This is a genomic window from Nocardia sp. NPDC051929, from assembly GCF_044548645.1.
Taxonomy (GTDB): domain Bacteria; phylum Actinomycetota; class Actinomycetes; order Mycobacteriales; family Mycobacteriaceae; genus Nocardia; species Nocardia sichangensis.
The window spans coordinates 86,516-144,186 of record NZ_JBIUCG010000009.1; the positions used below are offsets into that span (position 1 = coordinate 86,516).

The following is a 57,671-nucleotide window of genomic DNA, read 5'->3' on the forward strand; positions in this document are numbered from 1 at the left end:
GGCGGTGGGCGGGACTCGAGTGTCCTGGGGGACGGGCCCGGACCCGGGAGGTGAGGTGTCTGTTTGGGGTTGGGTGTGTGTGCCGATGGGGTCGAGTGCGCTGGGGTCCGCCGCAGTTGGACGGTTCGCGACCCGCGGGTTCGATCCGGAGTGCGGGCCGTCTGCCGAGGGGGAGGCGGTGGGCGGGACTCGAGTGTCCTGGGGGACGGGCCCGGACCCGGGAGGTGAGGTGTCTGTTTGGGGTTGGGTGTGTGTGCCGATGGGGTCGAGCGCGCGATATGGGTGCGCGGTCCACGGATTCGCGACGATCGGGCTGGCTTCGGTGCTCGTGCCGTCCGCCGCGGGGCGAGCGGGTAGCGGAGCGTTCGGTGCGGGTGGCGTATTGCCGAGCAGCAGGCCGGTGCGGGAGCGTGCCGGGTCCTCGGGCGGGTGTGTATGTGCGACCGGAGGTCCGAAGGTTCCGTACGAGTCCGCCGCCGTTCTCTCGTGCGCGATCCTCGGATGGTGAGCGAGGTTCCGGGCGGGTACTTCGGACTCCGGCTGCGGCCCAGCCGACTGGGTGGTCGAGCTCGACGCCGACTGCGCGCTGTCCGGGGCTCGGGAGCCGGGAGCGGAAGGTGGAGTTTCCGCAGTGGATCGTGTGGCGCGGGACGACTGCAGATTCACGAAGAGACTGCCTGCGCGGCGGGGCTGGGTCGCTTCCGTCGTTTTCTCGGCACCGCCACCGACGGCTGCCGAGGAAACCCCGGTGAGCCGTTCGGCCGCCGTCGCGGATGCGCTCGCGGCCGTAGCGGCGTCGATACGCGGAACGGGCATGGTAGGCGCGGTGGGCGGGCCCGCCGACGAGATCGCCTGCGGAATGGGCGGATTCATGCCGATCGGAGCCGTCGCGGGCGCGGCGGGAGCCGGAGGCTCCGGGGCGACCGGTGTGGGAGCGGTGGACAGTTCCACGACCAGGTTCGCGAAGTTCGGTGGTCCCTCGCCGATGCTGCACCACAGCACGACGCGACCGTTGGGCCGGTGCTCGACGACGATGCCGTAGTTGCCCGTCCACGACTTCTGCGTGCCGAATTCGTCCACCCAGACGGGGGTCAGTGTCACCAGGGTCACCGGCGCGGTGGGCGTGACGGCGAAGCTGACCCCCGCGGCCAACGCGTCGCTCCACGCGTCGACTCCGGCGAGTGAACGTCCGTGCAGGTCCAGATAGCCGTCGACGACCGACAGACCCATGCCGAGCCCACGCAGCCCTGCGGGCGGTGCGGCGGAGATCATGGTCAAGGCGATGGTGGTGGGCGCGGGGCCGACTTGCTCGGTGTACATCGGGTAGACCATGCTGCCGTGCCAGCGGATCGGATCCGCGCTCTGGTAACGCGCGGCCAGCGGCAGCTCTTCGGGCGTATTCCGGGCAGCCCACGACGAATACCGCTCGTTCACTGTCGCGCGCCTGCCTTTCCACCCGATCCCGACCGCCGCCCCCGCGCCGGGCAGCGGGATATACCGTACTCGCCGCGAACCGGAACTGCGCCGCGATCCCTGGCGGTAGGTAATGCCCCGAGCCCCAACGCTACCGGGTAGTTCACGCCATTTCCCAATGGTGCGTAGTGGCGAGCCGGGCGCGGAATCGGGCGGCGCACGCGTGTGCGGACCCTGTTGTCGATATCCGAAGCGAGGAGAAGGATCGCATCGGCGACGCCGCTGTCCCGCGCTGCCATGGGCGAACGGTCCGCTGCGACCGGCGCTTCCGGAACCGGCGGACGGAGTGCCTGTGGCGCTTAAGGGTGATCGGAGCGCTTTTCCGGAACGCCGAACAGCCGACCAAGCGCTTGCTACGCTCGATCGATGATCTCCACGGTGGTCTGGGGAACCGGCAACGTCGGCCGGGCGGCCATCCGGGCCGTCGACGCGCACCCCGCGCTGCGTTTGACCGGGGTGCTGGTGCACGATCCGGCGAAGGTCGGCCGCGATGCGGGCGAACTCGGCGGGCTGGATCGGGACTTGGGCGTCGCCGCGAGCGATGATGTCGGCGCCGTTCTCGGCGCACGCCCGGACGCGGTGGTCTACGCGGCCTCCGGCGACATCCGGCCGGACGACGCGCTCGCCGATATCGTGCGCGCGCTGCGCGCGGGCGCGGTGGTCGTCACCCCGGCTCTCTACGCCCTCTACGATCCGCGCAACGCACCGCCGGAGGTACGCGACCTGGTACTGGCGGCGATCGCGGAGAGCGGCGGATCGCTGTTCGTCTCCGGTATCGACCCCGGGTGGGGCAACGACGTACTGCCGCTGCTGATCAGCGGGCTCGGGAGCACGGTGGAGACGATCCGCTGCCAGGAGATCTTCGACTACTCCACCTACGACCAGCCGGACTCGGTGCGCTACCTGGTCGGCATGGGGCAGCCGATGGACTATCAGCCGCCGATGCTCGCGCCGTCGGTGCCGACCATGGTGTGGGGCGGGCAGATCCGGCTGATGGCACGGGCGCTCGGTGTCGAACTCGACGAGATCCGCGAGACGCTGGATCGGCGCTCCCTCGACGCCACCGTCACCACGACGTCCATGGGTGAATTCGAGGCAGGCACCCAGGGCGCCGTGCGTTTCGAAGTGCAGGGCATCGTCGCGGGGCAACCGCGACTGGTCGTCGAACACGTCACCCGCATCCATCCGACGTGTGCGCCCGATTGGCCCGTACCGGCCGATGGCGGCGCGGGCGCGCACCGGGTGATCATCGAGGGGCACCCGCGCATCGAAGTGACCGTCGAGGCGACCGACGAAGACGGCAACCGCTCCGCGGGCGGGAACGCCACGGCCGTCGGCCGGCTGGTCGGCGCAATCGACTGGCTGGTGGCGGCGAAACCCGGACTCTACGACGCACTGGATGTCCCGTTGCGTCCCGCCGTCGGCAAACTCGGAAGGAAGCACCCATGATCATCGACGTTCCCGAGGGCAAGGATCCGATCGGCTACGTCTGGGGTGAGATGGTCCCCGGCATCGGCGTCGCCGCCTCGAATTTCTCGCTGTCGGTGTACTCGCACAGCACGCTCGGCCTGCGTGAGTTCGAGGCGGCCCGGCTGCGCATCGCCCAGATCAACGGCTGTCTGTTCTGCATGGACTGGCGCACCGAACGCGACGGGGTGAAGGTCGAGCCCGAATTCGCCGACGCCGTCACGAACTGGCGCACCACCGACGCTTTCGACGAACGCACCCGGCTCGCCGCCGAATACGCCGAGCGTTACGCCACCGACCATCACAACCTGGACGAAGAGTTCTGGCATCGGATGCTCGCCCGCTACAGTCAGGCCGAAGTCGTCGAACTGAGCATGAGCATCGGCTCATGGCTGGCGTTCGGCCGGTTGAACCACGTGCTCGGCTTGGATTCGGTGTGCGTGCTGCCCGGCCATACCGGCAACCGGTGAACCGGCGCCGAAAAAGCTAGACCGGCATTCTCGACACCCACGCGGGCTGCCCGTCGACCAGGCCCAGTTCGAACTCCTCGGGCGCGTCGAGCACGGCGCCGAGTTGGCGGAGCGCTCGATCGGCGGAGATTTCCGCCGGGAAACGGATGTATTCGAGGGTGGCGCCGGATATCCGGGCCCGGAATCGGTACCGGAATTCGACCTGACCCGCGTAGGTCAGCGCGATTCGACCCTGCCAGTCGATGTCGTGCCTGCCGTCGGATCGCCGGGTGAACGACACTTCCTGGTCGGCGACCGAGTCGTGCCCGAGCAGGTAGATGTTGAACGCAAGGTATCCGACGTCGTCGGCGTGCGCGAGGGGCAGCGGGTCGACCGTGAGGCGCTGCGGTTGTTCGGATTTCAGTCGAAAGGGCCGGCCCGGCGCCGCGGCGCGCAGGCCGGTGGCGTCGTCCTCGCCCCAGTACGTGGACGACAGCGTGCAGCTGTGATAGTTCTGCCACACGATCGGCGACAGCCAGTCCTCGCCGTCCTCCTCGCCGTGAGCGGGGTCGCGTTCGGCGTTGTACGCCGCGGAGCGCAGGTGCAGATCGAACCACAGGCTGCCGGCCTGGTCCATGCGGCCGGTCCACGCGAACTCCTCGATCGCGTGCCCTTCCGGCCACGGATTGCCCGGGAACACAATTCTCCCGGCGGGCGAAAAACGCACCAGGTCGGTCCTTTCCATGCCGACACACCCTAGCGACCGAGGCCGACAAACTCGATACGCCAGATCAGGGAAGCCGCGACCGGACCGGTCGTGCCTCAGGCGTTGGCCGGCGCCTCCTGCTCAGGCTGGTCGGCGGGCGGCTCGTCCACCGTCCGTTTCGGCCCGGTGAACCAGGTCCGAGCCGACGCCAGCCACCAGATGCCGATCGCGCCCACCACGCCGACCAGGGTGATCGGTGCGTAGTTCACTGTGTTCCAGGTGAATTCGCTGTGCCACGGATAGCCGCGGGCGTCGGTGGGCAGGATGAACAGGAAGCTGATCAGCACGATCCAGATCAACGCGACCACTCCGACCGGGCGATACCACGCGCCCAATCGCCATGGGCCGGTGCGGAATCGGCTCCCGTGCCGCTGCCGCAACAGGATCGGAATGCCGTAGGCGATGTAGAGACCGATGGTCGCGACCGAGGTCGCCGCCGCGTAGGCGGTCGGTGCGTTCGCCGCGGGCACCAGCATGGACGGAATCAGCAGCACGAACGCGAAGAACGAGATGAACAGCACCGCGTGCACCGGTACCTTGCGCGTGGAAAGCCGCGACCAGAACCTCGACCCCGGCACCGCGCCGTCCCGCGCGAACGCGAACAGCATGCGGGAAGCCGAAGTCACCGAGGCATATCCGCAGAACAATTGCGCGACCGCCGCGATGATCAGCAGCGAACCCGACCAGAAGCCGTTCAGCGAGTTCTCCAGGATGTAGATCACGGGATAGCCGCTGTTCTTCGCGGGATCCAGCGCGTCGTCCAGATTCGGGATGGCGAACGTCACCGCCATGATGAGCAGATATCCGGCGATCGCCGACACGACGATCGTGTTGATGATCCCTTTGGCCGCCATCCGCGACGCGTCGTGTGTTTCCTCCGACATATGCGCGGAAGCGTCGTAGCCGGTGAAAGTGTATTGCGCGTGCAGCAGGCCGAGCAGGAAGCTGAACGCGACCCCGCCGAATCCGATCGCGCTGTTGTCCACCGTCTCGGTGAAGACGAATCGGGCACTTTGGTGGTGTTCCGCTCCGAAGCCGAGGACGACCACGAAGATCGCCACACCACCCACGTGCCACCACGCGGACACATTGTTGATCACCGCCGACAGATGCGGGCCGATCACGTTCAAGACGGCGTGCAGGACCAGGATGGCGGCGAACACCAAGAAAATCGCGGTGCGGTCGGTGCCGATGTCGATTCCGACGACGTTCAACACCACGGTGGTGAAGATGGCGGCGCCGTAATCGATCGCCGCGGTCACGGCGATCTGCCCGATCAGGTTGAACCATCCGGTGAACCAGCCCCACACCGGTCCGCCCAGTTCGGCGGCCCACCAGTACAAGCCGCCGGAGGTCGGGTAGGCGGAGGCCAATTCCGCCATGGCGAGTCCGACGAACAACACCATGAGCGAGACCAGCGGCCACCCCCAGGCCATGGTGATCGGGCCGCCGTTCGCCAGACCGATGCCGTAACTGGCCAATCCGCCGGTCAGGATGGACACGATCGTGAAGCTGATGGCGAAATTCGAGAAACCCGACCATGATCTGGCCAGTTCCTGCTTGTAGCCCAGTTCGGCGAGCCGACGTTCGTCGTCGGAAGGGGGTCGGATCTCGGTCATGTCGTGCTCCCGGGTCAAAACGCTGCCCTCATACCGCGTTTGCCAGAAGATCAGTGTGAAGTACGGATCGGTCACCCGCAGCGCAACCAGCAAATTCGTGGAACGGTGGCCCACGCGGCCGCCGGGTGGACGCCGAACGTAGCGTGAAGCCATGAGCGAGCGACTGGTGGTCATCGGCGGTGACGCGACCGGAATGTCGGCGGCCTCGCAGGCGCGCCGGATGAAGAACGCCGACGCGCTGGAGATCGTGGTCTTCGAACGCGGCGGGTTCACCTCCTACTCGGCCTGCGGCATTCCGTACTGGGTCGGCGGTCACGTCGTCGACCGGGATGCCCTGATCGCCCGCACGCCCGAGGAACATCGGTCCCGCGAGATCGACTTGCGGCTGCACACCGCGGTCACCGAGATCGATGCCGAGCAGGCTCGCGTGCGCTATCGCGACCGGGAAACCGGCGCGTCGGCATGGATGTCCTACGACCACCTCGTCATCGCCACCGGCGCCCGCCCCGTCCGGCCGCGGCTGCCCGGTATCGACGCGAACGGTGTGCACGGTGTGCAGACGCTCGACGACGGGCAGGCGCTGCTCGACACGCTGGAGCGGGCGCGCGGCAACCGCGCCGTCGTGGTCGGGGCCGGTTACATCGGCGTGGAGATGGCCGAGGCCCTCATCCGGCGTGGCTACGACGTCACGATGGTCAACCGCGGCTCGGAACCCATGTCCACGCTCGACCCCGACATGGGGGCTCTGGTGCGCGACGCGATGTGCGGAATGGGCGTCAAGGTGGTCGGCGACGCCGAGGTGTCCGAGTTCCGGACGGATGACGACGGCCGGATCGCCGCGGTCGTCACCGACACCGCGGAATACCCGGCCGACGTGGTGGTGCTCGGCATCGGCGTGCGCCCGGAGACCGAGCTGGCCCGCGCCGCCGGTCTGCCGGTGGGGGAGTACGGCGGGCTGCGGACCGATGTCGCCATGCGGGTACGCGGGCACGAGAACATCTGGGCGGGCGGCGATTGCGTCGAGGTGCTGGACCTCGTCTCGGGCCGGGAACGCCACATCCCGCTCGGCACCCATGCCAACAAGCACGGTCAGATCATCGGCGCGAACATCGGCGGGGGATACGCGGTCTTTCCCGGCGTCGTGGGCACCGCGGTCAGCAAGGTCTGCGAACTCGAGGTCGCCCGCACGGGTCTTCGGGAGAAGGACGCCAGGGCAGCGGGCCTGCAATACGTGACCGTCGCGGTCGAATCCACCAGCCGCGCCGGCTACTACCCGGACGCGGCGCCGATGACGGTGAAAATACTCGCCGAGCGGCTCACCGGACGCTTGCTCGGCACCCAGATCGTGGGACGGGAGGGCGCGGCCAAGCGCGTCGACATCGCCGCGGTCGCGCTGACCGCCCGGATGACCGTCGATCAGATGACGATGCTCGATCTCGGTTACGCACCGCCGTTCTCCCCGGTGTGGGATCCCGTTCTGGTAGCAGCGCGCAAGGCCGTCACCGCTGTGCGCAAGCGCGGGTAGCCCGCTCAGCCGAAGATTTCCAGCAGCTCGGTCTTGCCGAACATGACCGCGGCGTCGCGGGCCGACGGGGTGCCCGCGTCGGGGTCGGCGCCCGCCGCTGCCAGTTGTCGCACGATCTCGCTCTCGCCCTTGAAAACCGCCCCGGCCAGCGGAGTCTGGCCCTTGTCGTTGGCGCGGTCCGGATCGGCCGACCGTTGCAGCAGCGCCGCCACGGCATCGGCGTGCCCGTGGTAGGCGGCGAGCATGAGCAGGGTGTCGCCCGCGTCATTGGTGAGGTCGACCGGCACGCCGGCGTCCACATAGGCGGCCAACCTCGCGGTGTCTCCGCGCCGAGCGAAGTCGAACACCTTGGCGGCCAGTTCCAGCAGTTCCGGGTCGATCTCGTCGGTGCTCATCCACTCACTCCTGTCCTGGCCGCGTGATCAGCGCGCCGCCGCCGACTTGCCGAGGTGTTCCCGCACTATGCGCAGATCGTCGACGAACGCTTCGTAGGCGGCGGTACGGTCGGGCGCGCGCAACACCGACGACGGGTGCACGGTGGCGATCGCGCGGAAGTCGGCCGTTTCGACGACCTCGCCGCGGCGTGCGCTGACCTTGAACATCGGGCCGAGCACAGCCTGCGCCGCGATCGCGCCGAGGCACACCACCAACCGCGGACGCAGCAGATCGAGTTCGGCGTCGAGCCATGCCGAGCAGGCGACCACCTCGGTGCGGCCGGGTTGCTTGTGGATGCGCCGCTTGCCGCGCTCCACGAACTTGAAGTGTTTCACCGCGTTGGTCAGGTAGACCGCGTCGCGGTCGATGCCGACCTCCGCCAGCGCCCGGTCGAGCAGCCGCCCCGCCGGACCGACGAACGGATGGCCTGCCACGTCCTCCTGATCGCCGGGCTGCTCGCCGATCAGTACCACGTCCGCGTCCTGGGGCCCCGCGCCGAACACCGTCTGCGTGGCATGGCGGTAGAGATCGCACCCGTGACAGTCGCAGGCCGCTTGCCGCAGCCGCGTCAGATCCGCGTTCTCGGGGACGTACATCGCGGCGCCGGGCGCCTTCGTCACCATCGGCCGACCTCCTCTGCCCCTCGTGCTGGTGGCGGCTTACCCGTTTCCGCGGCCCTCACGCGACAGTCGCGAATCTGCCTCCCATGTGGTGAACGAGCGGACCCGGGTCGGTATAGTCGCCGCGGATGAGTAGTGTCACCGCCACCGCCGGAACGCCGATGTCCCAGAACCGTCGACTCGCGCGCGCGCTGCGCCCGGCGCCGGTTCTCGCACTCGCGTTCTCCGCGTTCTGTCTGCTGACACCGGTCTGGCCGTTCCACAAGATCACCGGCGGGTTCATCGACCTGCAGGTGTATCGCCTCGGCGTGGACGCCATGCGGCACGGCGCCGACATGTACGGGCAATTGCCGCAGACCACCATCGGAGCGGGTCTGCCGTTCATCTACCCGCCCTTCGCCGCGCTCGCGCTCGGCCCCTTCGCGATGCTGCCCTGGGACGTCGCCGCGTTGAGCTTCTTCGTCTCGTCGGTGGCCGCGTTGGCCCTCACGCTCTATCTGGTGGCGCGGCGGGTGTGGCCGGACGAGTCGCAGCGCCGGCTGGCGGTCTGGGCCACCGCGTGCGCCACTCCGCTGGGGCTGCTGCTGGAGCCGATTCACTCCACGCTGGACTTCGGTCAGGTCAACCTGTTGCTGATGGCCCTGGTCGCCGCCGATTGCCTCACCCACAAGTCGCGCTGGCCCCGGGGCATGCTGATCGGCGTCGCCGCCGCGATCAAGCTGACGCCCGCGGCGTTCGTGCTCTACTTCCTGGTCCGGCGGGACTACCGCGCGGCCGCGACCGCCGCGGTCACCGGCGCGGCCGCCACGGCGCTCGGCTTCGCGATTCTGCCGAAGGAGTCCGTCAAGTATTGGTTCGGCGGCCTGGGCAACGTGTCCGGGCTGAGCGGTTCGGCATTCCACACGAATCAGTCGATTCAAGCGGTGTTCTCTCGTTTCGAAACGCCCGAGCCCGCGTTCACCATCATCTGGTTGATCCTCGGCGCGTTGCTGCTCGCGCTGGTGGTCACCGCCATGCGCCGAGCCGCCGACTTGCCCGCGCTCGCGCTGTCCCTCAACGCCGTCTTCACGCTGCTGGTTTCGCCGATCTCTTGGTCCCACCACTGGGTGTGGATCGCGCCCGCGTTGTTCGCCATGGTCGGTCACGCGTCCCGCCTGCCCGGCAGGCGGGCGATCGGGTGGTGGGTGACGTTCGTGGTGACCGCGGCGATATTCGTCATCGGCCCGCACAACTGGCTGCCCGACGGCGAGCACCGGGAGACCGCGTGGACACCCTGGCAGCATTTCATCGGCAACACCTACGTCTGGTTCAGTGTGGCGCTGGTCGTGCTGTTCCTGGTCGCCCGCAGGCGGAAGGTCGTGTGCGACGGGAGCCCCGCCCGCGAGGAACCGGCCCCCGCGTCCGAGTCCCCGCCCTCAGCGCTGTCGGCGCGCTGAGGAACCGCGGCGGTCTCCGTCGCGTCAGCCCATGCCGGGAGCGGACGGCGCGACGAAGAGGAAGCTCTTCTCCTCGACGCGCTGCTTGATCCGCCACTGTCCGTCCACGCGGACGAACGCGTCGTGGTACCAGAGACCGCACAGCATCATCGTCGGCGGTCCGTCGCCGCCGGACACGAGCATCGGGTTGTGACACATCGTCCGCCCGGTGGCGGTGTCACCGTCGACCCGGATGGACGAGTTGCTGATCAGGTGTTGGAAGGCCGGGAAGTTGGGCAGGACGGCGGCCAGGAACTGCTTCGTCGCCGCCAGATCGCCCACCGATCCGCCCATGGCCGAGTAGTCGATGTGCGCGTCCGGGGTGAACACCTCGTCCAGCAGGTCCCACTGTCGAGTGTCGACCGCGTGCGAATACCGCACCATCAGGTCTTCGATCTCGAGTCGATCCGAAATCTCCTGCAACGACAGCATGCCTGCCTCCCGATTGACGTCGATACCGGGTAGATGCCACCAGGATTCGGCGTGCGAGGCAAGGTCCGCGCGGTCAAGCCTTGCGCGGCAGGATGTTCAGCACGAGTGTGAGCCCCGCCACGATGCTCACACAGGCCACGAGCGTGGTGAACGCCGATTGGGTGAGCGCGGCGATGCCGATCGAAAAGGCAAGGCACGTGGTCAAAGCTAGCGCGCCGGTTCCCGGTTCCACACCGGCGATGCGGGTTGGTCGGTGATCCGTCATTGCTATGTAATACCCACCGCAGCCCGTTACGAAACCGTGATGCCGACTGATTTTCCGCCGGGGCGTGCCAGCAGGTCAGCGCCCGATGGCGGCTCGGGCAGGATCGAGTCGTGACCGTCGCTGTGCAGACCCTCCTCGCCGAGGACGACATCCGTTCCGCCAACGCCCTTTTCCGCACGGCCATGGTGGGCTTGCCGCCGCTGACCCCTACCGCGGAGCTGTCGGAGCCCGGTCGCACGCTCGGCGCCTACATCGATGGCGAACTGATCGGTACCGCGGAGTCGTACACCAGCAGGCTGGTTGTTCCCGGCGGCGCGCGCCTGCCGCACGCGGCAGTCACCCACGTCGGAGTGCTGCCGACCCACACCCGCCGCGGGGCGCTCACCGCGTTGCTGCACCGTCAGCTCGCCGACATCGCCGAACGCGGCGAAGCGGTCGCCACGTTGCGTGCGTCGGAGGGTGCGATCTACGAACGGTTCGGCTACGGCATCGCCAGCTCGTTCGCGCGGGTGGAGTTGCAGCGCCGTAGGGCCCGGCTGCGTGACACGGTGGCGGCGTCCGGTCCGGTGCGTTTCATCGACGGCGCCGCGGCGTGGAAACTGCTGCCGCAGATCTACGCGACGGCCGACGTCGTCTGGACCGGCGCTGTCGATCGGCCCGAATACTGGTGGCGGTTGCAGGAATTGCTGAGCACGGAGCCGAACTACTGCCTGGTCCACGGCCCGGCCGGCGCCGAGGACGGGTTCGTCCGCTACCAGCCGGTCGATCCGAGGAGCTGGCTGTCCCGGCCGGAAAAGCAGGTGGTGATCAACGATTTCGTCGCGACGACGCCCGCGGCGTATCGCGGGCTGATCCGCGGGCTGATGTCGATCGACCTGGTCGATACGTTCGTGTTCCCGTTCCTTGCCCTGGACAGTCCGCTGCGCCACCTGCTCACCGACGAACGCGCGGTGCGCGTGCTGTCGACCAGGGACGAGACGTGGTTGCGCCTGGTCGATGTCGGGCACGCGCTGGCGCGGCGCACCTATCGCCGGGCCGCCGCGGTCGTGGTGGAAGTGCGGGACCCGATCCTGACGGCGAACTCCGGCCGCTACCGGATCGCTGTCGACGGCGTGCGACGAGTTCGGGAGAACCCGGATCTCACCACGAGTATCTCCGATCTCGCGGCGGTCTATCTGGGCGGAACGACATGGCGCGAACTGGCTTTCGCGGGACGTGTCGACGAACATCGTCCCGGTGCGGTCGCGGACGCGGGCGCGCTGTTCGCCACCGACTCGTTGCCGTTCTCGGGGACCTTCTTCTGAGCGCGAGGCAGGCGTACAGTACGTACGTACGGTTTGGTAGCGAGCCTCGGAGTGGCCTATGTGGGATCCTCAGCAGTACCTCGCCTTCGACGATCACCGGTCCCGCCCGTTCTTCGACCTGCTGAGCCGGGTCGCCGCGGCCGAACCGCGGGTGGTGGTGGACCTGGGCTGCGGTCCCGGGCATCTCACGGCGGTCCTCGCGCGGCGCTGGCCGGGCGCGATCGTGCGAGCGCTCGACTCGTCGCCGGAGATGGTCGCGGCCGCGCGAGATCGTGGCATCGATGCGACGCTCGGGGCGGTACAGGAATGGCGGCCGAGCGCGGAGACCGATGTCGTGGTCTGCAACGCCGTCCTCCAATGGGTGCCCGGGCATCCGGACTTGCTGGCTCGGTGGATGCGAGAGCTTCCAACGGGCGCGTTTCTGGCCGTGCAGGTGCCCGGAAATTTCGACGCGGCCTCGCACCGGGCGATCCGCCAGGTGGCCGCTCGCGACGATTGGCGCGACAGCCTCGGACGAGCGGGCATCCTCGAGCCGAGGGCGGTGCTCGATCCCGCCGGATACGCCGACCTGCTCGCCGCCGCGGGTGGGGCGGTCGATGCCTGGGAGACGACGTACCTGCAACGCTTGAGCGGAGAAGATCCGGTGCTCGAGTGGGTCGCCGGCACGGCGTTGCGGCCCGTGCGCGGGGCCCTCGATGACGCGCAGTGGCGGGAATTCACAGCGCAACTCGCCCCACTGTTGCGCAACGCCTACCCTCGACGCGCCGACGGCACCACTTGGCTGCCCTTCCGGCGAGTCTTCGCCGTCGCCCAGAAGCGATAGGCCGCAGCGGCGCTCAACGGCCGTGCTCGTGCGCGGTCGACAGCAGCCGGTCGACCCGGCTGCGCAGTTCGCTGGTCAGGGCGGGCATGCCGACCGACGGTAGCTCGGCGGCCACATTGGCGGCGAGAACGCGCAATTTGGTGTTGGTTTCCTGCGACCGCACGCGCAGGATGGCGAACGCTTCGTCGGCGTCGAGGCCATAGACCAGCATGACCGCGCCTTTGGCTTGTTCGATCACCGCCCGCGCGGCTACCGGGTCGAGGTCACCGTCCGCCGTGCCGTCACCGTCGTAGCTCACATGCACGCACTACCCGTCCACGGCGGTTCGACACGGCTTCGCGCGCGGGAACACCGGCGTTGCGGTGGCCTCGGCCGGTGAGGGGTTGACGCGAGCCTCCGGGATCGCGATACTTCGAACGTCATAGCGATTGCGTATAACTTGTCCTGCGGAAACGCGACGGAGACAGATCAATGACGATCCATACGGCAGTCGAAGCATTTCTTCTGGCTCAGGTGGACGACCCGGTCCCCGAAGCCCCCCCGAACTCGGAAAAAATTCTCCAGCTGTTCCGGTATTTCACGTGGTTCGTGATTCTCTCCGGAGTCACCGGGATCGCCTATGCGGGTGGAAGATTCGCCTGGGAAAAATGGAACGGCGGTCCGCTCGCGTCGGCGAAAATGGTCGCGGGCGGAATGCTCGGCGGCGTCATCGCCACCAGCGCGGGGACGATCATGAATGCGCTGATCGGTTGAATCGGTCGGCCGGCGCATCCGAATCCGGCCGCCGCGGTCAGTCGGTAACCTCCAATTCGACCAATTGACCCGGCGTGAAAGACTTTTCGCGCCGGTTGGTCTCGACGCCGAAGACCGCGACCACGAGGTCGCCGCCCGGCTGGACCACTCCTGCTTGGGTGAGGGTGCCGTACCCGACGATGGATTCGCCGACATGATCGGCGAGTTCCACCGCGGGAATTCGAATCGTCCTGCTCACGGGGCACCTCTATCGAGTCGAAGTGTTACTGGCTGCTGTGTCCGAGTTCGCAGGACTCGATCCTAATCCCAGAAAAGCGGCGCAGCACCCCCTGTCGCCGCCGATTCACCGCGCCGGGCCCGCACGGCGGCAAACTACGCCGTCAGGACGGAATTCCATGCGCCATAACGATTTACCTCATGGCCTTGACCGGTTCGTGACCAGCGCGAGCGCGTCGGCGACCTTGGCCTGGAAGTGCGGGCACTCACGGAAGTCCGCGGCGGCGCAGTCGAGAGCGTGCGTAATGGTCTCCAGCGCCGCGGTGGACTGCGCGATCCGGCTGACGAGCTGGTCGCGGTGGGCACGCAGCAAGTCGCGGCGAGCGGAGCGGTCGGACGCCTCGGCGAAGAGCGTGGCGAGTTCCTCCAGCGACAAACCCACCTGCTTGCCGATCAGGATCATCGCCACGGTTTCCGCATCGCCGTCGCGGTAGCGGCGACGGCCCGCCCCGTCCCGCCGCGGCGCGAGCAATCCGGCATCCTCCCAGTGTCGCAGCACATGGGTGGCCAGACCGAACCGCGCCGCGAGTTCACCGATCGGCATGTCGTCGCCCGCCATATCCGCACTCTAGGCGGCGCGGGCGGTGAGCCGCGTGTACAGCCCGATGGGCTGACGCCGCGGACGTACCGCTTCCCGCCGCACGGTCGCCGCCTCGAACGAACGGCGCAACGCGCTGAGCGCGGCCGCCGAGCGCAGGAAACGGAAGTCGTAGATCGCCACGGCGCCGCCGGGTCGCGATACCCGCGCCAGCTCGGCTATCGCGCGGTCGACCTCCGGCCACTCGTGCATGCTCAGGCTCGAAACGACCAGATCGAAGCTGTCGTCGGGGTAGGGAAGCGCGGCCACGTCACCGACCGACAGTTCCACCGCGCCGCCGGACAGCTTCGCGTCGGCGAGGTCGATCATGTGCGGCGACAGGTCGACGCCGTGCAGCCGCAGATCCGGCCGCCGAGAACCCAACTGCGCCAATAATTCCCCCGGCCCGGTCCCCACGTCGAGCACACACGCCCCCGATTGCGCGATTGCGTCGACGTCCGCGGCGATCCGGCGGTACAGGCCCCCGAGCAGCCGGGAAGCCCGCTGGTCGTAGCCGCGGCTCTGCTTTGCTCCGAACGTTGTCATGGTCACCTCTCCTCGTGCTGCGCTCAGCTTGCGAGTTGAGGTCGACCTGAAGTCAAGAGCTGCTTGCGGCGCCGAGTCGCCCAGGCTTGCCACCCGCATCGCGCCTCAGTGGACGACACGGCGATCGCGGGTGTGGCACAAAGGAGGTCCGATGACGACAGTGCCGCCGCGACGGTCGATCCACGTGCGGCGGCGACTGCGACGATCTGCCTTCCTCATGTCGGTTCGCGTGACACTGGGCGGGATGCCTCGCACACCGCCGATCATCGGAGCTGGAGAAGACTTCCAGCCGAGAAGTGCGGCCCCGCCGGAACGCGGCGGGGCCGCACAACAGGCGCTCTCAGATGCACCAGACGGCGCTGCCGAGCGGTATGCAGAAGACTACCGAGCCGAAAACCGGCGTCGCGGCGCCGGACGGCGTCGTTTCGGCGGTAGCGGCGGGAGCCGCGATGACGCCGAAGGAGACGGCCATTGCGGTCGCTGCGACGATTTTCGTGATTTTGGTCGACATTGTGCATCCTTTGACTCGAGTGAAACTTAACTCTGACTCACGAGATTCATGCTTCACCCATAGTCCGGTGAGCACCAGGCAAGGAAACGTCAAGTTCCCCGGCATCACGTAACAGGACGATCACCGATGGCGCTTTTTTCGGGGTAGTGGCAGCCAACCCGGGCGAAAAACCTACCGGCGGATTCTTTTTGCCCACAATCACCGGAATTACGTGCTTCGATATGTGTTCGATTCTCCTTTGCCCAATGGAGACCTGGCTATCTCCGATCGTGTCGTGGAGTGATAGCCGTCGGCCTGATGCGTTGCCACGGCACACGCTGCGTGGATTCGACCGGCGCGGGGAGAGCCGTTCGGTAACGGTGATCGTTACGCCCTCGTAGCGGGGTGGGGCCGCCCGTTGGGCCGCGCCGCCGCATCCGCATGGAGACTTCCCACTGTTGGTGAGTTGGGCCCGAATTCGGTCGGTGCCGCGACCCTAAACTGAGGTAATGGTGCAGCCAACGCCCTGGCAGTCGGACGAAACGCGAGACGACCGGTCCGCCCGGCAGGACCGGGCGGGAAGCGGCGCCGTCGTGCCGGCGAAGGCAATTCTGGCCGCGCTGCGCGGATATTGGGGCTATGTGTGGGCCGCGGTCGGAAGCCTGGTGACGCTCGTGCTGCTGTTCCAGCCATGGCTCACCGCCGCGGGCGCCGATGGCAAGGTCAGCACCAACGCGTTCGGCCGGATGGAGATCACCACGCGGTTCCTCAACGTCTGGTCGCGATCGGCGCCTCCCGGCGCCCGGATCACCGGCTTCTGGGCGTTGCTCGCCTGTGCCGCTATCGTCATCGCGCTTTTCGCGATCGTGGTGAACCTGCGCCTTCGTATCGAGGCGCTGAATCGGCTGGCGACGCTGGCCACGTTGGTCGCCGCACTGTTCGTGGTGTTCACCGTGCTCTACATCAACAGCAAGGGCCCCGAGCTGAAGGCGATGGTCGGACGCAAGACGGATCTGGGCGGGCAGATCGGATCGTTGATGAACTGGGCGTTCGGCAACGGCAAACTCGTCGTGCCCGGTATCGGGCAGGTCGCCTACACGTCCGCGACGCTCACGCCGTGGGCGCTGCTCGCGGGCGTGACTTCGCTGGGCTCGGCGGTCGCCGCCGTCACCCAGTGGGTCCGCAACCGATCGGGCAACCTGTTCCGCCTCCCGTTGCGGATCAATGTCGTCACGTCGAAGCCGTCCGCCGAATCCGAAGACGCGGACTGATCGTCTACCCCCGCGGGGCCGAGTAGACTCGCCCGAATCACTGTGTGAGTACGCAGTCCGAGGCGGTAACGCATGGTCGGCACAGAGGTACTCATTGCCGGTGCTGGGCCGGTCGGGTTGACCGCGGCAATCGAGTTGGCCCGGCGCGGTGTCGCCTGCCGAATCGTGGACGCGCTGCCCGAGCCGCCCCGATACGCGAAGGCCGTGGGCATCCAACCGCGAACGCTCGAGGTGTTCGAAGGGTTGGGTGTCCTGCGCCGGATGCTCGACGCATCCCTCCAGTTGCGTGGCCAGCTGGTGTACGTGAACGGCGCCGAGGTGGCCAGGACGGAACTCACGCTGCCCGCGGACGTCCCCTACGGGTTCATCGGGCTGCCGCAATACGTGACCGAGCGAATCCTGCGGGAGCGATTGGCCGAGACGGGCACCCGGATCGAACGCGCCACCTGGCTGACGACCTTCGAGCAGGACGACAGCGGCGTGCGCGCGGTGCTCGTCGACGCCGACGGCGAACACACCGTCGACGCGCAGTTCCTGATCGGCTGCGACGGAGCGCACAGCATCGTCCGCAAGCGGCTGGGTCTGTCCTTCGGGGGAGCGGCGTTCGCCGAGCAATACATGCTCGGCGATGTCGAACTCGACTGGTCGCTGCCCCGCGGCTACGTCATCCGCTCGACGCACCGCACCGAAGGCGTCACCGATGACCTGCTGGTGTGCATACCGTTGCCGGGACGCGGCCGGTACCGAGTGTCGATGCTGGTCCCCGACGAACTCACCACGGCGGAAACGCCCAACCCCGACCAACTCGTGCACGGATTCGAAGGCGGCCCCACGCCGCGGTTGCACCATATCCAAGCCGTCCTCGACCGCCTCGCTCCCGAGCCGGTCACCGCGTCGAAACTGCGGTGGTCGTCGGTCTTCCGGATCAGTCACCGCATCGTCGATGCCTACGCGCGCGGACGGGTTTTCGTGGCAGGCGACGCAGCGCATATTCATCCGCCCACCGGCGCGCAGGGGATGAACACGGGCATTCAGGACGCGCACAATCTCGCGTGGAAGCTCGCGCTGGCGGTCAGCGGCGACAGTGCACCGAAACTGCCTGCCAGCTACGACGCCGAGCGCAGGCCGGTCGGCGAAGAAGTGGTCGGACGCACCGTGCGCAGTGCACGGGAGGGTATCGGGGCCGGGGAGTCGGACCTGGATTTCGTCATCCGGCGTGAGGCGCAACTGCTGATCGACTACCGCGACAGCCCGATCGTGGCGCGCGCGGCCGACCGCTGGCCGGGTCTGCGGGCGGGACTGCGCGCTCCCGACGCCGCCGGGTTGGTCCGCGGCGCGGTCACCTTTCCGATCCGCCTGTTCGCGCTGTTCGGACGGACCGATCACACCCTCCTGCTCTACGCCGACGACAGCGCCGGGACCGAAATCGGGGCGCTGGCCGATCTTGCCGCAGCGGCGCGCCGCCGAGCGCACCGGCACCTGGACGTGTACCTGCTCGCCGCACCCGGAGCGCGGGTCGACGATACGCTGCTGCCGGTCGTCCGCGACCGTGACGCCGATTTCGCGAAGGCCTACGGTGCCACCGGCGCAGCCGCGTATGTCGTGCGTCCCGACGGATACCTCGGTTACGCGGGGTGGGCGTCCTCGATCGACGATCTGACCGAGTACCTCGGCGCGACGTTCCGCTGACGGCGCCACGCCCATTGTGCGGACGAAGGACCTTCCCCCCTTGCGTGCGACCGACTCGATCGGGTACGCCGGACAACAGGAGGTGTTCGATGCCGTCCGCACACCCGTCCCCGACGCGGACAGAAGAGGTCATCGTGCCGTCGGAGTCCACCCGACTGGCCGGGGTGCTGGCTGTGCCGCCGGAGCGCACCGCGTTGATCGCCTTCGCCCATGGCAGCGGCAGCGGCAGGCGCAGTCCGCGCAACCGGTTCGTCGCCGAGGTCCTCAACCAGGCGGGATTCGCGACGATGCTGGTGGATCTGCTGACCGTCGAGGAGGAAGGCGACCGCGCCCGCGTGTTCGACATCCAGTTGCTCGCTCACCGGCTGGTCGAGGTGACGCACTGGCTGCGGACGCGGCCGGAGCTCGGTGGCCTGCCGACCGGATATTTCGGGGCGAGCACCGGCGCGGGCGCGGCACTGTGGGCGGCGACCGAACCGGGCACCGAGATCGCGGCGGTCGTCTCCCGTGGCGGTCGTCCGGATCTGGCCGGTTCGCGGTTGGGCTCGGTCCGCGCACCGACACTGCTCATCGTGGGTGGCAACGATCGATGGGTGCTGGAGATGAATCGGGAGGCGCAGTTACGGATGCCGTGCCCGAGTGAGCTGGACATCGTTCCCGGCGCGACACACCTGTTCGAGGAACCCGGTGCGCTCGAACAAGTCGCCGACTCGGCGGTAGCGTGGTTCCTCCGCCATCTCACCGTCGTGCGCCACTGAACACCACGGGGAGGTCGTCGGTTCCGGGCGCGACGCGGGTGCCGAAACCGCGGCTGATGTCTTCGAGTTTGGCACAGAGCCAACGGGATTCCGTGCGCGGGGCCCATTCCAGGCGCATGTGCCGCACCTGCAGTGGAATCAGCCGGACCTCCACCGAACCGTGGTCCACCGCCACGAGATACAGCGGATGCAGATCGGTGTGGTACCGCTCGTGGCCGCGGATGCCTTCGTAGTCGTCGATGACGTCGCCGCACCCGTAGAGGATCGGTTTGCCACGGTAGATCTCGATCGGACGCGGATGATGCGCGGAGTGCCCGTGCACCACGTCGACTCCGGCGTCGATCAATCGGTGTGCGAACTGTGTTTCGGTTCGCGTCACGTCGTAGCCCCAGTTCGGCCCCCAATGCACGGAAACGATGCCGATGTCGTTGTCCCGCTTGTGCGCCGCCACCTCGGCGGCGACATCATCGGCCGCCGTGGCGCCGGGGGAGTAGCCCACTCGCCACAGGCCCGGCCGGTCGCGCCGTGCCGACCAGGATTCCGGAACACCGCTGGATCCGGCGGCGACCGACACGATCACCACGCGACGGCCGTCGGCGAGTTCCACCGTGGCGGGGGCACGGGCGCCCGCGAGGTCGGCCCCCGCGCCGGCGCGGTCGATATGCGCGGCGTCGAGCGCTTCGAGGGTGTCGGCGAGCCCGGGAATTCCGAAATCGAGGACGTGATTGTTGGCCAGCGCGCAGACCACCGGTGCGATCGCGGTCAACGCGGGCACGTTGTCCGGATGCATCCGGTAATGAATGCCCTTCGCGGGAGCGAACGCGCCGTCGGCGGTGATCGACGTCTCCAGGTTGAGCAACCGCACCTCGGGGTCGAGCTGGGCGAGCAGCGGCAGCACATCACCCCACAAGTGCCGGTATCCGACCGGATGAGTGAACTCGCCGTGCGCGCGCTCGGCCAGCTCCACGTAGGTTCGTGCGTCGTTGACGTACCGTTCGCGCAGCCTCGGGTCGCCGGGATGCGGCAGGATCTGGTCGACACCCCGGCCCAGCATGACGTCGCCGCCGAGCAGCACCGTCGCCATGTCACCATTGTCGATCATCGCGGCCTCGATGTGAACGCGCCGCTGGTCGCGTGCCGCACCCGAGTATCGGGCGTGACCCGTACTCGCGGACCTCCCGGAGTGGTCGGCTACCGAGTCGCCTGCCGGGCCATCGAAAGCAGCTGCTGCGGGTCGTCGGCGTAGACGGTGGCGATGACGTTCGCTCGCGCGGCGAGATCACGGGCGAGATCGCGGATCTCCTCCGACGCGGCCGGGTCGGCGTCGATCCCGGTCAGCAGATCGCGGGTATGAATCGCGGTAGCCTGCGCGCAGCGTCGCAGGCGTGCTTTCGCGACGGTGTCGAGCGCGGCGGGACTGAGATAGCGCTGAATGTGCTCGCCGCGGTCGGTGACCTGGTTGACGATCGGTTCGGTCGCCGCGTCGGTGAGCCAGCGTTCGGCGTCGGCCGTGATCTCGAAGACGAGATCGTGGTCTCGGATGTCGGTCGGATTGGCGGAGGTGGTCAGCAGGGCCATGCTCGCCCGTCCGATCGCGAGGAACCCGCTCATCGCGTGGGCGAGCAGGATATGCGGGTTTGCTGTCGGCAACTGGTGTAGACGTTCCCCCACGACGGTGACCCAGCAGGCGAGGTGTTCGGCTCCGGTGTCGATCGACGTCGCTGTCGGCATAGCGCGACCATACGCTGTTACCCAGGTGAGATATACGGAGAAACGCTGAAAGTTCGCCAGAAGTCGCGATTGGGCGTGCTCGCCGGCCGGACTCGCTCCGTTGCGCCGCCGCGGCAGCGCCGGAATCGGCGTTCCCTATCGTCGCGTTCATGCTGGCCTCGCCACGACGATCCCGGGGGATACGAGGGCGTGAAGGTCTCTGCCGGAGTGGGTCATCGGGGGCGGAGGCCGGCCGTCGCGTCCGGACTTGGGCGTTAACTGCGATTGTGCCCGTGCTCGACTTCCGAAAAATTCGGCCGCCGTGCCGAAATCGCATTCGCACGTGCATCCGACCAGGAGTCCGGTTGACCGATACGGCCCTTCGAAGTTCGGCTACCGCTCGGATGCCGGATGCCGGATGCCGGATGCCGGATGCCGGATGCCGGATGCCGGATGCCGGATGCCGGATGCCGGATGCCGGATGCCGGATGCCGGATGGCGGATGGCCGGTACCGGCGGCCACGGGTCCGGTGAGTGGGATACGGGTCGTGCTGCCGTCACGTGGAAGCCAGATACTAGCTGTCGAGCGCCCTTACGCGCGGAGGTGGCGCTGTGGGCCGAAGCGCCGTCGCTTCGATGGCCTACCAGCGCACTTCCCGCTATTTGGAACTCATCCTATGTTTATAAAGAGGATAGTAGTACTCTAAACTATCTACCTGCAGTTTCACTATGTGAGATCCGGGCTTCGCGTCGCCGATGGCTCGAATCTATCCAGCGAGGGAGTGTCGCGTGCTGGAAATCGACCACTTCAGTCACGGATGGCTTACGCCCATCGTCGCCTACGTCATGTCGTTCACCGGATCATTGCTGGGACTTCGATGCGTGGCCAGATCTCGTACCGGGTCCGCACGCGACGGCTGGCTGATCGCCGCGGCGGTCGCGATCGGCGGCACCGGCATCTGGGTCATGCACTTCATCGCGATGCTCGGCTTCGCCATCGAGGGGGCGACGATCCGGTACGACGTTCCGATCACCCTGCTCAGCGCCGTGATCGCCATGGTGGTGGTGTGGATCGGACTGCGCATCGCACACCAGCGAGCGCTGGGACCGGTGGGACTGCTGGCCGGCGGCGGGGTGACCGGTCTGGGCGTCGGCGCGATGCACTACGCGGGCATGTACGCCATGAAATCCGACGCGATGATCGGCTACGACGGACGGATCGTCGCGTTGTCCATGGTGATCGCCGTCGTCGCGGCGACCGCCGCGTTGTGGTTCACGCTGCACACCCGCAGCACGCTCGTCACCGTCGGCGCGGCGGCGGTCATGGGTGTCGCGGTGTCCGGCATGCACTACACGGGCATGCTCGCGATGCACGTGCACGAAGCCGAGCACATGCACGCACCTTCCGGGGCCGGCGCGACGCAGTTGCTCACCCCGCTGATCGTGAGCATCAGCCTGGTGACGGTGCTGCTACTGCTGCACCTGGGTGTCACGGAAGTCGACGACGAGAACACCTATGTGCCGCAGGGCCGGCACGCTGCCAGTTACTGGCCGACTCGTGAGTGAACCGACCGGGTAGCGCTTTGTCGCCGGTCGGCCGAATGACGCGGTAGCCCGTTGCCCCGGCACCGCCCGGGGCGCGGCGACGTTTTCACCGCCGCATGCCGGGTACGCGCGCCAAGAGCCGGTTCGCGCGGTGGCCGGACGCTCGCAGTCGAACCAGGAGGTGGCGATGCGCATCGGGTACAAACTGGCGGCCGAGGCATTCGGTCCGAACGAGCTTGTCCGGCAAGCCGTTCGGGCGGAAGAGGCGGGTTTCGACTTCGTCGAGATCAGTGACCACTTCCATCCTTGGCTGGACAACCAAGGGCACTCACCGTTCGCCTGGACAGTGCTCGGAACCATCGCGGCGAAGACCGAGCGGATCGAGCTCGCGACCGGAGTGACCTGCCCCATTCTGCGATACCACCCCGCGATCGTCGCGCAGGCGGCAGCCACTCTGGCGATCTTGTCCGGCAACCGCTTCACCCTCGGTGTCGGTTCTGGTGAACGTCTCAACGAGCATGTCGTCGGCCGGGAATTCCCGCCCGTACGCATCCGGCATCGCATGCTGCGCGAGGCCATCGAGATCATCCGCTTGCTCTGGAGCGGCGGCTATCACTCCTACGACGGGGAATTCCTGAGCCTTTCCGACGCACGGGTCTTCGATCTGCCCGAGACCCTCCCGCCCATCGCCGTCGCCAGCGGTGGGCTGGAGGCGGCCTGCATCGCCGCGGAACTCGGCGACGGCCTGTTCGCGACCGAGCCCGAGTCCGAAATCGTCGAGCGCTACCGCGCGTCGGGCGGCGCGGGCCCCCGATACGCGGAAGTCGGCATGGCGTGGGCGCCCGACGAGGAAACGGCGGCGAAGGCGGTGCTCGATACCACCCGCTGGGCCCTGACGGGCTGGAAGGTGATGAGCGAGTTGCCGAACCCGGTCAATTTCGCCGCGGCGACCACCACCGTCCGGCTCGAAGACGTCCTCGACAACTTCGCCTGCGGGCCGGACCCGGCCCGCTATCTCGATGCCGCCCAGCAGTACACCGATGCGGGCTTCGACCATCTCGTGATGCAGAACGCCGGTCCCGACCCCGACGGCTTCCTGGACTTCTACCGCCGTGAACTCGACAAACCTCTCCGTGCACTGACCCCGAGCGTCTGAGCGCGAAACTTCCGTCACCGACGGGCGCGCGGTCGTCGTCGGTATCTTCCGTCGCGCCGTGCACGTCGCGGGTGGGCAGCCGCTCAGGCCCGCCGGCGTGCGGCGCATGTCCGCTTGTTCCGCGCGCAACGCGTCGCCCGCGACGAGGTGTTGCATTGCGACGCAAGGCGACCGCGATCAGGTCCGTCGAGTGGTCGTTCCACGGACCGTGGTGAACAGGCGCAGGCAGCGCTGGGTCATGTCCTCGGGCGTGTGGTCGGGATGGTCGCTCCACCACGAGATGGTGGTGGACACGATGCTGAACCACAGCGCCAGCAGCAGCGAGTGATCGCCGGGATCGGAGATGCCGGCATCGGCCAGAATCTCCGATACCCCTGCCGAGCCCATGCCGTTCAAGGCATCCTGATAATGCCGGGCCACCGCGAAGGCCGCACCCGGACGTGGCAGTGTGGGGTCGTAGACGATCTTCCAGTTCTGGGTGCGTCCGTCCAGTGCGTGGAAGATCCCGGTCAGTGTCGCCAGCGCCCGGTCGTGCGCACCATGCGTGGACTGGGCCGCCGCGACCGCGTCGACCAGGCTCTTCCCGGCGCGGTGCACGCAAGCCGCGTGCAGTGCGTCGCGGGAGCCGAAGTAGGCGTACACGAGCGGCTTGGACACGCCTGCGGCCGAGGCGATTTCGGCGACCGAAGCCTTGGCGTAGCCGCGTTCGCCGAATTCGGTGGTGGCGATGTCGAGGATCTGCTCTTCCCGCCGCTCGCGCGGCACGCCCTTGGTGCCCGGCCTGCTCACCGGTCCTCCCCGGTGGCCCGGTGTACGACCGGGTCGATCAGCACACCGGGATTGAGGATGCCCGCGGGATCGAGTGCCGATTTGGCCGCGCGCAGCGCCGCGGCGAAAGGTTCGGGTCGCTGGCGGTCGTACCAGGGGCGGTGGTCGCGGCCGACGGCGTGATGGTGCGTGATGGTCGCGCCGTTGCGGTGCAGCGCCTCCGACACGGCCGTCTTGATCTCGTCCCATTGCTCGACGGTCCGTCCCCACCGGCCCGCGGCGTAGATGCCGAAGTACGGCGCGGGTCCGTCCGGATAGACATGGGTGAACCGGCAGGTCGAAACACCGGTCACACCGGCGGATCGGAACGCGTCCGTGGTCGCTTCCCGTACCGCCGCTCGCAGGGCCTCGAAACGGTCCCAGGTGCAGGCTGTTTCGAAGGTCTCGACGATCATGGATTGGGCGGCGAGCGCGTCGCGCTGGTAGGGCATGCGGAGGAACGCCGAGCGCCACGCGTCGGCCGCGCCCGTGCGCGCCGAGTCTTCGGCGGAATCGGTGGTGCAGACCCCGTCCGGAATCGTGCCGCCGTGCTCGCGGCAGATCTGCACCGCACGACGCATCGGCTCGTCGACGGGATGGTCGGCGGACTCGAAGCCGAGGACGAGCACCCCGCCCGTCGCGCTGGTGCCCGCGTTGATGAACGCCTCCACCGGATCCAGCAGCCGGCAGTTCGCCGGATACAACGCGGACTGGGCGATGGCGCGCGTCGCGGCCACGGCCGCGCTGTAGTCGCCGAACACCACCGACGCCCCGGACCGCCAGCGCGGACGATCCTGCAAGCGCATCCACGCTTCGGTGATGACGCCGAGGATGCCCTCCGAGCCGAGGAACATCCGATCGGGTGACGGACCCGCGCCGGACGCGGGCAGCCTGCGGGATTCGCTGATCCCGGCCGGTGTGACCACCCGTAGCGATTCGACCATGTCGTCGATGTGGGTGTAGACGGTCGCGTAGTGCCCGCCCGCCCGGGTGGCCAGCCAGCCGCCGAGCGTGGAGAACTCGAACGACTGCGGAAAGTGTCGCAGCGTCAGACCATCCGGCCGCAATGCCGCTTCCAGCGCCGGGCCGAGTATGCCCGCTTGGATTCGTGCGGCTCGGCTGGTGCGGTCGAGTTCGACGATCCGACTCAGGCGGCCGGTGTCCAGCGACACCGACCCGGCGTAGGCGTCGGCGCCGCGGAGTTCGACACCACCCACCACCGACGTTCCGCCGCCGAACGGCACCACGGCGACGCCCGCGCTCGCGCACCAGTCCAGGATGTCGAGGACGTCCTGCTCGGTCCGCGGCCGCAACACCTGGTCGGGTACGTGGTCGACGCGGCCGAGCAGATTGCGCACCACATCGCGGAATGCCTGCCCATGGCCGTGTGCGACCCGGTCGCCGAGGTCTTCGGAGGCCAAGGGGGTCAACGCGTCCGGCACCCGGACGCGTGGCGGAGGCACGCTCAACGACGTCAGGTCCGGCGCCTCGTGCACGGTCAACTCGGCTTTCGGCAGCAGTGCCGCCACGCGTTCGGTCAGGATCTTCCGCTCGGTCCCGGTGACCGCGTCCTCCCGGTTGCCCCAACCCCACCATGATTTCGTCGCCATCGCCGCGCTCCGTCCGCTGAATTGACTCGATGGTAAATTACCTGACGATCAATTGGCAGCGAATGCTCGATGTCGCGGGCGGTCGACGCCGCGCCGCGACTTACCGGACGAGTGCGTTGTTCCGCGTGACGATCAACGGATCGCTCGGCGTGAAGGGCAGGTCGGGAAGTGCGTCCAGGGCGTCGCGGCGAGCACTTTCCTGGAATAGGCGCTCATCGAGGCGCGGTAGCCGATGTCCGCGGGCGTGGGTTGGTCGAAGAAGATCAGCAAGTGGATCTCGGGGGAGTCGACGACTTCGATGTGGTGCGGGTAGGCGCGCGGGACGAAGTACACCTCGCCTTCGCGCACGATGTAGGTGTCCAAGGTGCCGTCCGGATCCATGATCGTCATTCGCGCCGAGCCGCGATGGACGTAGCCCATTTCGGCGGTCACCGGATGCCAGTGCGGTTCACGCATGCCGTCTTCGCGCACCCGCAGCGAGTACATCGAGATGTCACGCAATGCGGGCCAGAACTGGGCGCGGGCGGTGCGCGCGGAACCGACCGGCGAGTCCACCGGGGCGGGCATCGCCTCGATCGCGAAGTGGTGCGGATCGCCGTAGCGGGCGGTGCACGGGATGTCGGGCTCGCCCTCGCGTCGCACGACGAGTTTCGCTGTGGTGTCGCGCCGGATCTTCGCGAAGTCCTCGGCGGGCAGGTCGTAGGTGTTGCCGAGCACCGAATCGGTCATCGCGCCGAGGCTCGCGCTGAATCCGAAGTCCTCCGGTCGTTCGTGGCGGAAGGCGAGGATGAACTCGGCCTCGGTATCGCCGACGTTCTCCACGTGATGCAGCGCGCCGGAGTCGATGTGGAACATCTCGCCCGCGCTCACCAGGAACGAGGAGAATCGGCTGCCGTCGTCCAAGACCGAGACCAGGGCCCGGCCCGCGGTGCAATAGGTGAGTTCGGCGGCGTTGGCGTGCCAGTGCGGTTCGCGGATCGCGCCGGGCGCGAGCGTCAGGCGTTTGATCGAGAGCCCGCTGAGGATCGGGAAGCTGTCGGCGGTGAGCCGGGTGAGCGAGCCGAGTTCGCTGCGGTGGATCTGCTCACCCTTCCGTAGGGAGGCCACATGGATCGATGGTGTCTGCACGGTTGCTCCTCGCTCGCGGTCGAAGGATCGGTGTTGCGCGCTCGCGCCGGTATCGGCGCATGGCAGCTCGGGGAGACCGCGCCCCATGCGTCATAGCCGAAAGCCTTGCATAGTGATTTGCGGCACAATGAATAGTGTTGATGGGTGGTGCCCAAACGAATGTTTTTCACATCACACCATGTCATAGCCCAATGCGGGTGCGGGTAATCCTAGGACCTTTACCAACCTCGGCGCGCCGATCCGATCGGTGTTCGCTAAGGTCCGTTCTGCACGCTCGGGTCATGGTTCACGCATTTGAGGCACCGCTTCTGGCTCCATAGCCGGAGCGGACGATGATCGACCAGAGAGTGAACTCGCCGCCGCATGACCCCGACACGCCGTTCCGCACGTCGCACCCAGCATTCACGAGCACGCAATCTTCTGTTCCCGCAACTGCTCACGGCCGCGGTCGACACGGCGTTCGACTCGGCGGCCCTCCGGTACAATCCCACCGGCGATCCCGTGGACCAGCGTGAGCTCAGCTACCGGGAATTGGACGAGATGTCGTCGCGATGGGCCCGCTACCTGATCGGGTTCGGCGTAGGGCCGGGAGACTTCGTCGCGGTGGCCGTCACCCGCTCGATCGAGTCGGTGCTCGCGGTGTGGGCGGTCGCGAAGACCGGTGCCACCTACGTGCCCGTCGATCCCTCCTATCCGGCGGATCGAATCGCGCACATGATCGCCGACTGTGGCGCCGTCGTCGGCCTCACCACCTCGGCGCATCGCGCGGCACTCGTCGCGCCCGGCATGACGTGGATCGAACTCGATTCCGAAGCGCACCGGGAGAAGGTCGCCGCCGCGCCCGGCCATTCGATCTGCTACCTGGACCGGCTTCGTCCCCTCACCGAACAGCACCTCGCCTACCTGATCTACACCTCCGGCTCGACGGGCAAGCCGAAAGGCGTAGCGGTCACCCATGCCGGTCTCGCGGGCCTGGTCGAGCACGAGATCGCCGCCCGGGCGGTGAGCCGGGCATCACGCGTCTCGCATCTGTGCACGCCGAGCTTCGACTTCTCGGTGATCGAGATGCTGCTCGCCTTCTCGGCGGGCGCGACGCTGGTCGTGGCGCCGCCCACGGTGTTCGGCGGCGCCGAACTGGCCGATCTGCTGCGGCGCGAGCGGGTCACGCATCTGTGCATCACCCCGGGAGCCCTGGAATCCATCGAGCCGGCCGGGCTCGACGACCTCAGGGCCATCCTGTGCGGCGGGGAGCGTGTGGGCCCCGAGCTGGCCGCACGGTGGGCGACCGGCGCCCGGTCCTTCTATATCGTCTACGGCCCCACCGAGACCACCATCTTCGCCACCGGCACCGAGGCGCTGTGTGCGGGCGGCGCGACCCATATCGGCACTCCGGTCCCGGGGCTGGGCGTCCACGTGCTGGACGCGCGGCTGCGGATGGTGCCCACCGGCGTGATCGGCGAGCTGTATCTGTCCGGACCGGCGCTGGCGCAGGGGTACCTCGGACGCCCCGGGCTGACCGCGGACCGATTCGTCGCCAATCCGTTCGCGGCGGTACCTGGCTCTCGCATGTATCGCACCGGCGATCTGGTGCGGCGCGACTCGGCGGGACACCTCGAACACCACGGGCGGGTGGACTTCCAGGTCAAGATCCGAGGGCTGCGGATCGAACTCGGCGAGATCGACAACGCGCTGACCGCCCACCCCGACGTCGACTACGCCGCGACACTCGGCACGACACTGCCGTCCGGCGCCACCGCGCTGGTCTCCTACGTGCTGCCACGAGCGGCGACCGGCCCGGACGGCAGCGTCCGGGTGGCGCTCGACACCGCCGAATTGGCCGATCTGCTGGCGAAAACCCTTCCGGCATACATGATTCCGGCCGCGATCACGGTGCTCGACGAACTCCCGCTGACACCGGTCGGCAAGCTGGATCGCGCCGCGCTGCCGGAGCCGGTGCTCAACACCAGGCAGTTCCGTGCGCCCGCCACGCCGACCGAGCATGTGGTCGCCGACGTCTTCGCCGCGCTGCTCCTCCCGCCGGGCGACTCCGAAACCGCCCGGGTCGGTGCCAACGACGACTTCTTCGAACTGGGCGGCAATTCGCTGATCGCGACGCAGGCCGCGGCGCGGCTCGGTACCACGCTGGGCGTCCGCGTTCCGGTCGCGCTGTTGTTCGAGGCCTCGGTGGTGGCGAAACTGGCCGAACGCCTGAACGAACTGGCTCGAGTCACCCACCCGGCGCCGCGACCGATGGCGCGACCGGACCGGGTGCCGCTGTCGTACGCACAGCGCCGGATGTGGTTCCTCAATCGGTTCGACCCGGCCGCGGCGAGCAACAACATCCCGCTGGCGGTGCGGTTGAGCGGACAGCTGGACGTGGACGCGCTGCGGGCGGCGATCCGAGATCTGGTCGAGCGGCACGAGGTGCTGCGGACCAGCTATCCGGAGCGCGACGGGACGGGCAGCCAGCGGGTGCACGCGCTGTCGGAGCCGGGCGCGGTGCCCGAGCTGCCGGTGCTCGACGTCGCCGAAGCCGAAGTCCTCGAGCACACGGTGGCCGCGGTGGTCGAGGGCTTCGATGTCACGGCCGCGCCGCCGCTCCGGTTGCGTCTGCTGCGTTCGAGCGAGTCCGAGCACGTGCTGGTCGGCGTGGTCCACCACATCGCCGCCGACGGCTCCTCGATGGGCCCGCTGACCGCCGATCTGATGAGCGCGTACTCGGCCAGGACCGAGGGCCACGCTCCCGCTTGGCAGCCGTTGCCCTTGCAGTACGCGGACTACACGTTGTGGCAGCGCGAGATGCTCGGCGCCGAGAGCGATCCGGACTCGACGCTCGCCCGCCAGCTCGGTTTCTGGCGGCAGCGGCTGGCGGACCTGCCGGAACGGCTGGACCTACCCGCCGACCGGCCGCGCCCCGCGGTGTTCTCCGGTCGCGGCGCCACCCACGAATTCAAGATCGACGCGGCGGTGCACGCCGCACTGGACCGGCTGGCACACCGCCACGACGCGACGTTGTTCATGGTCGCGCACGCCGCGTACACGGTCTTGCTGGCCCGGCTGTCGAACACCCGCGACATCACCGTGGGCGCGCCGGTGGCCGGTCGTGGCGAGGCCACGGTGGACGGCCTGATCGGCATGTTCGTCAACACCCTCGCGCTGCGTACCGAGATCGACCCCGGCCACAGCTTCACCGAGCTGCTCGAGCAGGTGCGCAGGCGGGATATCGAGGCCTTCGGCCACGCCGACGTGCCATTCGAACGCCTGGTGGAGGAGCTCGACCCGGTGCGGTCGAGCGCGCATCACCCGCTGTTCCAGACCATGCTGACCTTCCAGAACTTCGCGCCGACGACACTGGAACTGCCCGGGCTGCGGGTTTCCGCGGTGGACTTCGCGCTGCCGCTGGCGAAATTCGACCTCGAGCTGACCATGGTGCCGCACGAGGACGAGCGGACGCCGCTGGGCATCTCGGCCGCGTTCACCTATTCCACCGACCTGTTCGACGAGGCCACGGTGGCGGGATTCGCCCGGCGGCTGTGCGTGATCCTCGCGGCCGTCGCGGATTCGGCGGATCGGGCGGTCGGGGAGATCGACTTGCTCGATTCCGCGGAGCGCGCCGCGATCCTGGCCGGGTGGAACGACACCCGGCACCCGATCGCGGCGGGGCTGGTGCTCGACGGGTACCGGCGTGCGGTAGCCCGGCACCCGGACGAGATAGCGGTCGTCCACGCGGATACGCAGTTGACCTACCGCGAGTTCGACGAGCGGGTCAACCGGCTCGCCCGGGTACTCGCCGATCGCGGCGTCGGCGCGGAAACCCTTGTGGCGCTCGCGGTCCGGCGGTCGGTGGATCTCGTGGTCGGCATGTACGCGATCCTCACCGCCGGTGGCGCGTACGTACCGCTCGACCCCGATCACCCCGCCGAGCGGATCGCGCACGTGCTCGAGGTCGCGAAACCGGTCTGCGTGCTCACCACTTCCGCCGACGCGATCCCGATACCCGATCATGTCGCCGTCCTGTCCCTGGACGCCCTCGGCGCGGACCAGCGCTCGGGAGCTGCGATTCGTTCCGACGAACTGAGGCGGGCGGTGCTGCCGCAGCACCCCGCCTATGTGATCTTCACGTCCGGTTCGACCGGGCGTCCGAAGGGTGTGGCGGTCTCGCACGCCGCGATCGACAACCAGATCGAGTGGATGCTCGCCCAGTACCCCATGGGCCCGCGGGACGTATACCTGCAGAAGACCGCGGCGACCTTCGACGTCTCCTTGTGGGGCTACCTGATGCCGTTGCGCGCGGGCGCGAAACTCGTGCTCGCCGACCACGACGGGCATCGTGACGCCGCCTACCTCGCCGCGGCCGTCGCCGCGCACCGTGTGACGGTCACCGATTTCGTGCCCTCCATGTTGACCGAGTTCGCCGCCCATGCGACGGCGGAAAGTCTCGTGACACTGCGGGATGTGTTCGTCATCGGGGAAGCTCTGCCGCCGGAGACCGTGCGCGCGGTCCGCGCGGTCTCCGGCGCACAGGTGCACAACCTGTACGGACCCACCGAGGCGGCGGTCTCGGTGACGTACCGGCCCGCCGGAACGGGCGACGATGTGACGGTGCCGATCGGGCAGCCGCAGTGGAATACCCAGGTATACGTGCTGGATTCGCGCCTGCGGCCGGTTCCGGCCGGGGTACCGGGCGAGCTGTACCTGGCCGGCGAACAGCTGGCCCGCGGATACGTGCGGCAAGCGGCGCTGACCGCGGACCGTTTCGTCGCCAACCCGTTCGGCCGCGGAACCAGGATGTACCGCACCGGCGACCTGGCGGTCTGGCGTGCGCCTCGCGCGGACGAGCCGCAACGCCTGGAATACCTCGGGCGCACCGACTTCCAGGTGAAATTCCGCGGCCAGCGCATCGAACTCGGTGAGATCGAGACGGCGCTGCTCGCGCAGCCGTCGGTGAGCCAAGCGGTCGCGGCGGTGGTGGCATCGCCGTCGGGAGATCGGCTGGCGGCCTATGTCGTCGCGCGTCCGGGGCAGGTCATCGATCATGGCGAACTCGTTGCCGGGATGTCGGCGGTCCTGCCCGCGTACATGATCCCGTCCGCGCTGGTGGAGCTGGCGGCGCTGCCGCTGAACGCGAGCGGGAAACTCGATCGCACAGCGCTGCCCGAGCCCGCCATCGAGACCACGGCGTTCCGAGCGCCGCGCAACCCCGCCGAACAGGCCGTCGCGCAGGTGTTCGCCGAACTGCTCGGCGTCGAGCGAGCGGGCATCGACGACGACTTCTTCGCGCTCGGCGGCAATTCGCTGCTCGCCACCCGGGCCGTCGCACGGGTCAACGAGGCGCTCGGATCGCGGGTCACCGTGCGGGATCTGTTCGAGGCGCCCGCGGTGTGGGCACTCGCCGCGCGGGTGGTCGCCGGTGGGACGGGCGTGGCTCGCGCGCCCTTGGCGCGAGTGCGACGACCGGATCGCATCCCGCTGTCGCCTGCGCAGCAGCGGATGTGGTTGCTCAACCGCCTCGAGCCGGACTCGCCCGCCTACAACATGCCCTTCGCCGTCCGGCTGACCGGCACTCTCGATCTGCCCGCGCTGCGCCACGCGCTCGCCGACGTGATCGAACGGCACGAGGTGCTGCGCACCCGCTACCCGGTCGACGCCGACGGGCAGCCGTATCAGGAGATCCTTCCGACCGATGCGGTCCTTTCCGACGGCATCGTGATCGAGCACGGTGTCACGGATGCCGCGGCCATGGTGGACGCGCTGATGTCCGCGGGCTTCGACGTGACCGCGGACGCGCCCGTGCGCCTGCGGCTGTTCACCTCGGGCCCAGATCATCTGCTCGTCATCGTGACCCACCACATCTCGGCGGACGGGTCGTCGCTCGCGCCGCTGGCCCGCGACCTGGTGACCGCCTACGTGGCCAGGCTCGGCGGCGGCGAGCCGGACTGGTCGCCCCTGCCGGTGCAGTACGCCGATTACGCGATCTGGCAGCACGGCACGATCGGATCCGAGGACGACGAGGATTCCGTTGCGGCGCAACAGCTGTCGTATTGGCGCGGGCAGCTGTCCGGGCTCACCGGACCGCTGGAACTGCCAGCCGATCGCCCGCGCTCCTCGACAGCCTCGACGCGCGGCGCGTCGACCGGCTGCACGATCCCGGCGCGGGTACACGAGCGGCTGACCGGCATCGCGCGCGAGCACAACGCGACGCTGTTCATGGTGGTGCACGCGGCCCTCGCCACGCTGATCGGACGCCTCTGCGGCGCCACGGACGTCGTCATCGGGACCCCGGTGGCCGGGCGGGGCGAACATGCGCTGGACGACTTGGTCGGGATGTTCGTCAACACGCTGGCGTTGCGCGTCGACGTCGACCCCGACGTGCGGTTCCACGATCTCGTCCAGCGCTCCCGTGAAGTCGCCGTCTCGGCCTTCGCCAACGCGGATGTTCCTTTCGAGCGAGTGGTCGAGGAGGCCGATCCCGCGCGCAGCGGAGCGCGCACCTCGCTGTTTCCGGTGATGCTGTCGTTCCAGAACCTCGAGCAGCCCACCCTGGAGTTGCCGGATCTGACGGTCACCGCCGTCGACAACGGCGAGATCACGGCCAAATTCGATGTGCAAGTGGTCGTCGAGCCGCGGGCGTGCGGCGACGGCCGGACGGAATCGGCGGTGACCTTCACCTACGCCACGGACCTGTTCGACGAATCGACCGTCCGCGCCTTCGCGCGCCGGTTCGAGCGCATCGTGTCCGCGGTCGCCGAAGATCCCTCGGCGCGGGTGTGGGACATCGACATCCTCGACGAGAGCGAACACTGCCCGGCGGTCGCGCACGAGGCGCGGGCCGGGACCGAACCGGTGGCGACCCTGCCCGAGCTGATCGGCGAGCAGGCACGGCGCAGGCCGGAGGCGGAGGCCGTCCGGTTCGGTGCCACCACACTGAGTTTCGGCGCGTTGTACAAGCGCGCGAATCGAATCGCCCGCGCGCTGATCGCCGCCGGAGCGGGGCCGGAAACCCTGGTCGCCGTGGCGATCCCGCGCACCGAGGACCTACCGGTCGCGTTGCTCGGAGTGCTGGCCGCCGGTGCCGCGTACCTGCCGATCGACCTCGGCTATCCGGCGCAGCGGCTGGCGTTCGTGCTCGCCGACGCGGCACCGGTGTGCGTGCTGACCACCGCCGCCGAGCGCTCCGCCATCCCGGACACCGACCTGCCCACCGTGTTGCTGGAGCAGACGGCGGAGTTCGTCGACGATCCGATCACCGACGCCGACCGGGCGTCGCCGCTGCTGCCGGACAATCTCGCCTACGTCATCTACACGTCGGGTTCGACGGGCGTGCCGAAGGGTGTCGGCGTGACGCATCGCAATGCGGTGCGACTGTTCACCGAGGCGCGGCCGCTGTTCGAATTCGGCGAGCACGACGTCTGGACGTTGTTCCACTCCTTCGCGTTCGACTTCTCGGTGTGGGAGCTGTGGTGCGCGCTCGTGACCGGCGGCACCGTCGTCGTGGTCGACTACGCGACCTCGCGCTCACCGGAATTGTTCCGCGAGCTGCTGATTCGCGAGCAGGTGACGGTGCTGAACCAGACGCCGTCGGCATTCTGTCAACTGGTCGAAGCCGATCGGGACGCCTCGGCCGCGTCCGGCGAATTCGCGCTGCGGTATGTGATCTTCGGCGGTGAGGCGCTGGATCTGCGGCACCTGCGACGCTGGCGTGAGCGTCGTCCGGGGGAATCGCCGCGACTGGTCAACATGTACGGCATCACGGAGACCACCGTGCACGTCTCCTTCCTGGACGTCGGCGCGGAGCTGATGGAAAGCCCGGCCAGCCTGATCGGACGAGCGCTGCCCGGGCTGGACACGCACGTGCTGGACATTCGTCTGCGACCGGCGCCGGTCGGTACGCCCGGTGAGATCTATGTCGCGGGCGGTCAGCTCTCCCGCGGCTACGTGGGGCGGCCCGGGCTCACCGCGACGCGGTTCGTCGCGAATCCCTTCGGGCCGCCGGGATCGCGGATGTACCGCTCGGGTGACCTCGCGCGCTGGAACCGGTTCGGCGGCGACGCCGGCCTCGCCTACTCCGGTCGCGGCGACCAGCAGGTGCAGTTGCGCGGGTTCCGGATCGAACTCGGGGAGATCGAATCGGCGCTGGTGCGGTGTTCCGGCGTGCGTCAGGCCGTCGCGCTGGTCCGGACCGATCCGACGCTCGGTGACCAGCTCGTGGGTTATGTCCTGCCCGAACCGGGGGCGCGGCCGGACCCGGCCGAGTTGCGCGAACAGGTGGCCGAACACCTGACCGGCTACATGGTGCCCGCCGCGATCGTGGTGATCGACGCCATCCCGTTGACCCCCAACGGCAAGCTCGACAAGCGGGCGTTGCCCGCGCCGGCGTTCCGCGCGCGCGAGTTCCGCGCTGCTGTCACTCCCGTGGAGGCGACCGTCGCGGCCGCCTTCGCCGCGGTGCTCGGCGCCGAGCGCTTCGGCATGGACGACAACTTCTTCGAGCACGGCGGCAACTCACTGCTCGCCGCGAAGCTGACTCTGCGGCTGTCGTCCGCGCTGGGCACCCGGATTCCGGTGATGCGGGTGTTCACCGCGCCCACACCCGCGGAACTGGTCGCCGACCTGGCCCGCCGGGCGAGCGGCGAAGTCCAGACCGAGGCGGCCTTCGACATGCTGCTGCCGCTGCGTCCCGGCGGTTCGGCCGCGCCGCTGTTCTGTGTGCATCCCGTGTCGGGCATCTCCTGGTCGTATGCGGGCCTCGCCGCCTACCTCGACCCGGAACGGCCGCTCTACGGCCTGCAAACGCCCGTGCTGGCCGGCGATGAGGTGATGCCGGATTCGATCGAGGAATGGGCCCGCCGCTACCTCGAGCTGATCCGCGCGAAACAACCGACCGGTCCTTACCATCTGCTCGGCTGGTCCTTCGGCGGCGTCATCGCGCACGAGATGGCGGTCCAGCTGCAACGCGAAGGCGAGCGAGTCGCGCTGCTCGCGGTGATGGACAGCTACATGGCGGATCCGCCCGGCACGCCGCCGGGTGACGCGGGCCAGGTCCCGGTGGCCGAGTTGATCGGCGGCCTGCTGGGTGAGCAGGCGGGCGACCTCGGCAACGTCGCGGAGGTGGACTGGGTCGCGCTGCCGCAGAAGATGACCGAACTTCCGGAGCCGTTCGCGTCGTTCGGCTCCGACCGCGTCACCCGGATCCTGGACGCGGCGGTGCACTCGGTCGCGCTGCGCGGCGCCTACGTCCCGCCGGTGTACCGGGGAGATGTCCTCTATTTCACCGCCGCGCTCGACGATCCGACCGGCTGTGTCGGCGCGTCGATCTGGAGCGAGGTCGTCGACGGCCGCGTGCACAACCATCCTGTGTCGACGACGCACTGGCGAATGACCGTCGCGTCCGGCCTGGCCGAGATCGCCGCGGTGCTGACCCGCGCGTGGCGAGCGGGCGAGCCGGGCGGTGAGGACTCGGTCAGCCGGTGAACCAGCGGTGCAGCCGGGCCTCGGCGGCGGCGGCCTTCTCCCGGGCGAGTTCCACCGAGGGCACGCTGAACGGTGCGACCGGCGCGGGACCGGAGAGGAAATCGGCCTCGACCTTGCCGACCAGCCCGCCTCCGAACTCGATATGGCAGGTGCCCCGCCCGCGATACTGTTCCTGCGGCGCCGAGCCGCCGAACCCGGCCTCGATGCCCGCGGCGACCGTGCGGGCGGCGTCCTCGGCGAACACGCCCGCCCGCGGAACCGGCGCGTCGGCGCAGTCGCCGAGGGCGTAGACGCCCGGATACGGCGTCTCGAGGGTGTGCGGGTCCACGGCGATCCAGCCGTCGGTCCCACCCTCGGTGAGCCCCGACACCTCGACGACCGCGGGAACCCGGTGCTTCGGGATTCCGATGAACAGGTCGTAGGGCACCTCGCCGGTCCTGGTGACCGCGATGTGGCGGTCCGGGTCGAGCGCGTGCACCCGGCGCCCCGGCGAATAGTCGATGCCACGCCGCGCCAGCGCTTCGACGATGGCGGCGGAGGTTTGCGCGGACACCGGAATCGGTGCGTCCATGGGGGTGAAGAACTGCATGTGGGTACGGTTCCGGATTCCGCGCCTGGTGAGCGCTTCGTGCAGGAGCATCGCGCCTTCGTAGGGCGCGGGCGGGCACTTGAACGGGACGCTCAGCACCGCGAGGACGACGGCTCCGCCGTCGAAACCCGCCAGGCGTTCGCGCAATCGACGGGCGCCGTCGATCGAGTAGTACTCGTAGCCGTCCTCGACGAAGCCGGGGGTGGCGCCGGGATCGTAGTCGGCGCCCAGCGCGACGACGAGGATGTCGGGGTCGTACACCGCCTGGTCGGTACGGACGCGGCGTGCTCTCGGGTCGATCTCGGTGACCTCCTCCTGTCGGAATTCGACGCGCGGATGGGTGAAGCGGGAATACGGCACCCGCGCTGTCTCCGGGGGCAGGTCACGGAACAGAATGTCCAGTTTGGCGAAGCCGAAGGTGAAGGAGTCGTTTCGGTCGATGATGACGACACGGAGTTCGTCGGCCGGCGAACCCGACAGACGGGTGGCCAGCTCCAGCCCTCCGAACCCCGCACCGAGAATGAGTACGGTTCGCATACGCCGATTCTTCCCCTGGTGACGCCGCCGAGTCGAGGGTTGCTTCCAAGCCTGCCGACGGCCGAGTCCCGGTCCGGCGACGGGCGCGCCGTGGCCGGAGTGCCCTGCGTTCGGTGACCTTCGGCCATCATCTGAACCGACGCTTCGCGCGATGCTGGAGAGACGAAGCGACTCGAATGAGCATCCCCATGACAGAACTACGACCCCTCGATTCCGGCTTCATGGAACTGGAGGACTCCGACCGGCATATCAGTCTCGGCATCGGCGCGGTGGCGATCATCTCCGGTGCCCCACCGAGCAGGTCCGAGCTGAGCGGCGTAGTCGCCAAGGGCGTGCAGCGGAACGCGCGCTTGCGCCAGAAGGTGCGGCGGGCGCCGCTCGACCTGGCCACGCCGGTGTGGGAGGACGACCCCAATTTCGATCTCGCACACCATATTCGGTGGACCGCACTGCCCGCGCCGGGTGACGAGGCCGCGTTGTGCGAATTGGTGGCGACGGAACTCGAGGAGCGACTCGATCGCGACCATCCGCTGTGGCAGTGCGTCGTCGTCGAACACCTCGCGGCGGACCGCTGGGCACTGCTGGTCAAAGCGCATCACAGTCTGGTGGACGGCGTATCCGGCATCTCGGTGTTTCGAAGTTTCTGCGATGCCGTGGCCGAGGAGCCGAACGATCCGGTGACCGAGCCACCGAGCCGTACCGAGGTGCGCCGGCCGGATCTGGTTCGAGAACTGTCGCGGCTACCCGTCGTCGTGCCGCGGTCGGTGGTCGCCATGACGCGCGGTCTGGCGCCGCTGCTGTCCGCCGTCGTGTCGCCGGCCACCGAGTGCTCGCTGAACGGCCCCATCGGACGCCAGCGCCGGTATGTCGTGGCCCGGGCCGCCCTGTCGGATGTCCATGAGATCGGCGCGGTGTTCGGCGTCACGGTCAACGATGTCGTCCTTGCCGCGGTCGCCGCCGCTTATCGTGAACTGTTGGTCGGCCGCGACGAACGGCCGTCTCCGGACAAACTGCGTATCCTCGTCCCGATCTCCATGCGCTCCGAACAAGCGAAATACACACTGGACAACCGAGTTTCGGCGGTGCTGCCGTTCCTGCCGATCGAGGTCGCCGACCCGGTGGAGCGGCTGAGGGCGATCCGGGAACGGATGAACCGGCACAAGTCGGGAGGCGAAGCGCAGGCGGAGAAATCGGTGCTCGCGCTGGCGGGCTTGCTGCCGTTCGCGCCCCTGGCGTGGAGTCTTCGTCTGCTGGCACGGTTTCCGCAACGAACCGTGGGGGCGCTGGTGACGAATGTGCCCGGCCCGCGTGAACAGCTGACCGTGCGCGGGCGTGTGGTGTCGGAACTTCTGCCTGCCATGCCGATCGCCATGCGGTTGCGCACGGCGGTCGCGGTCCTCAGTTACGCGGGCCACCTGACCTTCGGTATCACCGGAGACTATGACACCGCTCCCGATATCGCCGTGCTCGCCGAAGGCATCGAGCGGGAGATCCGGCGGCTGCGGGAGCGGGCCGGGATCCGGCGAGCGTCCCGGCCCGAGGAGATCCGACCGTGACGCGCCTTCACGGCGGTGCGGCCCGAGCCGCCGGGACCGGCTGCGCGAAGAGGACGGATCGGGGACTTTCTGCCCTGTCCGGCAGTAGGACTCGGTGATGATATGGGAGGCCGTGGTGTCGAGTGAAGACCGGAGAGCGAGGTTGTTGCCAGGTGGATGCACGCGCGATGTGCCCCGGCCCGAGATCATGATCGCCTCGAACGGCCGTGTCGCTGACCGCGGCGTAGCGGGCCGCACAATGGTCGAGATCGACCGCGAGGAGGCGCTGCGGCTGCTGGCCGGCGTCGCCTACGGACGCGTGGTGTTCACTCGCGACGCACTGCCCGCGATTCGCCCGGTCAACCATTTCGTCGACGGCGGTGTGGTCATCGTGCGTACCCGGGTCACCTCACGGCTCACCGACACCGTTCGTGCCGATCCGTCCGTCGTCGTGGCGTACGAGGCCGACGACATCGACGCGGTGAGCCATGTGGGCTGGTCGGTCGTCGTGACCGGTCTCGCGCGTACGGTCACCGACCCCGAACGGATCGCGCGCTATACGCGGCTGCTGCGCCCGTGGGCCGATGGGCTCATGGACACCGTCATCGCTATCGAACCCACGATCGTGACCGGTGTCAGACTGCTCGGCGAGCAGGGATAGGTCGCCGTAGCGAAGCGCAACGGGTCGGTGACCCGAAGCCGGTCACCGCGAGCAATTGCGGGTCCGCGGTGGACGTCTGTGATCAAATGAGGTGGATGTTGCGGCGTTCCCTTCCGACCTTCGGCGGTCGTCCGACGGCGGGGGCGCGTGGCCGATTCGGCCACCGGACCAGAACACCAGGCAGGTGGCCCGGCAAGTCGCCCGCCGACAGATCGCCGACGCCAGGGCGCTGCTCGGTTCCGGCACGGCGACCGCCGCCGTAGCCGAGTGGCTCGGGCCCCGGCTCTCGGCCGAGACCGGGACGGAACCGAGACATGAGCATCAAGAGTTCTTCGGTATCGCAGGCCAGGCCGAACTCCGTTCTGGTACTGGGTGTACTGGCCGCGGGCCAATTCCTGATGACGCTCGACAGCTCGGTGATGAACGTGTCGATGGCGACCGTGGCCCAGGACGTCGGTACGACGATCACCGGAATCCAAACCGCGATCACCCTCTACACGTTGGTGATGGCGACGCTGATGCTGACCGGCGGGAAGGTGGGCTCCATCCTGGGCCGTCGCCGGGCGTTCGGCCTCGGGCTGGTGATCTACGGCGCCGGTTCCTGCACCACCGGCCTGGCGCCGAATCTGCCGGTTCTGCTGTTGGGTTGGTCGCTGCTCGAGGGGATCGGAGCGGCTCTGATCATGCCCGCGATCGTGTCCCTGGTCGCGGCGAACTTCGCGCCGGAACGCCGCGCGGCGGCCTATGGATTGGTGGCGGCGGCCGGCGCGATGGCGGTCGCGGTGGGGCCGCTGCTCGGCGGCGCGGTGACGACATACGCGTCCTGGCGGTACGTGTTCTTCGGCGAGGTCGTCATCGTCGTACTGATCCTGCTGGTGCTCCGCAGGATCGAGGACGCCCCCGCGGAGCAGGTACGGCTCGATCTGGTGGGCTCGCTGCTGTCGGTGGCCGGGCTCGGCATGGTCGTCTTCGGCGTCCTGCGGTCGAGCACGTGGGGCTGGGTGCGGGTGAAGCCGGGCGGTCCCGCCGTGCTCGGGCTCTCCCCGGTCATCTGGCTGCTGATCGCCGGACTGCTGGTCTCGTACCTGTTCCTGCGGTGGCAGACCCATCTGGTCGACACGGGCCGGGAGCCGCTCGTCGATCCGGGATTGCTGCGTAATCGGCAGCTCACCGGCGGCCTGAGCATGTTCTTCGCTCAGTTCACGGTGCAGGCGGGGGTGTTCTTCGCGGTTCCGCTGTTCCTGTCGGTGGTGCTCGAACTCAGCGCCGTGGAAACGGGCGTGCGGATCCTGCCGCTGTCGGTGGCGCTGGTTCTGGCGGCGACGGCGATTCCGAAGTTCCGGCCGCGGGCGAACCCGCGGCGGGTGGTACGGCTGGGGCTGGGCTCGATGATCACCGGCATCCTGATTCTGGTCGCCGGGATGGACCCCGGAGCGAACGCCGGGGTGGTCTCGATTCCGATGCTGCTGATGGGACTCGGACTGGGCGCTCTGGCCTCGCAGTTGGGGGCTGTCACCGTCTCGTCGGTGCCCGATGCGCAGAGCGGCGCGGTCGGCGGGCTGCAGAACACCGTGACCAATCTCGGCGCATCGCTCGGCACCGCCTTGATCGGCTCGGTGCTGATCGCGACCCTGACCTCGTCGGTCGTCGCGGGCATCGAAAGCGATCCCGCGGTTCCCGCGTCGGTGCAGCAGCGGGCGACCACCGAACTCGCGGGCGGCGTGCCGTTCCTGTCCAACACCCAACTCGAGGATGCCCTCCATGCCGCCGGAGTGCAGCAGTCCACCGCGGACGCCGTCATAGCCGTCAACACCGAGGCGCGGCTGGAAGCCTTGCGGGTGGCGTTGGCCGTGACTGCCCTGCTCGCCATCGCGCCGCTGTTCGCCACCGGCAGGTTGCCACTGCGGCCGGCCGCGCGGAGCCGGGATGACCCGGCCGAGACCGACGAATCGTAGAAGCAGCCTTCGGCAGAGGTCCGACGGCCCGCCCGGTGAATGACCTTCGTCTCTGCCGCCTTCGTGGGGGACGCGAGATGCTCGATGCCGATGGCAGCGGCGGCGCGGACGACCGAGGGGATGCCTGCGGCGCCGCTCTCGACGGAGGGAATCTTCATGACCACCGAAAGCACCTCGCGCGAAACGAATCTCGCCTTTCCCATCTTGGCGGCCGTCGACGGCTCGGCCAGCTCGTACCAGGCGGTCGCTTGGGCGGCGGTCGAAGCCGCGCTGCATCACCGCTCGCTGCACATCGTCACTTCGATGGCGATCCAGACCGGTTTCGGCCCCGAGATGTCGCTCGGAGAAGCCGATCTGGAATGGTTGCGCGCCGACGGCGAGCGCATCCTCACGGAGGCGGCGCGGGTGGCGCGCACGGCGGTGCCGGGCGCCGAACCCGCCATCACCACCGAGGTGACTTTCGAACTGATCATTCCCATGCTCATCGAAAGGTCCGCGCGAGCGTGGATGCTGGTGGTGGGCAGTCGCGGGATGGGTGCTTTCCAGCGGGGACTGCTCGGCTCGGTGAGCACCGCGGCCACCCATCACGCGCGGTGCCCGGTCGCGGTGGTCCATGGCATCGCGGCGATCGACGCCGTGTCGGCCCGGCAGCCCGTGCTGGTGGGCGTCGATGGGACCGACAACAGTGTGGCCGCCGTCGAACTGGCGTTCGAGGAGGCGTCACGCCGAAAGGTCGACGTGGTCGCGCTGCACGCGTGGAGCGACACCAGCGGTCCGGACGCACCGGTCCGCGGCTGGGACGGCGCCCGCGAGTCGGCGGAGGCGGTGCTGGCCGAGAGTCTGGCCGGTTGGGCCGATCGCTACCCGGACGTCGCGGTACGTCGCGTCGTCGCGGCGGGCCGGCCAGGCCGATCGTTGCTGGACGAGTCGGCGAACGCACAGTTGGTTGTGGTCGGAAGTCACGGCAGAGGAGGGTTCGCCAGCATGCTGCTGGGCTCGACGAGCAACACCCTGCTGCACTCGGTAGAGGTGCCTTTGATCGTCGTTCGAACGCGGTGAAGCTCGTTTGCGAGCCGCGATGACCAGCCCTGACCGCGCGTCGGTCGCGGTGCTGTCTCTGTTGGGTCAATCCGGTGTGCCCATCGCTTGCCCGTGGTTGTCTGGATACCTCACTGCGACATCATGGCGATCGGGGCCTCGTGCCCGCTCACGTCCGGATCGGGCGCTGGAGAACCTGCCATGCGGTCCCAGCCGAGAAAGGACCAGCGGGACATGGCAACGACGGAATCAGCGCGGGACCGCGTACGTCAGGCCGACTCGGAGAGGCGACCGGTCTGGTACGCGCAGGACGCGGACGCGGTGCTGGCGGCTCTCGGCTCGGACCGGCAGTCCGGCCTGACCGCACTCGACGTCGAGGAACGGCGAAAGCGATACGGGCCCAACGAGCTCGCCGCGGAACCCGCGCCGTCGGTCTGGGCGATGGCGTTGCTGCAGTCGAAGGATCCGATGAACCTGATGCTGCTGGTGGTCACGGTGGTCAGCGTGATCATCGGCGAGATTCCGACGGCGATCGTGGTCGGGGTGCTGGTCGGGCTCAATGTCGTGCTGGGTACCCAGCAGGAGGTCAAGGCGCGGGCCAGCGTCGACGCGCTGGCGAAGATGCAGACGCCGCAGGCGCGGGTTGTGCGCGACGGGTCGCTGACGCGCTGTGCCGCGACCGAGCTCGTGCCGGGCGACATCGTCGAACTGGAGGCAGGCGACATCGTCCCCGCGGACGGCAGGCTGTTGAAATCCACCACCCTCGAGACCCAGGAAGCGGCGCTGACGGGGGAGAGCGCGCCCGTCGCCAAGGACGCCCACACGCTCGGCGCCGCCGACGTCGCCCTGGGCGACCGGGCCGACATGGTCTTCCAGAACACATCGGTGACGCGCGGCACCGCCGCCATGGTGGTCACCGAGACCGGCTCGGACACCGAGATGGGCCGGATCGCGTCGATGCTCTCGGCGGTCGCCCCGAGCAAGTCGCCGTTGCAACGGGAGCTGGATGCGCTGACGAAGGTGCTGGGCGCGATCGCCTGGATGGCGGTGGCGATCATCGTGATCATCGGGGCGATCCGCGGGCAGAGCATCACGGCGGTGCTGTTGCTCGGGATCTCGATGGGCGTGTCGGCGATCCCGACCGGCTTGCCCACATTCGTGCAGGCGATGCTGGCCTACGGGGCGCGCCGGCTGGCCGAGGCCAAGGCCGTCGTCAAGAACCTCACGGATGTCGAGACACTCGGCGCGACGAGCGCCATCAACTCCGACAAGACCGGCACGCTGACGATGAACCAGATGACGGTGCGGTCGCTGTACTTCCACGGCCGGTGGTACACCGTCGAGGGCCAAGGGTACGACAAGTCCGGGGCGATCACCCACGCCGCCGGGCAGGCGGCGCCGGATTTCACCCTGCTGGCCTACGGGCTGTGCCTGGACAGCGACGCCACCGTCGCCGACAGCGGGGAGGTCGTGGGCGATCCGACCGAGGCGGCGCTGGTGGTGCTGGCGGCCAAGCTCGGCGTCGACGCACCCCTGACCCGCCGAACCTACCCCCGGGTCGCCGAAGTGCCGTTCGATTCGGCCTACAAATTCATGGCGACGTTCCACCACCTGGAAGTCGACGGGAGCACCCGCTTCGTCGAATTGGTCAAAGGCGGGCCCGACGTCGTCCTGGACCGGTGCGCGACCGCGTACCGTCCGGGCAGGCGAGCCGTGCCGATCGACGACATGCGGCACGAGATCGCGGCCGCGAATCGCGCCATGTCGGAGAAGGGGTTGCGCGTGCTGGCCTTCGCCGCACGCTTGCTCGACGAGCAGGAGGAAGCCGCCGTTGCCGACCCGATGTCGTTCGTCGGGGAACTCACCTTCGTCGGCATGGTCGGGATCATCGATCCGCTGCGGCGCGAGGCGATCGAGGCGGTGCGCACCGCGCGTGCGGCCGGCATCGAGGTCCGCATGATCACCGGAGATCACGCGATCACCGCGTCCGCGATCGGGGCCGAACTCGGCCTCGGGCCCGGTGCGATCGGCGGCGGCGAACTCCAGGCGATGACCGACGAGCAGTTGTCGGCGGCCCTGCCGAATCTGCACGTGTTCGGGCGGGTCACCCCGCAGGACAAACTGCGGCTGGCCGACCTGATGCAGCGCGGCGGTGACGTGGTGGCCATGACCGGCGACGCGGTCAACGACGCCGCCGCGCTGAAGAAGGCCGATATCGGCGTGGCGATGGGATCGGGCAGCGAAGTCACCAAGCAGGCGGGCAAGATGGTGCTCACCGACGACAACTTCGGGACCCTGATCACCGCGATCCGGCTGGGGCGCGGCATCTACGACAAGATCGTGTCCTATATCCGCTATCAGATGTCCAAGCTGTTCGCGCTGGTGGCGCTGTTCCTCGTCGCCAGCGTCTTCGACATCAACGACGGGGTCGCGCTGACCCCGCTCATGGTGCTGTTCCAGCACTTCTTCATCACCCTGTTCCCGGTCGCCGTGATCATGCTGGATCCGCCGCCGCCGGACCTGATGAACAAGCCGCCCCGCGACCCGGCGAAGCCGATCGCGAACCGGAATTCGTTCGTGCAGTGGCTGGCCTACGGTGCTCTGCAACTGGCCGTGACGCTCGCCGCGATGCTCCTCGCGCCGGGGGAGATGAGCACGACTACGGCGAGTGTCCCGATGACCATGGCGTTCGTGGTGCTGTCGTTCGGTTCCATCCTGAGCGGCCTGGTCATGCGCCGCGACCCGGAGTCCGGCGTCACCGCACCGGTTCTCGGCGCGGTGAAGATCCTGTCGATTCCGGTCGTGGTCACCGTGTTCGCGGTCGAGATCGGCTTCCTGCAGGATCTGCTGATGACGAGGTCGCTGACGGGTGGTCAGTGGCTGGCCTGCCTGGGCTGGTCGCTCGTGGTCCCGATCGTCATCGAAGCAGAGAAGGCGGTGCGACGTCGGCGTCGATCCGGCGCGCCCGCGCCGATCCCCACAATGGCGGCGGTCGGTCCGGGACGGGCGAGTGAACGAGCGGTGCTGCCGGACATCGCGTCGTCCCGGTGATTGTCCATACGCCGGGTCCTGGCGTGCGGCAGGCGACACCACGCCAATTTGCCGAACTCTCCTACCAAGAATTTTTGCGGCCGTATCCGGTGGACCAGCACACGGCTGCGGCGCCGCCCCGATTCCCTTGCGGGCAAAATGTCTTCAGCGTTGTGCCGGTGTGCGTCCGGCGCGGCGGTCGTGCCGATTGCACCGGCATGGTCGCCGATCGCCGGTGCCTGCCCGGCCTGCCATCGGCCGTTCGAATCCGCGGCCTGACCGGGACGATGTCGCCGTGGGCGCTGATCGACCGCCGTCCGGCCGTGCGTGAAAGCGTCGTGGACGCTGAACTTCTCGGGGGGACCGCCTCTGTCCGGCAGCGATCTTCGGCGCACCCGGAAGCGTGGAAACAATTCATCGCCCGATATGAGCGCGCTGCCGAACGGAAGTATGTGCTGCGAGACGGTACCCGGGACAGATTGTTCGGGTGTAGCGGAATGGGCACTCATATGGAATTGTCGGCACGCCGCGTCGATTGATGGAAGTGGTGTCTATTGGCGATCACAAGTGAGATTGCCAGTTTATTGCTATAACCGCCTACCGGTAATTCATTGTCGATCGAAGGCATAGGAGGGGAGGTACTGCGGCCCCTCGCTCGGCCGTCTGGGCGGCCGCGGACATACCGGCTTGATTCCGCCCCTGACCCGGCATGTACTATGCCCGATCGCAGGTGTCTCTCCTCGGTTACATGGCCCTGAACCAGGATCTTCTTCGGGGATGCGCGATCGAAGTAGCGGCGCCGTCCGAGATGTGCCACGGGTCCGCGTCGCTGGAATCGGGATCCGAAACACCGGCTTCCGTGCGGGGTCGAGAGGTTTGATACGACTAGACTCAGCCAGGCTGCTGTCAGATAGCTTGTCCCACCAGAGTGTCGATGCTCCACCACAGATTCAAAAGTTCTGTTTTCAGATTTTGAGACGACTGGAAATGCCGACAAACAGGAGGTGTGGGAGCCGCCGTAGCGGCCACAATGGTGTCCGATTCGGATGCCGGGAACCGGCTGATCGAGCTACACGCGAAACCTGAACGGCGCGGCGAACAGCAGGGGTACGCCGCTTCTCAGTAGACCAAGTGCATATGTAAGCCAGATTTCGGACGCGGTGAGCCTGCGTGGTTCCGCCATGCCTTCGCGCGTCCGGGTAGGAATAAGGGGTCATGCGATGCATCTGAAGTCAGACGGAACCGCCGATGGCGAACCGGGATTGATTCCGCTCTCGAGCGCGCAGTACGGCATGTGGCTCGCGGATCATGTGCCCGGTGGACCGGCTGTCAACATCGCACACTACGTCGAGATCGATGGCCCGGTGGACCACGACGCGTTCACCCGCGCGGTGAACGACGGCGGTCACGAAACCGAGTCCCTCGTGGTGCGGGTGATCGAATCCGACGGACGCCCTTATCAATTCGTGGACCGCGGCATCATCTACGACGAGCCGGTGCTGGATTTCAGCGATGCGGAGGATCCGGTCGCGGCGGCGATGGAGTGGATGCGCCGCGACTACAACACGAAGGCGGTCGATCTCAGTCGCGACCGGCTCACCCGGACCAGGCTGATCCGGGTCGGCGAGGACCACTACTTCTGGTACGGCCGCGCGCATCATCTGGTGGTCGACGGGTACGGCGCCTTCAACAGTCTCACCCGAATGGCCGAGCACTACAACGCGCAGCTGGAAGGCAGGCCACCGACGCGGCTGGACGCGGCGAGTCTGCACGACATCGTCGAAGCGGAGCGCGTCTATCGAGCCGGCTCGCGGTACCAGGCGGACAAAAAGTATTGGCTGGCCAAGGTTTCCGATCTGCCGACACCGGTGAGCCTGTCCGGCCGAACGGCACGTTCCGGCAAGGTGGACCGCGTCGCAGGCCTGCAGCTCCCGGCGCACCTGTCCGACCGGCTCGACCGCTTCGCCGATGAGGTGAACGCATCCGCCGCGCAGGTGGTGATAGCGGCGTTCGCGGCGTTTCTCGCCCGGATGACCGGCACCGAGGATGTCGCGCTGTCGCTTCCGGTGACCGCCCGGGTGACCAAGCGCCTGCGCAACTCCGCCGCGATGTTGGCCAACATGGTGCCGATTCGTTTCGCCGTGCGCCATTCGACCACCGTGGAGGAGCTGGTCCGCGCCTCGGTGTCGGAGCTCGTCTCGGCCATGCGCCACCAGCTGTACCGGTTCGAGGATCTGCGCCGCGACTCGGCCGCGATCGATTCGTCGGCGAACTCGTTCGGCCCGATCGTGAACATCTTGTTCTTCGACTCGGAGATTCGCCTCGGCTCGGCCGTCGGCCGCTACCGCGCGCTGACCTCGGGCGCGCTCGACGATCTGCAGCTCAACCTGTACCGCTCGGGCGCGGACGCGCCGCTGCTCATCGAGTTGCACGGCAATCCGAACCTCTACGGGCAGAACGAACTCGAGTCGCACGCCGACCGGTTCCTGGATTTCCTGCAGCGGATGATGGACTCGTCCCTGGACACCCGCATCGGTGACATCCAGCTGGTCGGCCCCGCCGAGGAATTGCGCATAGTCGAGGAACTCGCCGGTCGCGACGGTGAATCCCCTTCGGCCACACTGGTGGATCTGCTGACCCGGCAAGCGGCGGCGACTCCGTCCGCGGTGGCCGTGACGTCCGAGGCGACCACTCTCACCTACCGCGAGCTCGACGAACGATCCACCCGGTTCGCCCGCGGGCTCATCGCACTCGGCGCGGGACCGGAAGCACTGGCGGCCATCGCGATGCCACGCGACGCCGACCTGATCGTCGCCGTGCTCGGCGTGCTGAAATCGGGCGCGGGGTACCTTCCGCTGGACACCGCCCATCCGGCCGAGCGGCTCGAATACGTACTGGACGACGCGAACCCGATCGCCGTGGTGACCACGCGGGGCATGCGCGAGCACGTGCCGGGCGATCCCGGCCGCGTCGTGCTGTTCGACGACGTTCTCGCCGCGGAGCAGGCCGCCGACCCGATCACCGATGCCGATCGGACCGGCCCGTTGCTTCCCGATCACCTCGCCTATGTCATCTACACCTCCGGGTCGACCGGCCGACCGAAGGGCGTATCGATCACGCACCGTGCCGTGTCCACCTACCTGGTGAACTCGTGCGCGGAGATCGGGATTCGATCCGACGACGTCTGGACGCTGTTCCACTCCTTCGCCTTCGACTACTCGGTCTGGGAGATCTTCGGCGCGCTGGTCACCGGCGGCCGGATCGTGGTCGTGGACAGCCTCACCACCCGTTCGCCGGACGACGTGGTGCGCCTGGCGGCGCGGGAGAAGGTCACCGTCTTCAGCCAGACGCCGTCGGCGTTCTATCAGTTCGCGGCCGCGCGCCAGCGGTACGCGCACGCGGGAGAGCCGGAAGGCGAACTGTCGCTGCGGCTGGTCGTCTTGTCCGGCGAAGCTCTCGATCCCGCCGGGCTGGCCGACTGGTACGAGCACAACCCGGACCTGCCGGTGCTGGCCAACAGTTACGGCATCACCGAGACCACCGTCTTCGTCACCTACACCGCCCTCACGCCGGACGTCGCGGTCCCGGGCGCGCCGAGCACGGTCGGCCCGGCATTGCCAGGCCTGCGAACCTATGTCCTGGACGAGCGGTTGCGTCCGTGCCCGCTCGGCGCATGGGGCGAGATCTACGTCGCGGGAACGCAGCTGGCTCGCGGCTATCTCAACCGACCGGCGTTGAGCGCGGGACGTTTCGTCGCCGACCCCTTCGGCGGTGCGGGCAGGCGTCTCTACCGCAGCGGCGACGTGGCGCGCTGGAATCACCGGGGCGAACTGGAGTATCGCGGCCGCGCCGACCAGCAGGTGCAGTTGCGCGGGTTCCGGATCGAGCTGGACGAGATCCGCAACGCCCTGCTGGCCCACGACAGCGTCGCCGCGGCGGTCGTCGTGGTGCATCTGCCCGGCACGGAGGCTGCCCGGCTGGTCGGGTACGTCGTACCCGCCGTCGGCGCCACCTGCGAGCCGGACGACTTGCGCACCCACGTCGGCGGGATGCTGCCGGAGTACATGGTGCCGTCGAGCGTCGTCGTGATCGACGCGGTGCCGCTGACCGTGAACGGCAAAGTTGATCACCGGGCACTGCCCGAGCCGGTGTTCGATTCGGCCGCGGCCTACGTCGCTCCCCGCACGGTCGTCGAGGAGTCGATCGCGGACGTCTTCGCCGAGGTGCTCGGCACCGACCGGGTGGGCGTGTTCGACAGCTTCTTCGACCTCGGCGGCAACTCGATCACCGCGACCAGCGCGGCGGTGCGTATCGCGGAAGCGACCCGGTGCGATGTGTCGGTGCGCGACCTGTTCGTCAAGCAGACCATCGCGGAACTCGCCGCGCACATCGAGGACGGACACCGTTCCGGCAGGCCCGTGCTGCGGGCGGCGGGCAGACCCGATCCCATTCCGCTCGCGCCGGCGCAGAACAGGATGTGGCTGGTCAACCAGACCGACCCTACCTCGGCCGCCTACAACATTCCGCTGATCGTCCAGCTCACCGGACGTCTCGACGCGGCGGCGCTGCGTGCCGCGCTGACCGACGTGATCGATCGGCACGAATCGCTGCGCACCGTCTACCCCGCGGTGAACGGCGAAGGGACACAAGTAATTCTGCCTGCCGACGAGGTTGTCGCTGGGCTCGACCTGACGCCGCGGCCGACCGACCCGGACGAGATCGAGGGCCGAATCCGCGACCTGGTTTCGGTCGGGACCGATCTGCGCGAACGCGCTCCGATCCGGGTGGCGCTGCTCGCGACCGCCGACCGCACGCGGCATGTCCTGGCGGTGGTCCTGCACCACATCTGCTGCGACGGATCGTCGCTGCGGCCCCTCGCGGCGGATGTCGCCGTCGCCTACGAGGCGAGGGCGCAGAAGAAGATCCCGGACTGGGAACCGCTGAGCGTCCAGTACGCCGACTACAGCGTCTGGCATCGCAGCCTGCTCGGCGACCCGGACGACCCGGATTCCCGGGCGGCCCGCCAATTGCGGTACTGGTCGCAGCGTTTGGCGGGGATGCCGCCGGTCCTGGAGCTGCCGGCCGACCGGCCGCGTCCGGCCCGCCGGACCATGCGCGGCGACGTCGCGGACACGGTGATCCCCGCGGAGACCTTCGCCGGAATCGAGCGGCTGGCGCGCGCGGCCAACGTCACGACGTTCATGGTCGTCCACGCCGCCCTGGCCGTGCTGCTGGCGCGGATGTCGGGCTCGGCGGACATCACCATCGGCACGCCGGTCGCCGGTCGCGGCGAACGCGCGCTCGAGCCGCTCATCGGCATGTTCGTCAACACCGTGCCATTGCGTACCGAGGTGTCCGCCGAGGAGTCGTTCACCGAGTTCCTCACACGGGTCAAGGGCATCGACGTCGACGCCTTCGCCAACAGCGACCTGCCCTACGAACGTGTCGTGGACGAACTGCATCCGAAGCGGTCCCCGGCGTACGCGCCGCTGTGCCAGGTGTATCTCGCGTTCGAGAACATGGACCGGGCGAACTTGGAGCTGTCCGAGCTCACCGTCGAGCTGCTGGACCCCGGCGCCGAACCGGCGAAGGTGGACATCATCGTCACCGTCGCCGAGAACACCGCCGCGGGCGGCGATGTCGCGCTGCGCGTCAACTACGCGACAGACCTGTTCGATCGGGAGACCGTCGAAGAGCTCGCCGAACGACTGAATCGGGTGCTCGACGCGTTCGTGGCGAATCCACGGGCCCGAGTCGGCGACGTGGATTTGTTGTCGGGAGTCGAGCGTCTGGGATTGGTCCCTGCCTCCGGTGGTCGTGCCGAGCCGCCCCGGGTGCTGGCGGATGTGTTGCTGGTGGGTGAACGCACCGCGCCTGCCGTGGTGGCGGGGGATCGCGTGCTCTCCTACGGGGAGTTGGACGACTGGTCGAATCGTCTCGCACGGGTCCTGATCGACTGGGGGGTGGGGCCGGGGGATCAGGTCGCGCTGGCCATGGGGCGGTCGGTCGAGTTCGTGGTCGGTGTGTGGGCGGTGGCGCGGGCAGGCGCCGCGTTCGTGCCGGTCGATCCGCGCTATCCGAGCGAGCGGGTCGCGCACCTGGTCGCGGACGCGAATATCGAGGTCGGGCTCACCGTCGAGGCGTCGTGCGGCATGCTTCCCGGTCACGTGCGGCAATTGGTTCTCGACCATCCTGGCACCGAGGCGTTCCTCGCGGCGCAGTCCCCGGCTGTGGTGACCGACGCGGAACGGGTGCGGGCCTGCCGTGTGGCCGACGCGGCCTACGTGGTGTACACCTCGGGCTCGACCGGCAGGCCGAAAGGCGTGGCGGTCACTCACGAGGGCTTGGCGAATTTCGCGATCGAGCAGCGCGAGCGGTATCGGGTGGATCGCAGGTCACGCGTGTTGCAGGTGGCGGCGCCCGGCTTCGACGCGGTGATGCTCGAGTTGCTCATGGCGCACGCCAACGGCGCGGTGCTGGTCGTCTCGCCGCCGGAGGTGTTCGCCGGGGCGCAGCTGGCGGAATTGATTCGCGCACAAGAGGTCTCGCACGCGTTCGTGACGCCCAGCGTGCTGGCGACGATGTCGCCCGCCGGACTCGATTCGCTGCGGGTGCTGGTGGCGGGCGGAGAAGCGGTATCGGCCGAGACGGTTTCGGTATGGGCGCCGGGGCGTCGGCTGCACAACGGGTACGGGCCGACCGAGACCACGATCATGGTGGCGATCAGCGATCCGCTGTGCGTCGGCGACCCGGTGACCATCGGCGGCCCGATCCGCGGCGTCGACGCGGTGGTTCTCGACGAGCGGTTGCGGCCCGTCCCGGTCGGGGTGACCGGACAGCTGTACGTCTCGGGCGTGCAGCTGTCGCGCGGGTACCTCAATCGTCCCGCCTCGACCGCCGCCACGTTCGTCGCCAACCCGTACGGTCCCGCGGGCACCCGCATGTACGGCACCGGTGACCTGGCGCGCTGGACCGCCGACCACACCTTGGAGTACCTGGGGCGCACCGACTTCCAGGTCAAGATCCGCGGACAGCGCATCGAACCGGGCGAGATCGAAGCCGTCCTCGCCGGGCACCCCACCGTCGCGGCAGCCGTCGTGGTGGGCGTGCACGCCGAGACCGGGTCGCGCCTGGCGGCGTACGTGGTGCCCGCCGACGGCGTGGTCGATACCGCGGAACTGACCAGGTATGCCGCGCAACGCCTGCCGTCGCACATGGTGCCGGACACGGTCATGGTGCTCGACACGCTCCCACTGTCGTCGGTGGGCAAAGTCGATCGCGCCGCCCTGCCGGAACCGGAATTCGCCCCCGCCGTGGAGTTCGTCGCGCCGCGCAACGCCACCGAGCAGATCGTGGCCGACATCTGCGCGGGCGTGCTGGGCGTCGAACGCGTCGGCGTGCTCGACGGTTTCTTCGATCTCGGCGGCAACTCGCTGTCGGCCACCCGCGCGGCCGCGCAGCTCAGCGGTGCGTTCGGCGTCGAGGTGCCGCTGCGCGCGATCTTCGAGACGCCGACCATCGGGGCGCTGGCGGAGCGCCTGCGCAGTGCCGACGCGGCGACCAGGGCGCCGCTGGTGCCGCAGGAGCGCCCGGACCGGATCCCGCTCTCACCCGCCCAGGCCAGGATGTGGTTTCTCAACCAGTTCGACACGAGCTCACCGGTGTACAACATCCCGCTGGTCGTGCGGATGTCGGGAGACCTCGACGTGGCCGCGATGCACGCGGCGATCGCGGATGTGCTCGAACGGCACGAGGCGCTGCGCACGGTGTACCCCGACAGCGACAGCGGGCCGCACCAGATGATCGTGTCGGTGCCGACGGCGCTGCCGCCGCTGACGCCGGTGGCGGTCGCGGACGGTGCGGTCGAGGCGCGCGTCGCCGCCGAGGTCGCTGTGGGCTTCGACGTCACCACCGAGGTTCCGTTCCGGGTCGCGTTGTTGCGCAGCGCGGCCGACGAGCATGCCTTGGTGCTCGTGGTCCATCACATCAGCTTCGACGGGTCCTCGCTCGCGCCGCTGGCCGCGGACCTGATGGCCGCTTACCGTGCCCGGGTCGGGAACGAAGCGCCGCAGTGGGCCCCGTTGCCGGTGCAGTACGCGGATTACGCGCTGTGGCAACGGAAGCTGCTCGGCAGCGAGGACGATCCGCACAGTCCGACCGTCGCCCAGACCCGGTACTGGATCGCGGCTCTCGCCGATCTGCCCGAGGTACTGGATCTGCCCACCGACCGTACGCGGCCCGCGAAGCAGTCGTTCCGGGGCGCGACGGTCTCGGCCACCCTTCCCGCGGATCTGCATCGCGAGGTGATCGCGCTGGCCCGCAGCCACGACGCGACGGTCTTCATGGTGATGCACGCGGCCTACGCGGCACTGCTGGCGCGGTTGTCCGGTACCGGGGACATCGCGGTCGGCACACCGATCGCCGGTCGTGGCGAGCCGGGATTGGACGGCCTGGTCGGGATGTTCGTCAACACGCTGGTGTTGCGGACGTACATCGAACCCGGCGCGTCCTTCGTCCGGATCCTGGACCAGGTCCGGGCCACCGACCTGGCCGCCTTCGAGAACGCCGACATCCCGTTCGAGCGTCTGGTCGAGGTGCTGAATCCGCCGCGCTCGACGGCACACGCGCCGTTGACGCAGGTGGGCTTCTCGTTCCAGAACATCGAGATCCCCACGGTGCGGTTCGAGGGCCTGACGGTCTCGGCGCGGATGGCCGATCCGAGCGTGGCGAAGTACGACCTGCACCTGAATCTGGTCGACGCCTTGGCGGCGGATGGCGAGCCGGGGGACATGGCGGTCGAATTCGGCTACGCGACGGATCTTTTCGACGAGTCGACGGTCGAGTCGATGTTCGACCGCTATCTGCTGTTGCTGCGCGCGATCGTCGGTGACCCCACCCGCGCCATCGGCGACATGGATCTGCTGACCGCCGAAGAGGCGCACCGGATCGCGGCCCGGTCGAGCGGCGTGCGGACGCAGGCTCCGTCAGCGACGATCGCGGACCTGTTCGCCGCACAGGTGGCCGCGACGCCGGAACACCCGGCGGTGCTCGACGCCGCCGGTGGTGCCCGGCTCGACTACCGGGAATTCGGGGCACGGGTGAATTCGCTGGCCCGCGCGCTGATCCGGCGCGGCATCGGACCGGAGACCATTGTGGCGGTGGCGATGCGCCGCTCGGTGGACCTGCTGGCCACGCTGTACGCCATCCACGCGGCGGGAGCGGCCTACTTGCCACTGGACCCGGACCATCCGGCCGACCGGGTGAGCTCCGTCCTCTCCGCCGCGCGTCCCGCCGCGATTCTCACCCGTACGCCCGACCGGGCGAGTCTGCCCGGCGACGTGCCGGTCTGGACGCTCGGCGAGCTGGAGGCCGAGCGCCTGGACGCGTCGGCGCTGACCGATGCCGATCGGATCCGGCCGCTGCGCCCGGACGATCTGGCCTACGTCATCTACACCTCCGGTTCGACGGGTGTGCCCAAGGGCGTGGCGGTTCCGCACGCCGCGGTGGTGAATCAGCTGCGCTGGATGCGCGATCACTACCGGCTCGGTGGCGGCGACGTCATGCTGCTGCGCACCCCGGTGACGTTCGACCTCTCCGTCTGGGAGCTGTTCTCCGCGCCGACCTGCGGCGCTGCCTTGGTGGTCGCCGGTCCCGACGCGCACGGCGATCCGCGCGAGATCGCCCGGCTGATGGCCGAGTATCACGTGACCACGGTGGATTTCGTCCCGTCGCTGCTCGCGGCGTTCCTCGAGGTGGCAACTCCGGATCAGTTCCCGGACCTGCGGCGCGTACTGTGCATCGGTGAGGCGTTGTCCGCAGAGATCGCGCGCCGCTTCCGGGATTTCAGCGACGCCCGCATCGACAACCTGTACGGCCCGACGGAAGCGGCGGTCAGCGTCACCGCGCACCGGATCGACGTGGTCGAAGGCGCGACCTTGCCGATCGGCGTGCCCGAGGCGAATGTCACGGTGCACGTGCTGGACTCGCGGCTGCATCCCGTGCCGGTCGGCGTCACCGGCGAGCTGTACCTGGGCGGCGTGCAGCTTGCCCGCGGGTATCACGAACGCCCGGACCTGACGGCCGCGACGTTCGTCGCCGACCCCTCCGGCGCCGCGGACGGCGCGCGTCTCTACCGCACCGGTGACCTCGTGCGCTGGGACGGCGACGGCAACCTGCGCTATATCGGCCGCGCCGACACGCAGGTGAAGGTGCGCGGCCTGCGGATCGAACTCGGCGACATCGAAGCGGCGCTGCTCGCGCACGAGCAGGTGCGCGCGGCCGTCGCGCAGGTACGCGGCGACGGCGGCGAGCAGCGGCTGGTGGCCTACGTCGTCGCGGATGGCGCGCTCGACGCCCGGCAGGTCCGGAATTCGCTGCTGGACCGGCTGCCCGCCTATATGGTGCCGTCGTCGGTGACCCGGATCGACTCGATTCCCCTCAATGCCAACGGCAAGGTGGAGTATCGAGCGTTGCCCGAGCCGGACCCGAGCGCCCAGGACACCGAGTTCCGGGCGCCGCGAGGTCTGATCGAACAAGCGATCGCCGCGGTCTTCGCGGAACTGTTCGACCGCCCCGAAATCGGCGCGGACGACGATTTCTTCGAGTTGGGCGGCAACTCGCTGGTCGCCACGCGCGCGCTGAGCCGGATCGGGGACGTCGTGGACGTGACCATTCCGGTGCGCGCGATCTTCGAGGCGCCGACCGTGTCGGGGCTGGCCGAGCGCATCGCCCAGTTGCGCGCGGTCCCGAGTCTGCCCGCGCCGACGCGGGTCACGCGGCCGAACCGTATCCCGCTGTCGCACGCGCAGACCCGGATGTGGTTCCTCAACCAGTACGACCCCGCCGCGCCCGGATATGTCGTGCCACTGGCGATCCGGCTGGAAGGCGCGCTCGATCCGGCCGCGTTGACGGCCGCTGTCGGCGATGTGCTCGAGCGGCACGAGAGCTTGCGCACGATGTATCCCGCGGTCGACGGCACGCCCACCCAGGTCGTGCTGAACGCCGAAGACGTGCTCGCGACCTGCGATCTCACCCCGCAGGCCGTCGGTGAGCGGGAACTGCCGCACCGGCTGGCCGAATTCTGCGGCACCGGATTCGACGTGGCCGAGGGTGCGCCGCTGCGGGTGGCGCTGTACCAATTGTCCGACGAGGCGTGGACGCTCGCGCTGGCCGCGCACCACATCAGTTGTGACGGCTTCTCGGTGGCCCCGCTGGCGGCCGACCTGGTGACGGCGTACCGAGCGCGCTCCGGCGGTACCGCGCCGGATTGGGCGCCGCTGCCGGTGCAGTTCGCCGACTACGCCTTGTGGCAGCGAGCGGTCCTCGGTTTCGCGGACGACCAGGACTCGCCGGTAGCCCGCGACATCGCTTACTGGCGAACGCAACTCGCGGGCGTACCGGAGCTGCTCGAATTGCCGACCGACCGGCCGAGGCCGATCGAGCAATCCCAGCGCGGGGCGGTGCTCCAGGTCGCCATACCCGGTGAACTGCAAGGTCGGGTGGAATCGCTGGCACGGCGCTCCGGTGCCACCACGTTCATGGTGGTGCACGCGGCCCTGGCGGTGCTGCTGTCGCGACTGTCCGGCAGCGACGACGTCACTGTCGGTGTGCCGCACGCGGGCCGGGGCGACCGGTCGCTGGACCACCTGGTCGGCATGTTCGTCAACACCTTGGTGCTGCGGTCGCGGGTCACGCTCGACCAGACGTTCGCGAGTCTGCTGGACCAGGTGCGGCGCACCGACATCGAGGCGTTCGATCACGCCACCGTGCCGTTCGAGCAACTGGTGGACGCGCTGAACCCGGTGCGATCGACCGCGCATACGCCGTTGTTCCAAGTGCTGCTGGCCTACCAGAACATGACCCGGGCTCGCGTCGAACTGCCGGGAC

36 protein-coding genes and 2 pseudogenes (1 of these 38 cut by a window edge) are annotated in these 57,671 nt (G+C 68.6%); 20 read left to right on the forward strand and 18 right to left on the reverse strand.

The features are described 5' to 3' along the window. A partial coding sequence (locus tag ACIHAX_RS13585) for a hypothetical protein (RefSeq protein ID WP_397277575.1) occupies positions 1-1,434 on the reverse strand: 1,434 nt, incomplete at its 3' end. Between the two features lie 405 nt (positions 1,435-1,839). Here ACIHAX_RS13585 and ACIHAX_RS13590 point away from each other — a divergent pair. Both ACIHAX_RS13590 and ACIHAX_RS13595 read left to right on the forward strand, forming a co-directional pair. Then, positions 1,840-2,922 carry a dihydrodipicolinate reductase gene (locus ACIHAX_RS13590; protein WP_397277577.1) on the forward strand — a complete coding sequence of 361 codons (1,083 nt, stop codon included), beginning with the start codon at positions 1,840-1,842 and terminating at the stop codon, positions 2,920-2,922. Then, positions 2,919-3,410, forward strand: coding sequence for a carboxymuconolactone decarboxylase family protein (locus ACIHAX_RS13595; RefSeq protein ID WP_355075281.1), 492 nt, complete (start codon positions 2,919-2,921; stop codon positions 3,408-3,410). Before ACIHAX_RS13590 ends, ACIHAX_RS13595 begins: the two co-directional genes overlap by 4 nt. A gap of 16 nt (positions 3,411-3,426) precedes the next feature. Here ACIHAX_RS13595 and ACIHAX_RS13600 read toward each other — a convergent pair whose 3' ends face one another. Beyond that, positions 3,427-4,134 (reverse strand): hypothetical protein, encoded by a 708-nt coding sequence (locus ACIHAX_RS13600; protein WP_364432317.1) that lies wholly within the window; start codon positions 4,132-4,134, stop codon positions 3,427-3,429. Between the two features lie 77 nt (positions 4,135-4,211). Then, positions 4,212-5,774, reverse strand: coding sequence for an amino acid permease (locus ACIHAX_RS13605; RefSeq protein ID WP_364432320.1), 1,563 nt, complete (start codon positions 5,772-5,774; stop codon positions 4,212-4,214). A 151-nt stretch (positions 5,775-5,925) separates the two neighbouring features. On the opposite strand from ACIHAX_RS13605, the gene ACIHAX_RS13610 reads away from it, so the two are divergent. Continuing rightward, a complete protein-coding gene (locus tag ACIHAX_RS13610) occupies positions 5,926-7,299 on the forward strand; it encodes an FAD-dependent oxidoreductase (protein ID WP_364432323.1) in 1,374 nt (457 codons plus the stop codon). Between the two features lie 5 nt (positions 7,300-7,304). Here ACIHAX_RS13610 and ACIHAX_RS13615 read toward each other — a convergent pair whose 3' ends face one another. Continuing rightward, positions 7,305-7,694, reverse strand: a complete 390-nt coding sequence (locus tag ACIHAX_RS13615; protein ID WP_355075288.1) for an ankyrin repeat domain-containing protein — start codon at positions 7,692-7,694, stop codon at positions 7,305-7,307. A 27-nt stretch (positions 7,695-7,721) separates the two neighbouring features. Then, a complete protein-coding gene (locus ACIHAX_RS13620) occupies positions 7,722-8,357 on the reverse strand; it encodes a UdgX family uracil-DNA binding protein (protein ID WP_364432327.1) in 636 nt (211 codons plus the stop codon). A gap of 125 nt (positions 8,358-8,482) precedes the next feature. Here ACIHAX_RS13620 and ACIHAX_RS13625 point away from each other — a divergent pair, with 125 nt between their 5' ends. Continuing rightward, positions 8,483-9,790, forward strand: a complete 1,308-nt coding sequence (locus ACIHAX_RS13625; RefSeq protein WP_397277580.1) for a glycosyltransferase 87 family protein — start codon at positions 8,483-8,485, stop codon at positions 9,788-9,790. Between the two features lie 24 nt (positions 9,791-9,814). Here ACIHAX_RS13625 and ACIHAX_RS13630 read toward each other — a convergent pair whose 3' ends face one another. Beyond that, positions 9,815-10,261 carry a nuclear transport factor 2 family protein gene (locus tag ACIHAX_RS13630; protein WP_364432333.1) on the reverse strand — a complete coding sequence of 149 codons (447 nt, stop codon included), beginning with the start codon at positions 10,259-10,261 and terminating at the stop codon, positions 9,815-9,817. Positions 10,262-10,334: 73 nt separating this feature from the next. Then, positions 10,335-10,526 (reverse strand): hypothetical protein, encoded by a 192-nt coding sequence (locus ACIHAX_RS13635; RefSeq protein ID WP_355075296.1) that lies wholly within the window; start codon positions 10,524-10,526, stop codon positions 10,335-10,337. Positions 10,527-10,636: 110 nt separating this feature from the next. On the opposite strand from ACIHAX_RS13635, the gene ACIHAX_RS13640 reads away from it, so the two are divergent. Next, the gene (locus tag ACIHAX_RS13640; protein WP_397277583.1) at positions 10,637-11,830 is read left to right on the forward strand and encodes a GNAT family N-acetyltransferase; all 1,194 of its coding nucleotides are present in this window, start codon (positions 10,637-10,639) and stop codon (positions 11,828-11,830) included. A gap of 58 nt (positions 11,831-11,888) precedes the next feature. Next, a complete protein-coding gene (locus tag ACIHAX_RS13645; protein ID WP_364432338.1) occupies positions 11,889-12,653 on the forward strand; it encodes a trans-aconitate 2-methyltransferase in 765 nt (254 codons plus the stop codon). A 13-nt stretch (positions 12,654-12,666) separates the two neighbouring features. Here ACIHAX_RS13645 and ACIHAX_RS13650 read toward each other — a convergent pair whose 3' ends face one another. Continuing rightward, a complete protein-coding gene (locus tag ACIHAX_RS13650) occupies positions 12,667-12,951 on the reverse strand; it encodes an ANTAR domain-containing protein (protein ID WP_355075299.1) in 285 nt (94 codons plus the stop codon). Positions 12,952-13,124: 173 nt separating this feature from the next. Here ACIHAX_RS13650 and ACIHAX_RS13655 point away from each other — a divergent pair, with 173 nt between their 5' ends. After that, positions 13,125-13,406 (forward strand): hypothetical protein, encoded by a 282-nt coding sequence (locus ACIHAX_RS13655; RefSeq protein ID WP_355075301.1) that lies wholly within the window; start codon positions 13,125-13,127, stop codon positions 13,404-13,406. A gap of 37 nt (positions 13,407-13,443) precedes the next feature. Here the strand turns inward: ACIHAX_RS13655 and ACIHAX_RS13660 are convergent, their stop codons facing one another. The 4 genes from ACIHAX_RS13660 to ACIHAX_RS13675 form a co-directional block, all read right to left on the reverse strand. Beyond that, entirely contained in the window at positions 13,444-13,644 is a 201-nt protein-coding gene (locus tag ACIHAX_RS13660) for a hypothetical protein (protein WP_157170965.1), read from the reverse strand. Between the two features lie 177 nt (positions 13,645-13,821). Further along, entirely contained in the window at positions 13,822-14,241 is a 420-nt protein-coding gene (locus ACIHAX_RS13665; protein WP_355075304.1) for a MerR family transcriptional regulator, read from the reverse strand. Positions 14,242-14,250: 9 nt separating this feature from the next. Continuing rightward, entirely contained in the window at positions 14,251-14,805 is a 555-nt protein-coding gene (locus tag ACIHAX_RS13670; protein WP_355075306.1) for a class I SAM-dependent methyltransferase, read from the reverse strand. 340 nt (positions 14,806-15,145) lie between these two features. After that, positions 15,146-15,316, reverse strand: a complete 171-nt coding sequence (locus ACIHAX_RS13675) for a hypothetical protein (protein ID WP_355075308.1) — start codon at positions 15,314-15,316, stop codon at positions 15,146-15,148. 488 nt (positions 15,317-15,804) lie between these two features. Between ACIHAX_RS13675 and ACIHAX_RS13680 the strand changes: the two genes are divergently transcribed. From ACIHAX_RS13680 to ACIHAX_RS13690, 3 genes and pseudogenes are all read left to right on the forward strand, one after another. Then, complete coding sequence (locus ACIHAX_RS13680; RefSeq protein ID WP_355075310.1) at positions 15,805-16,566, forward strand: hypothetical protein; 762 nt, start codon at positions 15,805-15,807, stop codon at positions 16,564-16,566. 72 nt (positions 16,567-16,638) lie between these two features. Further along, entirely contained in the window at positions 16,639-18,255 is a 1,617-nt protein-coding gene (locus tag ACIHAX_RS13685) for an FAD-dependent monooxygenase (RefSeq protein ID WP_397277587.1), read from the forward strand. Between the two features lie 86 nt (positions 18,256-18,341). Further along, positions 18,342-19,013: pseudogene (locus tag ACIHAX_RS13690) on the forward strand (dienelactone hydrolase family protein); the annotation flags it as partial. Here ACIHAX_RS13690 and ACIHAX_RS13695 read toward each other — a convergent pair. Continuing rightward, positions 18,994-20,115 (reverse strand): CapA family protein, encoded by a 1,122-nt coding sequence (locus ACIHAX_RS13695; RefSeq protein ID WP_364432351.1) that lies wholly within the window; start codon positions 20,113-20,115, stop codon positions 18,994-18,996. The pseudogene ACIHAX_RS13690 and the gene ACIHAX_RS13695 sit on opposite strands and share 20 nt — an antisense overlap. A gap of 89 nt (positions 20,116-20,204) precedes the next feature. Further along, the gene (locus tag ACIHAX_RS13700; RefSeq protein WP_355075316.1) at positions 20,205-20,744 is read right to left on the reverse strand and encodes a hypothetical protein; all 540 of its coding nucleotides are present in this window, start codon (positions 20,742-20,744) and stop codon (positions 20,205-20,207) included. A 768-nt stretch (positions 20,745-21,512) separates the two neighbouring features. Between ACIHAX_RS13700 and ACIHAX_RS13705 the strand changes: the two genes are divergently transcribed. Both ACIHAX_RS13705 and ACIHAX_RS13710 read left to right on the forward strand, forming a co-directional pair. Further along, entirely contained in the window at positions 21,513-22,289 is a 777-nt protein-coding gene (locus tag ACIHAX_RS13705) for an MHYT domain-containing protein (protein ID WP_355075318.1), read from the forward strand. A 166-nt stretch (positions 22,290-22,455) separates the two neighbouring features. After that, positions 22,456-23,424 (forward strand): TIGR03557 family F420-dependent LLM class oxidoreductase, encoded by a 969-nt coding sequence (locus tag ACIHAX_RS13710; protein WP_355075320.1) that lies wholly within the window; start codon positions 22,456-22,458, stop codon positions 23,422-23,424. 177 nt (positions 23,425-23,601) lie between these two features. Here ACIHAX_RS13710 and ACIHAX_RS13715 read toward each other — a convergent pair whose 3' ends face one another. From ACIHAX_RS13715 to ACIHAX_RS13725, 3 genes and pseudogenes are all read right to left on the reverse strand, one after another. Next, complete coding sequence (locus ACIHAX_RS13715) at positions 23,602-24,213, reverse strand: TetR/AcrR family transcriptional regulator (RefSeq protein WP_355075322.1); 612 nt, start codon at positions 24,211-24,213, stop codon at positions 23,602-23,604. Next, positions 24,210-25,841 carry an FAD-binding oxidoreductase gene (locus ACIHAX_RS13720; protein ID WP_397277590.1) on the reverse strand — a complete coding sequence of 544 codons (1,632 nt, stop codon included), beginning with the start codon at positions 25,839-25,841 and terminating at the stop codon, positions 24,210-24,212. The genes ACIHAX_RS13715 and ACIHAX_RS13720 overlap by 4 nt, the downstream gene beginning before the upstream one ends. A 100-nt stretch (positions 25,842-25,941) precedes the next feature. Further along, a pseudogene (locus tag ACIHAX_RS13725) lies at positions 25,942-27,056 on the reverse strand (cupin domain-containing protein). Between the two features lie 276 nt (positions 27,057-27,332). On the opposite strand from ACIHAX_RS13725, the gene ACIHAX_RS13730 reads away from it, so the two are divergent. After that, positions 27,333-36,440, forward strand: a complete 9,108-nt coding sequence (locus ACIHAX_RS13730; RefSeq protein WP_397277592.1) for an amino acid adenylation domain-containing protein — start codon at positions 27,333-27,335, stop codon at positions 36,438-36,440. Here the strand turns inward: ACIHAX_RS13730 and ACIHAX_RS13735 are convergent. Beyond that, positions 36,430-37,566, reverse strand: a complete 1,137-nt coding sequence (locus ACIHAX_RS13735) for an NAD(P)/FAD-dependent oxidoreductase (RefSeq protein ID WP_397277594.1) — start codon at positions 37,564-37,566, stop codon at positions 36,430-36,432. The genes ACIHAX_RS13730 and ACIHAX_RS13735 overlap by 11 nt on opposite strands. 188 nt (positions 37,567-37,754) lie before the next feature. On the opposite strand from ACIHAX_RS13735, the gene ACIHAX_RS13740 reads away from it, so the two are divergent. From ACIHAX_RS13740 to ACIHAX_RS13770, 7 genes are all read left to right on the forward strand, one after another. After that, positions 37,755-39,122, forward strand: a complete 1,368-nt coding sequence (locus ACIHAX_RS13740; protein WP_364432367.1) for a wax ester/triacylglycerol synthase family O-acyltransferase — start codon at positions 37,755-37,757, stop codon at positions 39,120-39,122. Positions 39,123-39,309: 187 nt separating this feature from the next. Then, positions 39,310-39,762 (forward strand): pyridoxamine 5'-phosphate oxidase family protein, encoded by a 453-nt coding sequence (locus ACIHAX_RS13745; protein WP_355075549.1) that lies wholly within the window; start codon positions 39,310-39,312, stop codon positions 39,760-39,762. 314 nt (positions 39,763-40,076) lie between these two features. Next, positions 40,077-41,717, forward strand: coding sequence for an MFS transporter (locus tag ACIHAX_RS13750; RefSeq protein WP_397277597.1), 1,641 nt, complete (start codon positions 40,077-40,079; stop codon positions 41,715-41,717). Between the two features lie 156 nt (positions 41,718-41,873). After that, positions 41,874-42,776, forward strand: a complete 903-nt coding sequence (locus tag ACIHAX_RS13755) for a universal stress protein (RefSeq protein WP_397277599.1) — start codon at positions 41,874-41,876, stop codon at positions 42,774-42,776. Between the two features lie 213 nt (positions 42,777-42,989). Beyond that, on the forward strand, positions 42,990-45,806 hold the full coding sequence (locus ACIHAX_RS13760; RefSeq protein WP_397277601.1) for a cation-translocating P-type ATPase: 2,817 nt from the start codon (positions 42,990-42,992) through the stop codon (positions 45,804-45,806). Beyond that, on the forward strand, positions 45,803-46,324 hold the full coding sequence (locus ACIHAX_RS13765) for a hypothetical protein (RefSeq protein WP_397277603.1): 522 nt from the start codon (positions 45,803-45,805) through the stop codon (positions 46,322-46,324). The genes ACIHAX_RS13760 and ACIHAX_RS13765 overlap by 4 nt, the downstream gene beginning before the upstream one ends. A 681-nt stretch (positions 46,325-47,005) precedes the next feature. After that, on the forward strand, positions 47,006-57,671 hold the 5' end (the start) of the coding sequence (locus ACIHAX_RS13770; protein ID WP_397277605.1) for a non-ribosomal peptide synthase/polyketide synthase. The gene runs 13,802 nt beyond the window's last position; the window shows 10,666 of its 24,468 coding nt (coding positions 1-10,666); its start codon is at positions 47,006-47,008; its stop codon lies beyond the right edge, outside the window.

Coding starts and splice junctions, on each gene's coding strand:
- ACIHAX_RS13590 (WP_397277577.1), top strand. CDS start 1,840: ATGATCTCCACGGTGGTCTGGGGAACCGGCAACGTCGGCCGGGCGGCC.
- ACIHAX_RS13595 (WP_355075281.1), top strand. CDS start 2,919: ATGATCATCGACGTTCCCGAGGGCAAGGATCCGATCGGCTACGTCTGG.
- ACIHAX_RS13600 (WP_364432317.1), bottom strand. CDS start 4,134: ATGGAAAGGACCGACCTGGTGCGTTTTTCGCCCGCCGGGAGAATTGTG.
- ACIHAX_RS13605 (WP_364432320.1), bottom strand. CDS start 5,774: ATGACCGAGATCCGACCCCCTTCCGACGACGAACGTCGGCTCGCCGAA.
- ACIHAX_RS13610 (WP_364432323.1), top strand. CDS start 5,926: ATGAGCGAGCGACTGGTGGTCATCGGCGGTGACGCGACCGGAATGTCG.
- ACIHAX_RS13615 (WP_355075288.1), bottom strand. CDS start 7,694: ATGAGCACCGACGAGATCGACCCGGAACTGCTGGAACTGGCCGCCAAG.
- ACIHAX_RS13620 (WP_364432327.1), bottom strand. CDS start 8,357: ATGGTGACGAAGGCGCCCGGCGCCGCGATGTACGTCCCCGAGAACGCG.
- ACIHAX_RS13625 (WP_397277580.1), top strand. CDS start 8,483: ATGAGTAGTGTCACCGCCACCGCCGGAACGCCGATGTCCCAGAACCGT.
- ACIHAX_RS13630 (WP_364432333.1), bottom strand. CDS start 10,261: ATGCTGTCGTTGCAGGAGATTTCGGATCGACTCGAGATCGAAGACCTG.
- ACIHAX_RS13635 (WP_355075296.1), bottom strand. CDS start 10,526: ATGACGGATCACCGACCAACCCGCATCGCCGGTGTGGAACCGGGAACC.
- ACIHAX_RS13645 (WP_364432338.1), top strand. CDS start 11,889: ATGTGGGATCCTCAGCAGTACCTCGCCTTCGACGATCACCGGTCCCGC.
- ACIHAX_RS13655 (WP_355075301.1), top strand. CDS start 13,125: ATGACGATCCATACGGCAGTCGAAGCATTTCTTCTGGCTCAGGTGGAC.
- ACIHAX_RS13665 (WP_355075304.1), bottom strand. CDS start 14,241: ATGGCGGGCGACGACATGCCGATCGGTGAACTCGCGGCGCGGTTCGGT.
- ACIHAX_RS13670 (WP_355075306.1), bottom strand. CDS start 14,805: ATGACAACGTTCGGAGCAAAGCAGAGCCGCGGCTACGACCAGCGGGCT.
- ACIHAX_RS13675 (WP_355075308.1), bottom strand. CDS start 15,316: ATGTCGACCAAAATCACGAAAATCGTCGCAGCGACCGCAATGGCCGTC.
- ACIHAX_RS13680 (WP_355075310.1), top strand. CDS start 15,805: ATGGTGCAGCCAACGCCCTGGCAGTCGGACGAAACGCGAGACGACCGG.
- ACIHAX_RS13685 (WP_397277587.1), top strand. CDS start 16,639: ATGGTCGGCACAGAGGTACTCATTGCCGGTGCTGGGCCGGTCGGGTTG.
- ACIHAX_RS13695 (WP_364432351.1), bottom strand. CDS start 20,115: ATGATCGACAATGGTGACATGGCGACGGTGCTGCTCGGCGGCGACGTC.
- ACIHAX_RS13700 (WP_355075316.1), bottom strand. CDS start 20,744: ATGCCGACAGCGACGTCGATCGACACCGGAGCCGAACACCTCGCCTGC.
- ACIHAX_RS13710 (WP_355075320.1), top strand. CDS start 22,456: ATGCGCATCGGGTACAAACTGGCGGCCGAGGCATTCGGTCCGAACGAG.
- ACIHAX_RS13720 (WP_397277590.1), bottom strand. CDS start 25,841: ATGGCGACGAAATCATGGTGGGGTTGGGGCAACCGGGAGGACGCGGTC.
- ACIHAX_RS13730 (WP_397277592.1), top strand. CDS start 27,333: ATGACCCCGACACGCCGTTCCGCACGTCGCACCCAGCATTCACGAGCA.
- ACIHAX_RS13735 (WP_397277594.1), bottom strand. CDS start 37,566: ATGCGAACCGTACTCATTCTCGGTGCGGGGTTCGGAGGGCTGGAGCTG.
- ACIHAX_RS13740 (WP_364432367.1), top strand. CDS start 37,755: ATGACAGAACTACGACCCCTCGATTCCGGCTTCATGGAACTGGAGGAC.
- ACIHAX_RS13745 (WP_355075549.1), top strand. CDS start 39,310: ATGATCGCCTCGAACGGCCGTGTCGCTGACCGCGGCGTAGCGGGCCGC.
- ACIHAX_RS13750 (WP_397277597.1), top strand. CDS start 40,077: ATGAGCATCAAGAGTTCTTCGGTATCGCAGGCCAGGCCGAACTCCGTT.
- ACIHAX_RS13755 (WP_397277599.1), top strand. CDS start 41,874: ATGACCACCGAAAGCACCTCGCGCGAAACGAATCTCGCCTTTCCCATC.
- ACIHAX_RS13760 (WP_397277601.1), top strand. CDS start 42,990: ATGGCAACGACGGAATCAGCGCGGGACCGCGTACGTCAGGCCGACTCG.